The organism is Streptomyces sp. NPDC034049 (genome assembly GCF_055575575.1).
In genome coordinates, this window is sequence record NZ_JBVISJ010000008.1 from 356,614 (window position 1) to 414,284 (window position 57,671).

At 72.2% G+C, this 57,671-nt stretch carries 37 protein-coding genes (2 of these 37 only partly in view); 22 read left to right on the forward strand and 15 right to left on the reverse strand.

Annotated elements, in window-relative coordinates; translation table 11 throughout:
* From ACZ52C_RS24720 to ftsE, 3 genes are all read right to left on the reverse strand, one after another.
* Nucleotides 1-598 carry the 5' end (the start) of a S41 family peptidase gene (locus ACZ52C_RS24720; protein ID WP_469076782.1) on the reverse strand. It extends 602 nt beyond the left edge of the window, so 598 of the gene's 1,200 nt are visible here — the first part of the coding sequence; the start codon lies at nucleotides 596-598; its stop codon lies beyond the left edge, outside the window.
* Between the two features lie 67 nt (nucleotides 599-665).
* Nucleotides 666-1,583 carry a permease-like cell division protein FtsX gene (gene ftsX / locus ACZ52C_RS24725; RefSeq protein ID WP_045560709.1) on the reverse strand — a complete coding sequence of 306 codons (918 nt, stop codon included), beginning with the start codon at nucleotides 1,581-1,583 and terminating at the stop codon, nucleotides 666-668.
* A gap of 34 nt (nucleotides 1,584-1,617) precedes the next feature.
* Nucleotides 1,618-2,307, reverse strand: coding sequence for a cell division ATP-binding protein FtsE (gene ftsE / locus ACZ52C_RS24730; RefSeq protein WP_009320785.1), 690 nt, complete (start codon nucleotides 2,305-2,307; stop codon nucleotides 1,618-1,620).
* A gap of 205 nt (nucleotides 2,308-2,512) precedes the next feature.
* Here ftsE and ACZ52C_RS24735 point away from each other — a divergent pair, with 205 nt between their 5' ends.
* Nucleotides 2,513-2,704, forward strand: coding sequence for a hypothetical protein (locus tag ACZ52C_RS24735; RefSeq protein WP_033524968.1), 192 nt, complete (start codon nucleotides 2,513-2,515; stop codon nucleotides 2,702-2,704).
* 117 nt (nucleotides 2,705-2,821) lie between these two features.
* Here ACZ52C_RS24735 and ACZ52C_RS24740 read toward each other — a convergent pair whose 3' ends face one another.
* From ACZ52C_RS24740 to ACZ52C_RS24770, 7 genes are all read right to left on the reverse strand, one after another.
* Complete coding sequence (locus ACZ52C_RS24740) at nucleotides 2,822-3,754, reverse strand: hypothetical protein (RefSeq protein ID WP_469076783.1); 933 nt, start codon at nucleotides 3,752-3,754, stop codon at nucleotides 2,822-2,824.
* 309 nt (nucleotides 3,755-4,063) lie between these two features.
* Complete coding sequence (gene prfB / locus ACZ52C_RS24745) at nucleotides 4,064-5,167, reverse strand: peptide chain release factor 2 (RefSeq protein WP_469076784.1); 1,104 nt, start codon at nucleotides 5,165-5,167, stop codon at nucleotides 4,064-4,066.
* A gap of 128 nt (nucleotides 5,168-5,295) precedes the next feature.
* Nucleotides 5,296-5,841 carry a hypothetical protein gene (locus tag ACZ52C_RS24750; RefSeq protein WP_469076785.1) on the reverse strand — a complete coding sequence of 182 codons (546 nt, stop codon included), beginning with the start codon at nucleotides 5,839-5,841 and terminating at the stop codon, nucleotides 5,296-5,298.
* Complete coding sequence (locus tag ACZ52C_RS24755; protein ID WP_469076786.1) at nucleotides 5,841-12,347, reverse strand: RHS repeat-associated core domain-containing protein; 6,507 nt, start codon at nucleotides 12,345-12,347, stop codon at nucleotides 5,841-5,843. Before ACZ52C_RS24755 ends, ACZ52C_RS24750 begins: the two co-directional genes overlap by 1 nt.
* Before the next feature lie 107 nt (nucleotides 12,348-12,454).
* Nucleotides 12,455-16,219: a laminin G domain-containing protein gene (locus ACZ52C_RS24760; RefSeq protein ID WP_469076835.1), complete on the reverse strand. Its 3,765-nt coding sequence runs from the start codon at nucleotides 16,217-16,219 to the stop codon at nucleotides 12,455-12,457.
* Nucleotides 16,220-16,741: 522 nt separating this feature from the next.
* The gene (locus tag ACZ52C_RS24765) at nucleotides 16,742-17,980 is read right to left on the reverse strand and encodes a serine/threonine-protein kinase (RefSeq protein WP_469076787.1); all 1,239 of its coding nucleotides are present in this window, start codon (nucleotides 17,978-17,980) and stop codon (nucleotides 16,742-16,744) included.
* A 367-nt stretch (nucleotides 17,981-18,347) separates the two neighbouring features.
* On the reverse strand, nucleotides 18,348-20,081 hold the full coding sequence (locus ACZ52C_RS24770; RefSeq protein WP_469076788.1) for a protein kinase domain-containing protein: 1,734 nt from the start codon (nucleotides 20,079-20,081) through the stop codon (nucleotides 18,348-18,350).
* 507 nt (nucleotides 20,082-20,588) lie between these two features.
* On the opposite strand from ACZ52C_RS24770, the gene ACZ52C_RS24775 reads away from it, so the two are divergent.
* The 9 genes from ACZ52C_RS24775 to ACZ52C_RS24815 all read left to right on the forward strand — a co-directional run bounded on the left by ACZ52C_RS24775 (nucleotide 20,589) and on the right by ACZ52C_RS24815 (nucleotide 38,607).
* Nucleotides 20,589-24,686, forward strand: coding sequence for an FHA domain-containing protein (locus tag ACZ52C_RS24775; protein ID WP_469076789.1), 4,098 nt, complete (start codon nucleotides 20,589-20,591; stop codon nucleotides 24,684-24,686).
* A gap of 298 nt (nucleotides 24,687-24,984) precedes the next feature.
* The gene (locus ACZ52C_RS24780; protein ID WP_469076790.1) at nucleotides 24,985-26,391 is read left to right on the forward strand and encodes an ABC transporter substrate-binding protein; all 1,407 of its coding nucleotides are present in this window, start codon (nucleotides 24,985-24,987) and stop codon (nucleotides 26,389-26,391) included.
* Nucleotides 26,392-26,401: 10 nt separating this feature from the next.
* Nucleotides 26,402-27,766: a carbohydrate ABC transporter permease gene (locus ACZ52C_RS24785; RefSeq protein WP_469076791.1), complete on the forward strand. Its 1,365-nt coding sequence runs from the start codon at nucleotides 26,402-26,404 to the stop codon at nucleotides 27,764-27,766.
* A complete protein-coding gene (locus ACZ52C_RS24790; protein ID WP_469076792.1) occupies nucleotides 27,763-28,650 on the forward strand; it encodes a carbohydrate ABC transporter permease in 888 nt (295 codons plus the stop codon). The genes ACZ52C_RS24785 and ACZ52C_RS24790 overlap by 4 nt, the downstream gene beginning before the upstream one ends.
* Nucleotides 28,651-28,801: 151 nt before the next feature.
* Nucleotides 28,802-31,039, forward strand: a complete 2,238-nt coding sequence (locus ACZ52C_RS24795; protein ID WP_469076793.1) for a bifunctional glycosyltransferase/CDP-glycerol:glycerophosphate glycerophosphotransferase — start codon at nucleotides 28,802-28,804, stop codon at nucleotides 31,037-31,039.
* A gap of 116 nt (nucleotides 31,040-31,155) precedes the next feature.
* Nucleotides 31,156-33,366: a CDP-glycerol:glycerophosphate glycerophosphotransferase gene (locus ACZ52C_RS24800; RefSeq protein WP_469076794.1), complete on the forward strand. Its 2,211-nt coding sequence runs from the start codon at nucleotides 31,156-31,158 to the stop codon at nucleotides 33,364-33,366.
* A gap of 4 nt (nucleotides 33,367-33,370) precedes the next feature.
* Complete coding sequence (locus ACZ52C_RS24805; RefSeq protein ID WP_469076795.1) at nucleotides 33,371-35,596, forward strand: bifunctional glycosyltransferase/CDP-glycerol:glycerophosphate glycerophosphotransferase; 2,226 nt, start codon at nucleotides 33,371-33,373, stop codon at nucleotides 35,594-35,596.
* Complete coding sequence (locus tag ACZ52C_RS24810) at nucleotides 35,593-36,954, forward strand: hypothetical protein (RefSeq protein ID WP_469076796.1); 1,362 nt, start codon at nucleotides 35,593-35,595, stop codon at nucleotides 36,952-36,954. Before ACZ52C_RS24805 ends, ACZ52C_RS24810 begins: the two co-directional genes overlap by 4 nt.
* A gap of 39 nt (nucleotides 36,955-36,993) precedes the next feature.
* Nucleotides 36,994-38,607: a hypothetical protein gene (locus ACZ52C_RS24815; RefSeq protein ID WP_469076797.1), complete on the forward strand. Its 1,614-nt coding sequence runs from the start codon at nucleotides 36,994-36,996 to the stop codon at nucleotides 38,605-38,607.
* A gap of 102 nt (nucleotides 38,608-38,709) precedes the next feature.
* On the opposite strand, the gene ACZ52C_RS24820 is transcribed toward ACZ52C_RS24815, so the two are convergent.
* Nucleotides 38,710-39,123: an organic hydroperoxide resistance protein gene (locus ACZ52C_RS24820; RefSeq protein WP_060884502.1), complete on the reverse strand. Its 414-nt coding sequence runs from the start codon at nucleotides 39,121-39,123 to the stop codon at nucleotides 38,710-38,712.
* Nucleotides 39,124-39,252: 129 nt separating this feature from the next.
* On the opposite strand from ACZ52C_RS24820, the gene ACZ52C_RS24825 reads away from it, so the two are divergent.
* The 8 genes from ACZ52C_RS24825 to ACZ52C_RS24860 all read left to right on the forward strand — a co-directional run bounded on the left by ACZ52C_RS24825 (nucleotide 39,253) and on the right by ACZ52C_RS24860 (nucleotide 47,027).
* Nucleotides 39,253-39,768, forward strand: a complete 516-nt coding sequence (locus ACZ52C_RS24825; RefSeq protein WP_469076798.1) for a MarR family winged helix-turn-helix transcriptional regulator — start codon at nucleotides 39,253-39,255, stop codon at nucleotides 39,766-39,768.
* Nucleotides 39,769-39,902: 134 nt separating this feature from the next.
* Nucleotides 39,903-41,522, forward strand: coding sequence for a glycosyltransferase family 2 protein (locus tag ACZ52C_RS24830; protein WP_469076799.1), 1,620 nt, complete (start codon nucleotides 39,903-39,905; stop codon nucleotides 41,520-41,522).
* 55 nt (nucleotides 41,523-41,577) lie between these two features.
* Nucleotides 41,578-42,573 carry a UDP-glucose 4-epimerase GalE gene (gene galE / locus ACZ52C_RS24835; protein WP_469076800.1) on the forward strand — a complete coding sequence of 332 codons (996 nt, stop codon included), beginning with the start codon at nucleotides 41,578-41,580 and terminating at the stop codon, nucleotides 42,571-42,573.
* A gap of 10 nt (nucleotides 42,574-42,583) precedes the next feature.
* The gene (locus ACZ52C_RS24840; RefSeq protein ID WP_469076801.1) at nucleotides 42,584-42,718 is read left to right on the forward strand and encodes a hypothetical protein; all 135 of its coding nucleotides are present in this window, start codon (nucleotides 42,584-42,586) and stop codon (nucleotides 42,716-42,718) included.
* Nucleotides 42,719-42,731: 13 nt separating this feature from the next.
* Nucleotides 42,732-43,157, forward strand: a complete 426-nt coding sequence (locus ACZ52C_RS24845) for a DUF6507 family protein (RefSeq protein ID WP_469076802.1) — start codon at nucleotides 42,732-42,734, stop codon at nucleotides 43,155-43,157.
* Entirely contained in the window at nucleotides 43,154-45,592 is a 2,439-nt protein-coding gene (locus tag ACZ52C_RS24850; RefSeq protein ID WP_469076803.1) for a hypothetical protein, read from the forward strand. The genes ACZ52C_RS24845 and ACZ52C_RS24850 overlap by 4 nt, the downstream gene beginning before the upstream one ends.
* Nucleotides 45,592-45,969 carry a toxin-antitoxin system YwqK family antitoxin gene (locus ACZ52C_RS24855; protein WP_469076804.1) on the forward strand — a complete coding sequence of 126 codons (378 nt, stop codon included), beginning with the start codon at nucleotides 45,592-45,594 and terminating at the stop codon, nucleotides 45,967-45,969. The genes ACZ52C_RS24850 and ACZ52C_RS24855 overlap by 1 nt, the downstream gene beginning before the upstream one ends.
* 110 nt (nucleotides 45,970-46,079) lie before the next feature.
* A complete protein-coding gene (locus ACZ52C_RS24860) occupies nucleotides 46,080-47,027 on the forward strand; it encodes an ADP-ribosylglycohydrolase family protein (protein ID WP_469076805.1) in 948 nt (315 codons plus the stop codon).
* 9 nt (nucleotides 47,028-47,036) lie between these two features.
* On the opposite strand, the gene ACZ52C_RS24865 is transcribed toward ACZ52C_RS24860, so the two are convergent.
* Both ACZ52C_RS24865 and ACZ52C_RS24870 read right to left on the reverse strand, forming a co-directional pair.
* Complete coding sequence (locus ACZ52C_RS24865; protein WP_469076806.1) at nucleotides 47,037-47,507, reverse strand: DUF6174 domain-containing protein; 471 nt, start codon at nucleotides 47,505-47,507, stop codon at nucleotides 47,037-47,039.
* Nucleotides 47,508-47,623: 116 nt separating this feature from the next.
* A complete protein-coding gene (locus ACZ52C_RS24870; RefSeq protein ID WP_469076807.1) occupies nucleotides 47,624-48,259 on the reverse strand; it encodes a TetR/AcrR family transcriptional regulator in 636 nt (211 codons plus the stop codon).
* A 194-nt stretch (nucleotides 48,260-48,453) separates the two neighbouring features.
* Between ACZ52C_RS24870 and ACZ52C_RS24875 the strand changes: the two genes are divergently transcribed.
* Both ACZ52C_RS24875 and ACZ52C_RS24880 read left to right on the forward strand, forming a co-directional pair.
* Nucleotides 48,454-49,386, forward strand: a complete 933-nt coding sequence (locus tag ACZ52C_RS24875; RefSeq protein ID WP_469076808.1) for an ABC transporter permease — start codon at nucleotides 48,454-48,456, stop codon at nucleotides 49,384-49,386.
* The gene (locus ACZ52C_RS24880; protein ID WP_469076809.1) at nucleotides 49,379-50,236 is read left to right on the forward strand and encodes an ABC transporter ATP-binding protein; all 858 of its coding nucleotides are present in this window, start codon (nucleotides 49,379-49,381) and stop codon (nucleotides 50,234-50,236) included. The genes ACZ52C_RS24875 and ACZ52C_RS24880 overlap by 8 nt, the downstream gene beginning before the upstream one ends.
* Before the next feature lie 99 nt (nucleotides 50,237-50,335).
* Here the strand turns inward: ACZ52C_RS24880 and ACZ52C_RS24885 are convergent, their stop codons facing one another.
* Both ACZ52C_RS24885 and ACZ52C_RS24890 read right to left on the reverse strand, forming a co-directional pair.
* Nucleotides 50,336-51,454 (reverse strand): glycosyltransferase, encoded by a 1,119-nt coding sequence (locus ACZ52C_RS24885; RefSeq protein ID WP_469076810.1) that lies wholly within the window; start codon nucleotides 51,452-51,454, stop codon nucleotides 50,336-50,338.
* A complete protein-coding gene (locus ACZ52C_RS24890; RefSeq protein WP_469076811.1) occupies nucleotides 51,451-54,438 on the reverse strand; it encodes a bifunctional glycosyltransferase/CDP-glycerol:glycerophosphate glycerophosphotransferase in 2,988 nt (995 codons plus the stop codon). The genes ACZ52C_RS24885 and ACZ52C_RS24890 overlap by 4 nt, the downstream gene beginning before the upstream one ends.
* Before the next feature lie 145 nt (nucleotides 54,439-54,583).
* Between ACZ52C_RS24890 and ACZ52C_RS24895 the strand changes: the two genes are divergently transcribed.
* Entirely contained in the window at nucleotides 54,584-55,627 is a 1,044-nt protein-coding gene (locus ACZ52C_RS24895; RefSeq protein ID WP_469076812.1) for a serine/threonine-protein kinase, read from the forward strand.
* Between the two features lie 492 nt (nucleotides 55,628-56,119).
* A protein-coding gene (locus ACZ52C_RS24900; RefSeq protein WP_469076836.1) for a serine/threonine-protein kinase crosses the window boundary here: on the forward strand, nucleotides 56,120-57,671 show its 5' portion. 293 nt of this gene lie beyond the right edge of the window; only the first 1,552 of its 1,845 coding nucleotides appear in the window; its start codon is at nucleotides 56,120-56,122; the stop codon falls past the right edge of the window.

Below are 57,671 nucleotides of genomic sequence, written 5' to 3' on the forward strand. Positions count from 1 at the left end.
GGCCGGCGCGCTCCAGCTCCAGCTCCACCTTCGTACCGGCGGCCGCGCTCTCGGGGACCCGGGTGCCGCCGGAGCCCTCGTCGATCGCGTCGCCGCGGAGTAAGGAGACGACCTCGGTGACCGGGCGGCCGTCGACCTTCCTGCCGTCCACGCGGACGAGGCGGTCGCCCGCGCGGATCCCGGCGCGGGCGGCGGGCGAGCCGTCCTGCACCCGGGTCACCTCGATCCGGCCGTCGCGCTCCAGCCGGGTCCAGAGGCCGACGCCGGTGTACTCGCCGTCGAGGGCCTCCTCGAACTGCTCGTACTCGCCCTCGGAGTAGACCGCGCCCCACCGGTCGCCGCTGCGGCTGACGGCCCGCTCGGCGGCCTCCACGGGGGACTTGCCCTCGGCCATGGCCTCGGCGGCGGCGTCGGCGACGTCCTGCGCCTTGTCGGCCGGGGTGGAGCGGGAGGGGTGCACGACGGCCGCGGGCTCCCGGCGCGGGTCGTCGAAGGAGCCGGTCGCGGCGCCCGTGGCGAGCACACTCGCGAAGACCAATGTCAGGGCGGCCCCGCGGCCGACGCGGCGGGGCTGGGAGAACAGGTCGCGGCCTGACATGACCGCGAGTCTAGGACAACGCGAAGGGCCGCACCGGCCCTTGCCGGTACGGCCCCAGGGGCGTGCGTCACACCTTCAGGTACTTGCGCAGTGCGAAGAAGGCAGCCAGCGCGGGCATCAGGAAGCTCGCCGCGAGGATGAGCGGCAGCTTCGTCAGGACCGCGTCCCAGCCCACGAAATTGATCAACGGCAGGTTCTGGGACAGTGACACTCCGTTGTCGATCACGAAGTACTGCCCCAGGAGCAGGAAGGCACAGGCGATCGTGCCGCCGATGATCCCGGCGACCGCGGCCTCCATGATGAACGGCGCCTGGATGTAGAAGCCGGAGGCGCCGACCAGGCGCATGATCCCCGTCTCACGCCGACGGCTGAACGCCGAGACCCGCACCGTGTTGACGATCAGCAACAGCGCCACGATCAGCATGACCGCCATCACACCGCGCGCCGCCCAGTTCAGATAGCCGAGCAGCCGGAAGAGGTTGTCCAGGATGCCCTTCTGGTCCTGCACCGACTGCACACCGTCACGACCGTTGAAGGCACTCGCGATGACCTGGTACTTCTCGGGGTCCTTCAGCTTGATCCGGTACGACTCCTGCATCTGGTCCGGGGTGAGGCTGCTGGCCAGCGGGGAGTCGCCGAACTGCTCCTTGTAGTGCTTGTACGCCTCGTCCTGCGACTCGTGGGCGACGTTGTCGACGACCGCCATCTTGTCCAGGTCGGACTTGATCTGCTTCTTCTGCTCTGTGGTGACGGCGCCCTTGGCGCAGTTGGGGTCGGACTCCGCGTCGCTCTTGTTGCAGAGGAAGATCGACACGTTGACCTTGTCGTACCAGTAGCCCTTCATCTGGCTGACCTGGTCGCTCATCAGCAGCGAACCGCCGAAGAGGGCGAGGGAGAGGGCGACGGAGACGATGACCGCGAAGGTCATCGTGAGATTGCGGCGGAGACCGACACCGATCTCCGACAGGACGAACTGGGCGCGCATGGCGACTCGATGGGCCTTTCCGTGGACGGGGCGGTCAGTGCTGGTAGCCGTAGACGCCGCGCGCCTGGTCGCGGACGAGGCGGCCCTTCTCCAGCTCGATGACGCGCTTGCGCATCTGGTCCACGATGTTCTGGTCGTGGGTCGCCATCACCACCGTGGTGCCGGTCCGGTTGATGCGGTCGAGCAGCTTCATGATGCCGACGGAGGTCTGCGGGTCGAGGTTGCCGGTGGGCTCGTCCGCGATGAGGAGCTTGGGCCGGTTCACGAAGGCGCGTGCGATGGCCACACGCTGCTGTTCACCACCCGACAGCTCGCCCGGCATCCGCTCCTCCTTGCCGCCGAGGCCGACCAGTTCGAGCACCTGCGGCACGGACTTGCGGATCTCGCCGCGCGACTTGCCGATGACCTCCTGCGCGAAGGCGACGTTCTCGCCGACCGTCTTGTTGGGCAGCAGCCGGAAGTCCTGGAAGACCGTCCCGAGCTGGCGGCGCATCTGCGGCACCTTCCAGTTGGACAGGCGCGCGAGGTCCTTGCCCAGGACGTGCACCTGTCCCTGGCTGCACCGCTCCTCCCGGAGGATCAGCCGCAGGAACGTGGACTTTCCGGAGCCGGAGGACCCCACGAGGAACACGAACTCGCCCTTCTCCACCTCCAGGGAGACATCCCTGAGTGCGGGGCGGGTCTGCTTGGGGTAGACCTTGGACACGTTGTCGAATCGGATCACGGATGCACCACAAGCCGTCGGGAATGGATGGACGAGACTGTACCGCGCCGTGTTCCTCGTCCCGCAGCCGCGCGACGACAGACGCCCCCCTTTCGTAGGCCCCCGCGCAACCTCAGGAGGAACCTGGCACAGTGGTGGGGAGGAACGGTCCGGTTCCGCGAAGCGTTGAGGTATGTGTGAGGCCATTGCAAGGAGGGCGAGGCGCATGACGTACGACCGGTTGGTGTGCGCGAACTGCGCGTCCCCCGTCGCCGAGGGCCGCTGCCATGTGTGCCGGGCCAGCCGCGAGCGGCTCCAGCAGGAGAACCCCTTCGCGGGCCTGAGCCCCATGACCCTGATCGCCCTCCTGGCGATCCTCATAGCGGCAGTGGCGCTGCTGGCGCACCAGACGGCATAGCGGTACCGGACGCCCGACGTCACAGGGCGTGCGCGGGGCGGGACGTACGACGAAGGCCCGGGGCTGGCTGCCCCGGGCCTCACGTACGTGTGCGGTGCTGTGCGCGACCGTCTGCGATCAGGCGGCGGCGCCGCGGCCGGCCATCAGGCGCGGCAGCAGACGGAAGCCGATACCGCCGGCGATCATCGTGGCGGCGCCCACCAGCAGGAACGTGGTCTCGGCGGCACCCGTCTCGGCCAGCTCGCCGGTGCCGGTGCCCTGAGCCTCGGTCTCGGTGCCGGTGTCGGTGAGGGCCGAGGAGCCCTCCTGCTGCACGACCTCGTCGTTGCCACCGTCGGTGTCGGTCCCACCGGAGGTGGAGCCGCCGTCGGTCGAGCCGCCGGAGGTGGACGAGCCGCCGTCGGAGCCGCCGTCGGTGGAACCGCCGTCGGAGGAGCCGCCGGAGGTGCCGTTGGACGTCCCGTTCGAGGTGGAGCCGCCCGAGGTGCCGTTGGACGTCCCGTTCGAGGACGAACCGCCGGACGTGCCGTTGGACGTCCCGTTCGAGGTGGAGCCGCCGGAGGTGCCGTTGGACGTCCCGTTCGAGGACGAACCCGTGGTGCCCGTGGTGCCCGTGGTGCCCGTCGTGCCGGTGGTGCCAGTCGTGCCCGTGGTGCCGGTCGTGCCCGTGGTACCGGTGGTGCCCGTGGTACCGGTCGTGCCGCTGTCACCCGTGGTACCGCTCGTACCGATGGTGCCGGTCGTGCTGACGGCACCGGTCGTGCCAGTGGTGCCGGTGGTGCCTGCGGTGGTCTCACCGGTCGTGGTCTCACCGGTGGTCTCACCGGTGGTCTCACCCGTGGTCGCACCGACGTTGGTGTTGCCCTCGGTGTCGTTGCCGGTCTGGACCGAGACGCCGGCCTTGACCGAACCGCCGTCGTCGGTGCTGACACCGACGCCGACTCCGAGGTCCAGCGCGGAAGCGGCGCCCGCGGCGGTCAGTGACGCGCCGGCGGCGATCACAGCACCCGCGGCTATTCGCGCCACGCGGATCCGCGTCTTCTTCGTCATATGGCTGCTACCCCCAGTAGCTATCAGTAAATGGAGCAGCGCCCGGGGCCGCGATCAACGGGAGCAGTCGGTTGGCTCGAAAGTCCCCCGGTTCACATGCGCCCCAGTAATGCGCATGCCATACGTCACCCTTCCCAGTTTTTCCAGCAACGTCAAGGTCGTTGCGTACGCGATGTCCCGTTCACCGCATTTGACCTCGTCAATAACATGTGAGTGTGACGTAAGACCCAGACATCCCCACACAGACAAGGCAACTGCCTCCCACGGGGAGGCAGTTGCCTTGTCGACAAAGCGCTGAATTCGGGGGGCCTACTTCTCCTGCTGCTTGCGCCAGCGAATTCCGGCCTCCAGGAAGCCCTGGATCTCGCCATTGAACACGGCCTCGGGGTTGCCGACTTCGTACTCGGTGCGGAGGTCCTTGACCATCTGGTACGGGTGCAGGACGTACGAACGCATCTGGTTGCCCCAGGAACTGCCGCCGTCCTTGAGGGCGTCCATCTTGGCCCGCTCCTCCTGGCGCTGCCGCTCCAGCAGCTTCGCCTGAAGGACGTTCATCGCGGTGGCCTTGTTCTGGATCTGCGACCGCTCGTTCTGGCAGGAGACGACGATGCCGGTGGGGAGGTGGGTCAACCGCACGGCGGAGTCGGTGGTGTTGACGCCCTGGCCGCCGGGCCCGGAGGACCGGTAGACGTCCACACGCAGCTCGGACTCGTCGATCTCGATGTGGTCGGTCTGCTCGACCACGGGCAGGACCTCGACACCGGCGAAGGACGTCTGGCGCCGGCCCTGGTTGTCGAAGGGCGAGATACGGACGAGCCGGTGGGTGCCCTGCTCCACGGAGAGCGTGCCGTAGGCGTAGGGCACCTGCACGGCGAAGGTGGTGGACTTGATGCCCGCCTCCTCCGCGTACGAGGTCTCGTACACCTCGGTCTTGTAGCCCTTCTGCTCCGCCCAGCGCAGATACATCCGCTGGAGCTTCTCGGCGAAGTCGGCGGCGTCGACGCCACCGGCCTCGGCGCGGATGTTGACGAGGGCCTCACGGGAGTCGTACTCGCCGGACAGGAGGGTACGGACCTCCATCTCGTCCAGCGCCTTCTTGACGGAGATCAGCTCCGACTCGGCCTCGGCACGGGTGTCCGGGTCGTCCTCCTCCTCGGCCATCTCGAAGAGGACACTGAGGTCGTCGATGCGACCGCGCAGCGCCTCCGCCTTCCTGACCTCGGCCTGGAGGTGGGAGAGCTTGCTGGTGATCTTCTGCGCCTCGTCCGGGTTGTCCCACAGGGACGGCGCGGCCGCCTGCTCCTCGAGCACGGCGATGTCTGCCCTCAGCTTGTCGAGGTCCAAAACGGCCTCGATCGACTCCATGGTCGAGGAGAGGGACTTCAGCTCTTCGGATACATCGACGACTGCCACGCCCCCAGCCTAACGGCTCCGCCGGGTGACCATGATGGGGTGCCCGCGGCCCGGGGCGCGGCGGGCGTTCCCCCGGTCGCCCGCCCACGGGTGGGTGGGGGCCGGTCGCGCGGGCCCCACCTCGTCCCTCACCCTCCGACCACCACCCCCTCGTCCTCGGCCCTGGTCGGATTGACGGCGTCGAAAAGGACCTTGTTGGAGGCGCGGTCGAAATAGAACGTCCCGGTGTACAGGCCGTCCGTGATCTCCTCGTTCACCTCGGTGCTGGTCAGCCACTCGGTCTTCCCGGAAGTCGAAGCGCCGAGGGCCGCGGGGATGTTTTCGGGCTCGGCCTTCTCGAACGTCCTGCCAGGAGCGTCGAGGACGGCCTTCATGTCCTCGGCCGTGGTCTCGAAGTAGCCGACCATTCTGATGTCGCTCGGACCGGGGACGCGGGACGAGCCGCCCGCGAGGTCCATCGCACACCATTCGGCGGTGATGACGTCGCCCAGCCCGGAGAAGCGGTCGGCGACCTGCTGGGTGGTGTCACGGATCTCGCAGCCCGCCGAGGCGCTGTCCGTCCCGGGGGCGGACCCCCGCGGTTCCGAGGAACCGCAGGAGCCCACCGAGGCCATCACCGAGACCGCGGCGAGGACGAGTGCGCCCGTGCGTGCGGCGCCCGCTCGCGTCGCCACTAGCGGCCTCCGCCGGACACGGACGTGGAACCCAGGATGTCGCCGCGCCGCCAGGTGACCTCACGGGTGACCGTGCCGCGGCTGATGAAGGGCTTGGCCCAGCCGAGGGTGGCGAATCTGCCGTTGACCTCGTCGGGGGTTCCGCTCGCGATGTCGCTCATCCCCTTGTTGAAGTCGTAGCGGTCCTTGGCGTGGACGGTGATCCGCATGGTGAACGAGTCACCGCTGGTCTTCACGGAAGCGCTTCCCCAGATCTTGTGCTCACCGATGGCCTTCTGCCAGTTCTCCGTGTCCGGATAGTGGCTGCCGCCGACGTTGGTCATCTTGCCGGTGATGTCGAACGTCGACTTGTCGTTGCCCTTCTGGATCTTCTCGGCCCAGGTCTGGGCCAGCGCGATCTCCTCGTCCACCGCCGCGCGAATCCCCTTGTCCTGGTCGTACGCCTTCTCGTAGTCGAGTTCCGCGTCCAGCCCGCTGCCGCCCATGTAGTGCGCGTACATGGCGACCGCGTCGCTCAGGTTGCCGTCCTCGGCCCCGAACGTGTCGCAGGCGCTGATCCAACTGCACCAGAAGGCGCCGGTGTTCTTGCCCTGCCACTTGAGCCAGGCAGTGTAGTCACTCGCGGTGGCCTCGGCACTCGGGTCGTAGGGGAAATCGTCCTTGTAGTACACGTAGGGCTCCTGGGCGCCGCCCACGACGTAGTGACCGGTGCCGCCGGAGCCCGAGGCCGTGCCCGAGCCGCTCTGGCCTCCGCCCCCGTTCCTGCTGCGGGGGGTCTTCTTCTTCGAGGTGACGGGCTTGCCGCCGACGCACTTGATCTCGCCGGTGTGGCACTCCATGAGGATCTCGCCGGTCGGGTCGCTGAAGGTGGCCGGGTTGTTGGCCGCGTAGGCGTAGCCGCTCATGGTCTGCGGCTTGTCCGACTCCAGCGCGGGGTCGACGCTGATGAACTGGCCGATCTCGGGGTCGTACTCCCGGGCGGCGACATGGGTCAGCCCGGTCGTGTCGTCCGCCGTCTGGCCCAGGAAGCCCTTGTCGGTGGGCCAGCCGCCTCCCGTGGCGGCACCGCGTTCCGCGCCGAAGGGCGTCATACGGCGCTTGATCACGGCCTGGGTGTCGGAGGTGAGGGCGAGGCTCTGGGTGCCGTGGTGGTCACCGGCGAGGTAGAAGAGCTTGTTGCCGCCGGACTCGTTGCTGCGGACGGCGACCGTGAGGTCTCCGGATCCATAGGTGCGCTGGGCCCACATGGTGCCGTTGGCCCTCAGGTGGAGTTCGGTGGCTCCGGCGTACAGGACGCGCTCGCCGCCGGAGGTGGCACGGATCAGCAGGGTGCCCTCGGCGTCGTAGAGGTAGTCGGTCGCCTTGGTGCCCTCGGTGACCTTGGCCAGTTTGCCCTCGTCGGACCAGTCGAGGTCCTGGGTGGCCGTCTCGCCGGGCCTGCTGTCGGTGTTGCCGGCCTCGTCGTGGCCGTAGGCCTCGTCGGGTGCGGCGCAGTCGGCCTTGGTGCTGGTGCCGGTCAGGGCGTGCGGCTGGTTCCCCTCGTAGCAGTAGGTGGTCGTGGTGGTGGCGGACGTGGTGTGCGTGGTCTCGCTGGTGCGCTGACCGGCCGCGTCGTAGGCGTAGCTGGTCCAGTACGGTGCGGGACCGGACAGGCCGGCCGCGCTGCGGGCGTCGGCGCACTTCTGGGAGGCCGGGGTCCATGCCTCGGTCATCCGGCGGTGTCCGTCGTAGGCGTAGCACTGGGTCTCCGCCGCGCTGCTGCCGCCGAGGGTGGCGGGGTCGGCGATGGAGGTGACGTTGCCGGCCTGGTCGAAGGCGTAGTTGAGGTCCTGGAGCATGTACGGGTGGGTCTGGTCCGTGACATGGCTGCGGGTGAGCCGACCGGTGGCCTCCTCGTAGGTGTTGGTGACGTAGGCCTTCTTGTGCGCCTCGGTGTTCGCGACCCCCAGCGTCAGCTGCTGGGCCTGGCCGAGGGCGGAGTAGGCGACGTCCAGCAGATAGCCGGTGCTGCCGCTGATCGACGTGACGTTCCCGAGGCCCGTGTACTCGTAGCCGACGGTCTCCGACGGCAGGCCGCCGAGTGCCGGTTCCTGGGTGTTCTGCAGGGTGCCGTTGATGTTGTAGTAGCTGGTGGACTCCAGTACGGACGGGGCGCCCGCCTTGACGAGCGGATCGGTGGCCGGGAGTTCCAGCTTGGTGGCGACGGGGCGCGACTGGCTGTCGTAGGCGGTGATCGTCTTGGTGTACGCCTTGCCGGTCTTGCCGCCGACGTAGCGGGTGGACGTCGCCGGCTTGCCCTTGATGACCGTGTCGTACGTGTGCGCGGTGAGCTGGTTGGCGTCCGTCTTCGACCCCGCCCAGGTGCCCGTGACCCGGCCGATCTCGTCGTAGGCGGTCAGGATGCTCCTCTTACGCGCGTCCGTCGCCTTGATCGCCTGGTCGAGGGCGTTGTACTCGGTCTCGGCCTGGCCCTTGTCAGGGTCGTCGACGTCGACGCGGCGGCCGAAGAGGTCGTAGCCGTAGGTCCACGCGGAGCCGTCGGCGCCGGTGATCGACTTCTCCTTGTCGTCCAGCGTGTAGCCGAACTTCACGGACGCGTACGCCGTCCCGGGGCCGGTGCCGAAGTCGGCGTCCGCCGGGCTGGTCCCCTCGTACTCGCGGGTCTCGACGGTACGGCCGCGGGCGTCGGTGACGGTCCGCAGGGCGCTGCCGCCCTGGAGCGCCGTGGTGGCGGTGGAGTCGCCGGTGTGGCTCGTGGTCGTGGTCCACTTCTTCACGCCGTAGCTGTACAGGGTGCTGGAGGTGGTCCGCTCGGCGCCGTCGTAGACCGTTTCCGTCTGTTTCGGGGCCTCTCCGTACTCGGCGCGCGTGTAGGTGCCGTTCGGGGTGCTGGTGCTGTCGAAGATCTCCTCGTAGGTCTCGTGGGCGAGGCCCCGGCTGTCGTAGCGGGTGTCGGTCAGCAGGCGTCCGCCCTGGGGGGTCGGCGCCTGGGTCTGGAGCTTCCGCAGCAGCGCGTCGTAGATCTCGTAGGTGGTGTTGTAGGTCTCGCCGTCCGCCTTGAGCGTCGACGTCGACACCGAGGACGGCTTGGTGTCGCTGAGGTGGTAGGCGAAGGTGCCGTTGGCGCTCTGGTCGGCGGCCCGGTTCCGGTTGGGCAGCCATACGGCGGTGAGCCGGCCGAGCGCGTCGTAGGTGAACTCCGTCTTCTTGGTGTTCGCGTCGTAGCTGCGGTCGGCCTGACCGCGCCTCGGGTCCAGATAGTTGATGGTCCGGTGGCCCTTGGCGTTGGTGGTGACGGTCCTGGTCGGCGGTCCCGCGTCGGTGGGGGTGTACGCGGTGGTGGTGGCGTTGCCCGCCGAGTCGGCGACGGAGAGCGTGCGGCCCAGGGTGTCGTAGGTGGTCCTGCCCGTGGTCTGCCAGCCGGTGGGCGGGCGTTGGCCGTCCGTCGCCGCCGCCGGGTAGCCGGTTGCGCGTCCGCTCCAGGTCGCGGCGCCCTTGGTGGGCTGCTGGTTCTCGCTCCAGGCGGTGGCTGAGGGGCTGTCGTAGACGGTGGCGGAGTCGGACAGGACGTCGCCCCGCGTCTCGGAGTTCGCCGGCAGGCTCAGGTTCGCGTCGGTGACGGAGCAGGAGCGTCCGACGGTACGCACCCGTGAGGTCAGGCCGGTGATGCCGGCGTCGGCGTTGCGGGCGTACCAGGTGCGGGTGCAGGTCTGGTCACCGCTCTTGCCGACCTCACCGGAGTCGTCGAGGGTGACGGCCATGCCGTAGGAGTCGAAGCCGGTGGTGGTCGCGCGGGCCCGCCAGGTCCTGGGTCCGGTGAGATAGGTGTGCGTGGTGGTCTTCTCGGTGCGTACGAAGCGGGCCACGACGTCGGAGGCGTCGGGTACGTCCTGTCGGGCGGTCTCCTTGGACCACGGGTCGTCGACGGTCACGGTGACGGGGGTGGAGCCGTTGTAGGTGACCTCCTGGCGCAGCTGTCCGCCGTACTGCTCGCTGTCGGTGAGCGAGGCGATGCCGAGGTCGGGGGCGGTCAGCGGGGCGAGGGTGACGGACCTGGTGGTGCCGTCCTTCTTCTTGTCGCCGTGCATGCCCTGGAGGTAGAGCGAGACGGTCTTGGACCGGGTGGTGCCGGTGGCGCCGGTGTAGGAGGTCACCTGGCGGTAGCCGCGCCAGTCGGACCAGGTCCGCTCGTCCTTGGGGGTCAGGGGGTCGTCGTTGTGGCGCCAGGCCGCGCCCTCGTACGCGTAGGAGTGCTCGACGGCGTCGTTCTGGCCGGCCGGGTCGGAGACGACCACGGCGAGCACCCGGTATTTGTGGAACCAGTCCACGGACGCCTCGGCGCCGCCGTTGATGTTCCAGTACTGCGGGTAGCAGGAGCGGGTGTTGGTGTCCTCGGCGGCGTCCACGACCTCACCGCGCACACACTCCGGGGAGGACAGTGTCACCGTGGTGATCGCGCCCGTCTCGGAGGTGATCGTCGACAGTCGGGGGCGGGTCAGCGGGAGGATGTCGTCGGTGCCGTCGACCCGGTTCGGCCGCATCTGGTAGGTGAAGGACAGCGGGTGCAGGGCGATGTCGGTGCCCGCCTTGCCGGTGCGCTTGATCGAGGTCAGCGTCAGGGTCTGGTCGCTGGAGTCGCCGATGTCGCCGCCGTCCAGGTACTTCTGGGTCAGATCCCAGGAGTCGACGGCCGCGTAGGCGCTGGTGGCGGCGGACCAGGAGGAGGTGTCGATGCCCGTGAGGCGCTTGCGGGTGAAGAAGGACGGGGCGGAGGTCGCGCAGTCCTCCTCGTCGGCCCCGCTCGCGCAGATCGCGTCGAACGGCACGTCCGGCCAGTTCTCCGCGGTGTCCTCGGTCAGTTCGGCGCAGTCGGAGGCGGTGCAGCGCTCGGCGTAGGAGAAGGTCACCTTGGCGTCGGCGTCATCGGTGAACAGCGCGCCCTTGCGCAGCCCGTACTTGATCTCCTTCAGGTAACCGCCGCGCGTGTAGGAGGCGTTGGCGGTGGTGGCCTTGTTCTTCTTGTAGTGGTTGGTCTCCTTGGCGTACCAGTACGTGGCGGCGTTGCCGTGGGTGTCGACGACGTGGTCGAGGTTCCACCGCCAGGCCTGGGTCACGTCCCGGTCGCCGAAGGAGTCACCGGCGTCGTAGCCGGGTTCGCCGGAGTCGTCGCCGAAGACGGGCACGGTCCAGGTGGAGTTGGTGCGCTGGTCGCCGGCGCCGTCGAGCTTGTTCAGACCGAAGACGTACCTGGTGCCGTCGCCGGTGATGACGGTCCAGTGCTCGCCGTTGTTGTCGCCGTTGTCCGCGCCGGTGTCACGGATCACCTTCGAGGCGTCGTCGTCCTTCAGCCGCCACTCGCCCGACGTGCCGTCCTTGACCAGCTGGTTGCTCTTGCCGTTCAGCACCAGCCGGGCGTTGTCGTACTTCCAGCACTGGTCGAAGACGTCCTCATGTCCGTCCTGGTCACAACTGCCGTACGAGCGCTCGACATAGGACTCCGTCAGGGCGAAGCCCTCGCCCACCGTGGTGCTCTGGTTGTTCGTCGACGCGGTGCGCCCGTCGATGCCGCCCGAGTCGTACGACAGCGAGATCCCGGGCACCGGTCCCGCCGCGGCGGGCGGCATCGTGAAGTCGTACGACCAGGTGAAGGAGCCGGAGCTGCCCCCCGCCTCCCACTTGGAGGACTCCGCCAGAGGGGTCGCCGTGTAGGTGCCGAGGCCCGAGGGCGACTCGCCCGGGGTGCCTGTCGCGGTGACCGCGAACACGGAGGCGGATGTCTCGGCCAGTTGCGTCGACATGCCGCTCTCGGCCTCGGTCACCGGCACCCGGGCGGAGACGGTCTGGTCCGAGGTGTCATTGCGGGACTTCACGGGCGTCTGCTCGCGGCACTCCGCCTTCTGCGGGGTGGTCAGCGCGCAGGAGGGGAGCCGCACCAGGCCCAGTCGCTGGGCCCAGCCACCGCCCACCGCTCCGGCGAAGCCGCCGTAGTCGACGCTCAGATCGACGGAGCCGGCGGCGCTCGCCTCGACGGACAGCAGCACACCGAGGACGCCCGCCCTGTCCGCGGCCTTCTGGTCCAGCACCGAGACGTGTGCCTCGGTCCCGTCCTCGTTCAGCGCCTTGGACCTGGGGCTGACGGTCAGCGGCAGACCGCCGGGCGAGGCCTCGCCCTTGCCCTCGGCCTTCAGTTCGACGGTCGCCTCGCCCGCCTTCGGCCAGGCCGTCTCCCGCTCGGCCCGGGCCTTCTCGGCCTGCCGGGCGTTGGCCTTCTTGTCCTTGGCGACCTTCTGCCGGGCCTTCTTCGCGCCCTGCCCGGAGACCGCCTCGACCTTGCTGACCCGCTGTTCGGGCACATCGGGACGACCCAGGCCGCCGGTTTTCGCCTCGGCGAGAGGAGCGAGACCCGTCGGTACCACGAGCGACAGCGCGAGGACGGCCGCCAGCGACCATGGTCTGTGCCGGCTCACCCTCTCCGCCCGGCTCTTTCCGATCACGTCGAATGACATGGTTGATGAACACCCCGTTCAGATGAAGTCCGGACATGCCGAGGGGCACTCCGGGAGGAGGACCGGTGGGTGCGGGCGGTGTACGCCACCGCCCGCACCCACCTGGCTCAGTCGCCGACCTGGTGGTCGATCTGCTCAGAGCCGGCCATCGCGCCCGCCCAGAGCCGCACTTCCGCCACGCGCGCGGGCAGATGGTGCTTCCACGCGCCGTCGGTGAAGCCCTTGCCGACGGCGAAGTCACCGGTGCCGAGCTTGACGGTGAACGCCGTGTCGTCACCGTTCTGGTTGTGGCCGAGATAGAGGCTGATGGTCCCGGTCAGGGAGTCGTAGAGACCGGTGAGCCGTACGGGACTGTCCAGGGCCGCCGCCGTGTCGGACGCCACCGAGGAGAACGTTCCGTCGGCGTTCAGCCGGCCGAAGTGCCACACACCGACCGGAACAGTGCGTTCCTCCAGGGTCTCCTCGTCCAGCACCGTGTCCTTCCCGGTCAGCTTGAACCAGAAGCCCCAGGCCGAGCCGTCCTCCGTACGCTGCCCGAGGACCTGGCCGGTGTAGCCGACGTTCTTGCTCGCGAGCTTGGCGGCGTCGAGTGTCACCAGCGTCGACACCGTGAACGGCGCGTGGTCGTACACGAGCGGCCCCGGGGCGGTCGCCGAGTCGTCCGTCCCGTCCAGGACGATCTCCCCGTTGTCCAGTGCGGCCCCGCCGGAGAGCGTGAGGCTGCGGCCGTACCCCGACGTCGTGTCGGGCACGGTGGTACCGCTGCCCAGCTCGGCCTTCCAGTCCGCCACCAGTTCGGCGCCGGCGAACCCGTCGGAGACGAGCAACTGCGCCTCGGTGACGATCTCCCTGGGCGTCAGCACCCGCTGCCAGACGGCGACCTCGTCGATGGAGCCCGGGAACTGGTAGACGTAACTGCTGGCACCGTTCTGCAGACGGCCGAACTGCATCGGGCCCGTGGACTCGTACGAGCCCGCCACCGTGACGGCAGTGCGCTGGAGACGACCGTCGACATAGAACTTCAGCTCCCCTGTGACCGGGTCGTACGATCCCGCCAGGTGGGTCCACACCCCGGTCTGGGCGGCGTAGACGGCGGAGACCCCGGAGTAGCCGCTGCCGTCGGGCTTGCGGACGCCGAAGTACCAGGTCTTGGAGTTGCCCGAGTACCAGAAGGCGAACGGCGTGCCGTCCGGGCCGTGTTGGGCCAGCACGGTCGCGTAGGCGTCGGTCTCGTCCAGCCGCACCCAGGACGACAGCGTGAACGCCGAGCGGGTCTCCAGGACGGGCCCGCTCGTCTGCGCGTACCCGGTGGTCCCGTTGAGGGACAGGCCCTTGTCGGTGACGGGCTCCTCCAGGGGGACCCCCTGGGCGTCGTGGGTGATCAGCCCTCGGCGTCCCCGGTCGTCGCGGACGGCGGAGCCGCCCAGGGTGGCGTTGTCGGAGCCGTCGGCGGTGGCGGAGTCCACGGCCGCGCCGCTCGCCTCGTCGAAGTGCCAACGGCCGACGGGGCCTTCACCGGCGGCCACCAGGAAGTCCACCACGTTCTGCGCGCCCCACCGGCTCACCTCGTCCTTGGCCCGTACGTACACGCTGTGGGTGCCCGACCGCTCCGGCGTGATGGTCGCCGCGCCCGTCGACCCCTTGATCTCGGACGACCAGGCGTCCGCGCTGGAGAGCTTGTACTGGTAGGCCACGTTGTTGGCGTCACCGGTGGCCGGGGTGAAGGTGAACCTGCCCGAGTTGCCGGGGCCGCCACCCGCGGCACAGGCGTTGGTGGTGCACTCGCTGTACGGAGCGCCGATCGCGATGCGGGGCGCCTTGGGCGCGGTCGGGTCGACCTTGAAGTGGCACCAGCCGCTCGTCGAGGCGTTCGACGGCCCCGCGAGATAGCTCTCACCGCCGTTGTAGTACGAGCGCACCCAGGCCCGGAACCGGTACACCCTGCCCTCGGTCAGCGTCGACCAGGACTTCGTCAGCTTCACGCCGTCACCCACGTAACCGCTGGACGGGGCGAGGTCGCCGTTGCCCGCCGTGGTGTCCGACCAGGTGCCGTCGCTGTTCTTGTGGTCCATGTCGAAGGCGACACGCAACTGGGCGTCCTTCTCACCGCCGGACGCGGTCTGCGCCGTCGCCGTCAGGGCCGGGGTGGGGTCGGAGACGACCGCCGGGTCCGACTCGGTCGTCTCGCAGACCGTGCCCGAGCCGGTGACCAGACCGATACCGGTCGGCTTGGCCGGGAGGCCGACGAAGTCGACGGCCAGCACGGCGTCGTTCCTGAACCGCTTCCACGCCGCCGTGTCCGTCTCGTCGTGGGCCTTGAGCATCAGCGTCAGCCGGGAGAACTTGCCCGCCGCGAAGTTGCGCACCGTCGGGGTCAGGTTCTCGTCCGTCTCCTCGGGGTTGTCGTTGAACTCGATCGGCGCGTCCGGCGAGTCCGGGTCGCAGAGCGAGCCCCGCCCGGCCGACACATGCCGGTCACCCATCAGATCCAGGTGCGCCGGGCGCGAGGACCACGTGGTCGAGGAGGAGATGTTGTTCGTGCGCCCCAGGTCCACCCAGCGCGGATCGCACTGGAACGCCCACGGCTCCGTCACCCGGAACGTGGCGTCCAGGACGTGCTTGCCCTTCAGGCTCGCCGGCGAGAACTCGAAGTACAGCCGCTGGACGTACCCCGGCCCGCAGTAGTACCCGTTCCAGGTGCCGCACGCGCCGACGCCCTTGCCCAGGTCGTCGTCGCCGTTGCCCCAGCCGTACGACTCGTAGCCGTCCGAGCGCAGGAGGGTGCGCTCGGACTCGCCCCAGGTCACTGTCGGGTCGATGAACAGCGGGAACGCCGACTCCTTGGTACCGGTGAGCATCTTCGCGTCCGGGATCACCGACAGCGCGTCCTCGGAGAGCTTCACGTCCATCCTGGCGACCTTGTCGCCGGCGCGGGGCTCGGTGCCCTCGGGTGCGTCGGCCGCCTCCGCCGCCTTCGGCCCCTCGGTTCCGGTGGCGGCCGCGGCCGCGAACCTCGCCGGGACCGTACGTGCCCCGGTCGCCGTCGCCGCGGTCGTCGCGTCGCCGGCCGTCGTACCGGTCGCATCGCCGGCCGTCGTACCGGTCGTATCGCCGTTCGTCGTACCGGTCGTTTCCTCGGCCGGGGCGTCGGTCTCGTCGGCGTCGGTGCCGGCGGAGTCCCACATCTGCGCGGGTGGGGCGCGGAAGACGCGGTTGCCGGCCGAGTCGACGGCGGTGAGGTTGCCCGCCTCGCCCTTGACCAGCCGAAGCCCGTCGGCCTTCAGGGGGTAGTCGATCCGCTCCAGACTCGCGCTCTCGGCGCCCTCGGGTGTCTTGACCACCAGTACATGCCGGAAGCCCTCGACCGACGCGGTGACCTTGAGGTCGACCCCGGGCAGGACCTCCTCGTAGAGCGCGCTCGTACCGTCCAGCCGGGGCTCGGGGAGCTTGCCCTCCCAGCCGAGTCGCAGGGACCGTCCGCCCTCCGCGATCTTCACCAGCGGTGCGTCGTCACCGCCGCCGGAGAACTCCATCTCCACGGCGGCGGCCTTCGGTGCGATCGTCCCGTCGGACCTCACCTCCAACGTCGCGTCCGGTGTCCGCCAGCCACCGCCCGGTTTCGGCACCCGTACCGGAACGGCGGATTCTTCGAGGGTGAAGGAGTAGCCGTCCGGATTCGCGTAGACGGTCGTCCGCTCCGACCGCTCGCCGAGGACCTCGACCCGCTTGCCCGAATCCTTGGCCTCCGCCAGCGCCTTCTGCCCCTCCGACTGCTCGGGGGGCGACTCCTCCGCCACGGCCCGCGCCGCGGCGGGGCCCAGCCCCAGCCCCAGCGCGGGCACCGCGGTCAGTACCGCGAACGCGGTCACCATGGACACGAAAGAGTGTCCCCGTCTGCCGTCGGCGCCGTCAGCACGGCGCCGTCGTCCCCATCCCATGAGTCCCCCATGTCGGATTGTCCGAGACATGACAGGACGGCGCCTCGCAGCCGCCGCGCTCATCACATCCGAACGTCATTGACCACACAGGGACGCATCGCACCGGACACCGTCGCGCCGGAGCACACAGAACCGCACGCGAGTGCCGAATCGCACCAGACGCGATGCGTCCACAACGAAGGCGCGTCTACTCCTGGACCCGCGCCGGCTCTCCGTCGGGCAGATCCGCCCGGCCATCCGGTGCGATCACCTGTGCGATCGGTGTCGCTCCCAGCACTCTCGACGCAGACCCGGCCATCTCAAGTCCCCCTTCTGCCCAGGCCGTTCAGGGCACAACAGTTCTATGCCGAGGCTTTACGTCAACCAAACAACGCATGGGATTCGTGATGCCAATGTGACTATTGAACGGCGAACCATATGACGTGGTTTCACGTCACGGCGCTGCCGGTACGTCCGTCACGGCGCCGCCGGCGTGGAGTTGTTCGTGTCCGTGGGCCTGCCGCCCGAGTCGCCTTCCGATGTCGCCGCCCAGGTGCCCACACCCGCCGCGACCACCAGCGCGACCGCCGCCGCTCCGAGGGTGATCCTCCGGCGGCGCACCGCACTCCCCCGGTTGCGCGCGGACCCGGGCCGCGGCGCCCCCGTCGGGCGGGGCACCCGCGCCGTCCCCCGCGCACCCCCCGCCAGCTCGTCCGGCCCCGGCACCCGCATCGACGTATGGGTGTCCCGGTTGGAGTCCGGCTTGGCCCCCGGCACCAGCGGCACCGCCCCGCGCCGCACCCGCTCCCGCGGCGCCTCCGCCTCGGCGGGCGCCTCCTCGTATCCGTCGCCGGACTCCGTCCCCGGTTCGTCGACGTCGAGCGGCGGCATCCCCGCCAGCAGCGGCAGCTGCTCCCGCAGCCGCGCGGCCAGCTCCGAGGCCCGCAGCCGCGAGGCCGGCGCCTTGGCGAGGCACTGCACCAGCAGCTGCCACAGTTCCTCGGGGATACCGGGCAGCGGGACGACCGTCTCGGTGACATGGCGGCGCAGCACGGCGCCGGGGTGGCCGCCGCCGAACGGGGTGAACCCGGCCAGCAGCTCGTACAGCACGGTCGCGAGGGCGTAGATGTCCACGGCCGCGCGGGGCGGCAGGCCCTCGACGATCTCGGGGGCGAGATAGTCCGGTGTTCCGATGATCTTCGTGGCGCGGGTGCGTCGCGGAGAATCGATCAGCTTGGCGACACCGAAGTCGGTGAGGAGGGCCGGGTGCGCGCCGCCGGGGCCGAGGGGGCCCTGCATGTCGAGCAGCACATTCTCCGGCTTGACGTCACGGTGGACGACCCCGGCCGCGTGCGCCGCCGCCAGGCCGTCGGCGATGTCGGCCACTATGGCGACCGCCGCCTCGGGGGCCATGCGCCGCTCCCGGTCGAGGCGGGTGCGCAGGTCCGTGCCGCGGACGAGGTCCATGACGAGGGCGAGGTCGTTGCCGTCGACGACGAGGTCGCGTACGGAGACCACGTTCGGGTGGTCGAGGCCCAGCAGCGCGGTGCGCTCCTGGACGAAGCGGCTGACGAGTTCCTGGTCGGAGGAGAGGTCCTCGCGCAGCAGCTTGATGGCGACGGGGCCCTCCGGGCCCTCACCCAGCCACACCGTGCCGGCGCTGCCCCGCCCCAGAATCTGGTTCGCGGTGTACCGGCTTCCGATCTTCCGTCCCAAGACTGCTCCTACAGGCCGCGTGTTGGCGACAAAGCTACGCGCCCGGGGACCCCACGTTCACCGCCGAGGCGGAAATCACCCCTCGGATGTCGACAAGTCCCCAAGGTGAGGCTCCGTGGGGGCGGGGTGCGCGGATGGGGGTGGGGGCTTGGGTGCGTCGGCGGGTGCGGGTGGGTGGGGGCCTCTCGCGCGGTTCCCCGCGCCCCTGAAAAGCCGGGGCTGCGCCCCGTGCTTTTCAGGCCCGCAGGGCCGTGGTCCTTCAGGCCCGCAGGGGCCTGATGCTCTTGGGGGCGCGGGGAACTGCGCGAGAAGCCCCACCGGAGCCGCACCCGCCGACGAAGGCCTCACCCCCGAGCTGTGAGGCGCTCTACTGCCCCGAACCGGAGCCGGAACCAGAACCGTTGCCCAGGTCCCCGATCCACTTGCCCACGTCGCCGACCCAGTCGGAGAGCTGGCCCCACCAGCTCTGGCCGGTGCCCACCCACTCCTGCAGCGGCGTGAACTCCCAGATCAGCCAGCCCCCGACGAAGAGCAGCACGATCATGAACAGACATCCCTTGAGGCACCCCAGCCCCGGGATGCGCATCGGGTTGGCGCTGCGCTGACGCGGCTCACGCGGCGGCCGGGGCTCCCGCTGGGGCCGGGGCGCCGGCTGCTGCGGCTGCGGCGCGGGCGCGTACCGCTCCGGCTGCCGGCGCTGCGGCTGCCGCGCGGGCGCGGGGGCGTACGGCTGCTGTTGCTGCTGCGGGTGGCCGTACCCGGGGCCGGGCCCGCCCTGCGGCGGACGCTGCTGCCGGCGCGGCTGCTGGGGCTGCTGCGGCGCCTGCTGCGGACGGCCCGCCTGCCGCTGGGGACGGCGGCGCAGCGGGTCCTCGCTGGGGTCGAGGTACTGGACCTGCGTCTGCTCGTTGCGGTCGCGGGCCGCGCGGAGCTGGTTCTGCCAGGGGTGCGGCTGCTCCGGCGGCTGCCCGCCGGGGTCGTGCGACGGCACCGGCGGCATGACGGACGTCGGGTCGGCGCCGCCGGTGTGCGGGAGCACGGTGGTGGGGTCGCCCGAGCCCGCCGGTCCCGAGGTGTGCGGCAGGACGCTGGTCGCGGCGTTCGGGTCGTACGCGCCCGCGCCGTGCGGCAGCACCTGGGTCGGGTCGGCCGAGCCGAACGGCTCGGGGGCGCCCGGCACCTGCGCGGGCGCCGGGTCGGGGGCGAGGATGTGGCCCACACCGTCGGCGGCGGCGATCTGCATGGAGTTCGCGTGCACGCCGACGCCCTCGGCGACGATGCGGAGCGCGCGGGCGAGGTTGACGGCGCTGGGCCGCTCCCGCGGGTTCTTGCGCAGGCAGCGCTCGATGACCGTCCACAGCGGGTCGGGGACGGTGGAGGGGCGGCGCGGTTCGGCGCTGAGGTGCTGGTGCAGCACTTCGAGCGCGGACTGGCCGTTGAACGGCGGGCGTCCGGTGACCAGTTCGTACATCAGGATGCCGGCACCGTAGATGTCGACGGCGGAGGTCTGCGGCTGGCCCTCGGCGGACTCGGGGGCGACGTACGCGGGCGTGCCGACGAACTCGCTGGTGCGGGTCAGGCCCGGGGAGTCGGCGAGGCGGGCGATGCCGAAGTCCGTCAGCATCGGGTGCATCTCGCCGCCGTCCTGCTTGAGCAGGACGTTCGCGGGCTTCAGGTCGCGGTGGACGACGCCGTCGGCGTGGCTGGCGGCGAGCGCGTCGGCGATCTGGGCGGTCAGCAGGGCCGCGCCGACGGGCGAGAACGGGCCGTTCTCCCGGAGGTAGCGGTGCAGGTCGGGGCCCTGGACCAGGTCCATGACCAGGGCCAGCAGATCACCCTCGACGACGAGGTCGCGGACGCGCACGATGTTCGGGTGGGTGAGCCGGAGCAGGACGGAGCGCTCCCGCAGGAACCGCATCACGATGTCCGCGTCGCTCGCGAGCTCCTCCTTGAGGACCTTGATCGCGACGGTCTCGCCGGGGTGGCCGGGCACGGCCGCCTCGGCACCGGCGGTCTCCCGCTGGCGGGCGCGCCAGACCGTGCCTGTGGCGCCGCGTCCAATCGGCTCCTCAAGGAGGTACTTACTGCCTACCGGCCGCACGTCATGCGCTCCCTGTTGCTTGCTTGCCTGGTCACGCCCTGGGCTCCCGCGGACGTTGCGACCACTGTAGTGCGGCCGTCCACGGGACCGGGCTGTTCACTTCCCGACTCTTCCTGCCCACTCTGTCCGCTCGCTGTGGCCCGGAGTACGTACGGGTACCCGTGTGCGTTCGGTGGAAAGACGCTCCCTCGTGGGCGCTTGGTTGCCGTGCGGGGGTCTGTCGGGCTCCGGATGCGGACGTGACCGATCCCGAATACGGCCGCGACAGGGACGTGACCGATCTCAAGTGATCATCTGGCGGGCACTGGTCAGGCACTTTTGGGGGCAGAGCCGACCAATCAAGATCACTTGACGCCGGGCGGCGGGCGAGTTGTCAGTGGCAGGTGCGAGGATGCCTCCAGTACTGGCCGACGTGCCCGTGAAGCGGTGGGGGAAGTCTGCGGTGGGGACCGCGCAGTCTCGTCCTCGTCGTCGCGGGTGCCCGCGCGGAAGGGACCGCTGACGGCGATGCAGATCCGGCTGACCGTCGTAGACCCGCTGGGACCGCCCTCCGAGCCGCGAGGACGTGCCACGGCCTGCGACGTGCTGGTCACGGCGCCCGCCGGGACGGCCCTCGCCGCCGTGGCCTCGGGCCTCGCCTCCGCCGTCGGGGAGGGTGGTGCGGAGCGCCTGGAGCGCAGCCGCGAGGTCGGCGGCGGACAGGTCGTGCTGTACGCCGGTGCCGAGCGCCTCGACGCCCAGCGCTGCACCCTGGGCGAGCCGCCCCTGATCGACGGCGCGGTGCTCTCCCTGGGCGCCCCCTCCGAGCCGGGCCCCGAGGTCGACGAGGCCGCCGCGCAGCTGCACGTCGTGGCCGGCCCCGACGCGGGCGGCGTCCATCTGCTGCACGGCGGCAAGATCCACATCGGCCGCTCCGCCGACGCCGACGTCCCGCTCGACGACCCGGACGTCTCCCGTCTCCACTGCGCGGTCACCCTCTCCGCCGACGGCCGGGTCTCCGTGGTCGACCTCGGCTCCACCAACGGCACCACGCTCGACGGCACCCGTGTCGGCGACCGCCCGGTCCGCCTGGCCCCGGGCGCGCTCCTGCGTATCGGCGAGTCCGCGCTCCGCCTGGCCTCGTCGTCGGGGGCGCGGGGGGTCGGTACGACGCCTGACGGGGAGGGGCATGTCCGGGTCGCGGCGGGGGGCGCGGCGACGGCGGACGACAGCGGCTCCGCCGCCGGCCCGGGTGCCGGTTCCGGCGGCGGGTCCCGTACGGGTGCGGGGACGCCGGGGGCCGAGGCCGCCGGGCACGGGCTTGGCGAGCGCCGGACGGTGCCGGGGCAGGGCGGGGTGCCGGGCATCGAGCGGACCACGGGGAGCGCGGAGTCCGGGGCGGCCGGAGGGACGGGGCGGGGGGACGCGCCCGGGGCCGGCCCAGGGGCCCTAGGGGCCGTGCGGGCGGGTGTCGGCGAGGGCGGCGGGGGCCCGTTCGAGGCGGAGGCTCATGGCCGTCCGCGCGACGGCCACGGCTCCTTCGCGGGCGACACGCGCGGCGCGGGTGACCTGCGAGGCACGGGTGACGCGCGTGCCGGTGAGGTCGGCGGGTCCGGTGACGACGGCTTCGGGAGCGGCGGCGAGCCCCCCGAGTCCGGTACGCGCAAGGGCACGCCCCTCCGGGGAACGGACGTGCCGCGTGGCCTGCGCAAACGGGGCGGGTTCGGGGCCTGGGCGCGGCGGCTGACCGGGGGGCGGACGCAGTCGGGCGCCGAGTACGACCCGTACGAGTACGACACGGAGGACGACGAGGACGAGCGCGGGGCGCCGGCCTCGGTGTTCCCGGCGGCCGGGGAGCGGCTGCCGGAGACCTGGCCGGACCCGGCCGCGCTGCTGCTCACCGCGCTCGGGCCCGGCGCCCGGCTGTGGGAGCGGGGGCCGGGGCACCCGGAGGCGCTGACGGTGCGGCTGGGCACGGCGGACCGGGCGGCGCCGGACGGATCGGGACTGTTGCCGGCGGTGCCGGTGACCACCGGGCTGCGGGAGGTCGGCGCGCTGGGGCTGGCCGGGCCGCGCCCCCGGCTCATGGGCCTGACCCGCGCGGTCGTGGCCCAGCTCGCGGCGCTGCACTCCCCCGACACCCTGGAACTGGTCCTGATCAGCGCGGACCGCGCCCGCTCCCCCGAGGAGCGCGCCGGTGACTGGTCCTGGCTCGGCTGGCTCCCCCATCTCCGCCCCGCCCACGGCCAGGACTGCCGCCTCCTCCTCGCCTACGACCGCGAGCAGACCACGGCCCGGCTGGACGAGTTGCTGCGCCGCGTGGAGGACCACGCGGCGGACACGGCGGGCCACGCGCCCGGAAGCACACCGGGCACGGGCGGCGGACGTACGACCCCCGGCGCGACGGGTCCGGCCGAGCGCGGGACCGGGGCGGCCGAGGGCGGCCCGGGCCGGCGGAGCGCGCGGCGCCCGTCGTGGGCGCGGGAGGACGGACCGGCGGGCGCCGGCTTCGCGGGGCCGTACACGGTGGTGATCGTGGACGGTGACCCCGGGGGCGCCGATGTGCGCGAGGCCGTGGTGCGGCTGGCGCAGGAGGGGCCCGTCGCCGGGATCCATGTCGTGTGCCTCGCCGAGACGGAGTCCGCGTCGCCCGCCTCACCGGTGACGGAGACGTACACGGCGGCCTGCGAGGTCTCCCCCGCGTTCCGCGCGTGCGGGGCCGTCGCCCTCCTCAGCGGTGACGTCGCCACGGCGCTGCGGCTCCTGCGCGTCACCTCCGCCGGGCACGGCGCGGTCAGCGGTGCCGGGGCGACGGGCGCGGTGAGTGCGGCGAGTGCGGTGGACAGGGCGAGTACGGCGGGTGGCGCCCGGTCCGGACGTACGGCGACGGGGCCGGCGTCCGGCGGAGTCGGTGGACGCCCGGGCACGGCGCCACACGGCGGTGAGGCCGGGCGGGGCGGGGACGCCGGTCGCCCGTCGCAGGAGCCCGTGGACCACGCGCGCGGTACGGCGTCCGACGCCTCGCCGGGTCGTCCCCGTCCCGACCACACAGAGCGTCCGGGACGGCCCGACCGGGCCCGTGGTTCCGCTCAGGCGGACCCCGCCGTGGTGAGCCGTACGCACACCGCCCTCGCCCTCTCGGGCGGCGCGCGCTCCGGTGCCGACGAGCGGACGCATCCCGGCGCCCGGGACATCCCCTCGCTCGACGCGCGGGAGGCGCCCGGCCTGCTGAACCACGGCACGGTGGCCACACTGGACGCGGTGTCGGCGGCGTGGGCCGAGCGGTTCGCGCGGGCGCTCGCGCCGTTGCGGACGGACGGGGCGGCCGGCGACCGGCAGACGCGGGTGTCGGCGCCGTTGCCGCAGTCGGCGCGGCTGCTGGACGAGTTGGGGCTCGCGCGGGCCACACCGGCGTCGCTGATGGCGCGCTGGGCGGACGCGGGCGACGACACGACGGCGCTCGGGGGGCGTGCCTGGGCCGTGCTCGGCGCCGGGCCGCGCGGGCCCGTCTCCGTGGACCTCGTCGCCGAGGGCCCCCATCTGCTGATCGAGGGGCCGGCCGGCAGCGGCCGCACCGAGCTGTTGCGGGCCGTCGCCGCGTCGCTCGCCGCCGCCGAGCGGCCCGACCGGCTGGGCATGGTCCTCGTCGACGGGCGGGACGGCGGGGCCGGCGGGGGTCGTACCGGCGAAGGGCTCGGGGTCTGTACGGACCTGCCCCATGTGGGGACCCATCTCACGGTCAACGACCCCGTCCGCATGCGGGAGTTCGCCCAGTCCCTGATCGCCGAGCTGAAGCGCCGGTACGAACTGCTGGGCGGGCTCGGGTTCGTGGAGTGGCACACACGGCGTGAGGTCTCGGGCCGTATCGTCCCGCAGCGCTCGGCGACCTCCGCGACGGCGGGGTCCGGGTCGGCGAAGTCCGGGTCGGCGAAGTCCGCGGCACCGGGGGCGGGTTCCTCCGGGGCGGGCGCCTCGGGGCCGGGGTCCGCACAGGCGGCTTCGGCCGGGGCAGCCGACCTCGACTCGTCCTCCAGCTCCACGCTGCGGCTGCGGCCGGGCCGGAGGACCACCGAGCAGGACGGCCGGGGCGGGGCCGCGAAGAGCTTCGCCACGGAGCTTCCCCGGCTCGTCGTGATCGTCGACGACCTCGACGCGCTGCTGTCGCCGCCGTTGGGTTCCACGGGGCGGCCGGCGGCGGGGTCGGTCGTCCGGGCCCTGGAGGCGGTGGCCCGGGAGGGCGAGCGGCTCGGGGTGCATCTCGTGGCGACGACCGGTGGGGGCGGGCCGAAGGGCGAGAGCGAGCTGGGGCGGGCCGCCGGCGGGCGGGTCGTGCTGAGCGCGCCGGTGCCGGGGCCGGACGAACCGGCGCCGGGCCGTGGCGAGTTGCGGGGCGAGGGGGGTCGCACGACCGCGTTCCAGGCGGGCCGGGTGACGGGGCGCATCCCGCGCACGGCCACCCTCCGGCCGACGGTCGTCCCGCTCGACTGGACACGGATGGGCGACCCGCCGGCCCGTCGCCCCGTACGGGAGTTGGGCAACGGCCCCACGGATCTGGCCCTGCTGGCCAGCGCGCTGGACCGCGCGGCCCGGGAGGTCTCGGCACCGGCCGTACCGTCCCTGCTCTGACCACGGTCTGCGGGGACGGGGCCGCAGGCCCCGCAAGGGGCGCGGGGAACTGCGCGAGCGACCACGACGGACGGTCACCCGCCACGCGCCGGGACGCCCCACGGCGCACCGGCGCGCCCGGCCCCGCAGAGCGCGCACCCGGCGGAGCCATGGTCACGACGCCATCACGATCAAGACGTTGACGCGGCAGGCGCTCTTGCCGCCCTCGGGCACCCGGCGTAGACCAGAGCGCACGGGACAGCGCTCTACGTTCGACGACGCACGGAGAACGGGGTAAGAGATGCGCAACATCCACCGCATGGGTCGCGTGGTTCGCACACACAAGTCCAACCCCTATGGCAAGTCCGCCCATCCCCCCACGTCCAGAGCCCTCACGGTCCTCGCCGCGGGCGTCCTCGCCCTCTCGCTCACCGCGTGCGGCGGTGACGACGACAAGGACGACGGCGCCGACAACGGCAACGACGGCGGCACCGAGGCCACCGTCCAACTCCCCAAGCTCGACGGCCAGAAGCTGGAGGTCGCGGCGGTCTTCACCGGCCCGGAGCTGGACAACTTCCAGAAGGTGCTGGACGAGTTCGAGAAACGCACCGGCGCCTCGGTGACGTTCGTGCCGACCGGCAACAACACGTCCACGTTCCTCGGGACGAAGATCGAGGGCGGCAAGCCGCCGGACGTGGCGTTCCTGCCGCAGGTCGGCGTGTTGCACCAGTTCGCCGAGAAGGGCTGGGTGAAGCCGCTCGGCAGCGAGGCCCAGGCGCAGTTGGACAAGAACTTCTCCGACGGCTGGAAGGACCTCGGCGCGTACGAGGGCAAGCAGTACGGCGTCTACGCGAAGGCCGCCAACAAGTCCCTCGTCTGGTACAACACCGCCGCGTTCGAGGCGGCCGGGATCACCGAGGAACCGGGGACCTGGGACGAGTTCCTGCAGACCGCGCAGACGCTCTCCGACGCCGGTTCGCCCGCCGTGTCCGTCGGCGGCGCCGACGGCTGGACGCTCACCGACTGGTTCGAGAACGTCTATCTGTCGCAGGCGGGCCCGGAGAAGTACGACCAGCTGGCCAAGCACGAGATCAAGTGGACCGACCCCTCGGTGAAGGAGGCCCTCACCAAGCTGGCGGAGCTGTGGGGCAAGGACGAGCTGATCGCGGGCGGGGCGTCCGGCGCGCTGCGGACCGAGTACCCGAAGTCGATCACGCAGACCTTCACCGGGGACGCCCCGGCCGGCATGGTCTTCGAGGGTGACTTCGTGGCCGTCACCATCAACGGGGACACGGACGCCGAGATCGGCACGGACGCCAAGGTGTTCCCGTTCCCGGCGGTCGGTGACGACTCCCCCGTGGTCACCGGCGGCGACGCGGCCGTGGCGCTCAAGGACGGCAAGGGCGCCCAGGCGCTGCTCACCTTCCTCGCCTCGACCGACGCGGCGGAGATCTGGGCGGCACAGGGCGGCTTCCTCTCCCCCAACAAGGAGATGGATGAAGGCAGTTACAAGGACGACGTGACCCGGGAGATCGCCAAGGCACTGCTCGCGGCGGGCGATGACTTCCGCTTCGACATGTCCGACCAGGCCCCGGCGGCGTTCGGCGGCACCCAGGGCGTCGGCGAGTGGAAGGACCTCCAGGACTTCCTGAAGAACCCCGACGACGTGGCCGGTGCCCAGAAGCAGTTGGAGACCGACGCGGCCAAGGCCTACGGGAACGGCTGACGGCGACCTCATGTCGTCCGCCGGGACAACGACGAAGACGGCGGGGGGCGCCGGTGAACGGCCGGCGTCCCCCGCCGCACCGCGCAAGAGCGTGACGGGTACCCGGCTGTGGGTGGCGGTGCTGTTTCTGCTGCCCGCGCTGGTGCTGCTCGGCGCGCTCGTGGTCTACCCCATCGGGTACTCGGTCTGGCGGAGCCTGTTCGACGCGGACGGCTCGGGCTTCGTCGGCCTCGACAACTACGCGGAGATCTTCTCCGACGACGCGACGCTCGTCGCCGTGCGCAACACCGCGATCTGGGTCGCGGTGGCCCCGGCGCTCGTCACCGCGCTCGGGCTGATCTTCGCGGTGCTGACCGAACGGGTGCGCTGGGGAACGGCGTTCAAGCTGATCGTCTTCATGCCGATGGCGATCTCGATGCTGGCCGCGGGCATCATCTTCCGGCTGGTGTACGAACAGGATCCGGACCAGGGCGTCGCCAACGCGGTCGTGACGTCCGTGCACGACGTGTTCGTGGACGAGTCGGTGTATCCGAAGGCCCGCCCCAACGCCCAGGTGAGCGATCTGAAGGCGTCCGGCGGCGGGTCGTTCACCACCGAGGGGACCGTGCGGGCGGGCAACCCGGCGCTGCTCCCCCTCGTCGGCATCGCGCCCAACAGCCTGCCCGGGGACGCGGAGGACGCGAAGGCCGCCACCGGAGGCGAGGGTGTCACCGGGACCGTGTGGCTGGACTTCCGGCTCGGCGGCGGCGGTGAGAAGGGGGCCGTCGACCCGGGTGAGAAGGCACTGAAGGGCGTCGAGGTCGAGGCGGTGAAGGACGGCGAGGTCGTCGCCACCGCGACCAGCGGCGCCGACGGCACCTTCAGCCTGCCGGAATCCGCCGAAGGGGCTCGACTGCGGCTGCCCGGCTCGAACTTCGCGGCGCCCTACAACGGCATCGACTGGCTCGGTCCCGCACTGGTGACCCCGGCCGTCATCGGGTCGTACGTATGGATGTGGGCCGGTTTCGCGATGGTGCTGATCGCGGCCGGGCTGGCCGGGGTCGACCGCAATCTGCTGGAGGCGGCCCGGGTGGACGGGGCGAACGAGTGGCAGGTGTTCCGGAAGGTCACCGTGCCGCTGCTCGCGCCGGTCCTGGTCGTCGTCCTCGTCACGCTGATGATCAATGTGATGAAGGTGTTCGACCTCGTCTACATCATCGCGCCCCAGCCCACCCAGGACGAGGCCAACGTCCTCGCCCTCCAGCTCTATCTGGTGTCGTACGGCGGCGGGGGCGACTTCGGTCTCGGCAGCGCGATCGGTGTGGTCCTGCTGCTGCTCGTGCTGCCGGTGATGTGGGTCAACATCCGGCGCCTCAGGAAGGAGCGCCAGCGGTGACGACTGTCGAGGAACACTCGAGAACTGTCGGGAAACGCTCCGTCGCCGCCCGGCTCGCGAGCGGCGCGGCGGGCGGCGCACTGCGGGTCTTCCTGCTCCTCGTGGCGCTGTTCTGGCTGGTGCCCACCTTCGGACTGCTGGTCTCGTCGTTCCGCGACCCGACCGACATCTCCACCTCCGGGTGGTGGAAGGTGTTCTCGGCCCCGGCCCAGCTCACCACCAAGAGCTACGCGTCGCTGCTGGAGAACGACGGGATCACGGACGCCCTGTTCAACACGGTCTGGATCACCGTGCCGGCGACGCTGCTGGTCGTCCTAATCGGCGCGATGGCCGGATACGCCTTCGCCTGGCTGGACTTCAAGGGCCGCGACTGGTGGTTCATGGGCGTGGTGGGGCTGTTGGTGGTGCCGGTGCAGGTGGCGCTGATCCCGTTGTCCGGGCTCTTCCGGGACCTCGGGATCTTCGGCGACATCATCGGCGTGGTGCTCTTCCATGTCGGCTTCGGACTGCCGTTCGCGATCTTCCTGTTGCGCAACTTCTTCGCGGAGATCCCGCGGGAGTTGCTGGAGGCGGCACGGCTCGACGGGGCGGGTGAGGTACGGCTGTTCACGACGGTCGTCCTGCCGCTGGCCGCACCGGCGCTCGCCTCGCTCGGCATCTTCCAGTTCCTGTGGGTGTGGAACGACATGCTGGTGGCGCTGGTCTTCTCCAGCTCCGACTCCCAGCCGCTGACGGTCGCGCTCCAGCAGCAGGTACGGCAGTTCGGCAGCAACATCGAGGTGCTGGCGCCGGGCGCGTTCATCTCGATGGTGATCCCGCTGGCCGTGTTCTTCGCGTTCCAACGGCAGTTCGTGTCGGGGGTGATGGCGGGCGCCGTGAAGTGACCGCCGACAACTGGGGGCGCGCGCACCGCGGAACGCACCCGTGCGCCCCCAACTCCGTGGAGAATCCCCCGTATGGAACACGCACCGTAACCAAATCATCCCATCGGCCGTTTCCGGGCAGTATGCCCGCGCCGACCCATGGATGTCCTCCTTGCCCAGGTTCAGTGTCATCGTTCCCGCGTACAAGGTTCAGGCGTACCTGCACGAATGCCTGGATTCTGTGCTGTCCCAGTCCTTCACCGACCTCGAGGTGATCGTCGTCGACGACGCCTCGCCCGACAACTGCGCCGCGATCGCCGACGAGTTCGCGGCCCGCGACCCCCGGGTACGGCGCACGGTGCGCCTGCGGGAGAACGCGGGGCCCGGCGCCGCCCGCAACAAGGGGATGGAGTACGCCAGGGGCGACTACCTCCTCTTTCTCGACGCCGACGACACGTTCACGCCGGGCGCGCTCCAGGCGATCGCCGACCGCGTCAAGGAGACCGGCGAACCGGACGTCCTCGTCCATGACTTCGCGCGTGTCTCCTGGTCGGGCGAGCCGGTCCACGACGCGCGTGACCGCCGGCTCACCGAGCAGGGCCCGGCCCCGTTCCGGCTCGACGACCGCCCCGGTCTGCTCACCGTCCGCCCCGCGGCCTGGAACAAGGTCTGCAAACGGGAGTTCGTCGAGGACCACGACTTCCGCTTCCCGCCCGGCGTTTACGAGGACACGGCGTGGTCGTACCAGGTCCTGATGGCGGCGGAGTCCGTCGCCACCCTCGACCGGGTCTGCGTGCACCACCGCCGTCGCCGCCACGGCAGCCTCCTCGGGGCGACTACGCACAGTCACTTCGATGTGTTCGGTCAGTACGACCGGGTGTTCGCCTACGTCGACGAGCGGCCGGAGCTGGCGCAGTGGCGTCCGGTGCTGTTCCGGCGCATGGTCGACCACCTCACCTCCGTGTTCTCGGGGGGCCACCGGCTGCCGCGCGAGGCGCGCGCCGAGTTCCTGCGCACGGTCCGCGCGCACTGCGTCCGCTACCGCACCCCCGGCGCACCCCTGCGCGCCCGCGCCCGGCTCCGGCACGCGCTCCTGCGGCTGGGCAGCCCGCGCCTCTACCGCGCCCTGTGGGCCGGAGCGCGGCTGGGCCGGGGCGCCGGACGTCTGGTGCGGGGTCTGGCCGGGCTGTTCCGCGCCGTCGGCCTGCGCCTGCACTACCGCGTCCAGCGCCTGCTCCCGCTGCGCGCGGACCGGGCGGTGTTCGCCGCGTACGGGGGCCGGGGGTACGAGTGCAGCCCGGCCGCCCTGGAGAACGCGTTCCGGACGTACGTCCCCTCGATGCGCACCTCGTGGGTCGCACGCCCGGAGCACCACCACACGCTTCCGGTGGGAACCCGGCGGGTGCTGCCCGGCTCGATGGCGTACTGGACGGCGCTCGCCCGCTCCAAGTACCTGGTGAACAACGCCGACTTCGACCGCCGGCTCGTCAAGCGGCGCGGCCAGGTGCTGGTGCAGACCCAGCACGGCACCCCGCTCAAGCACATGGGGATCGACCTGCGGGACCGGCCGGCGGCGGCGCGCGGCACGGACTTCGAGGAGGTGCTGCGCGGCAGCGACCAGTGGGACTACGTCCTGTCCGGCAACCGCCACTCCACGCTCGTCTGGGAGCGCGTCTACCCCTCCCCGTTCACCACCCTCGAGTACGGCTCGCCGCGCAACGACGTGCTCCTGAGGGCGACTTCGGCGGACGTGGCCCGGGTGCGCGAGCACCTCGGCGTGCCCGAGGGGGCGGTCGCCGTCCTGTACGCCCCGACGCACCGCGACTACCGGCACTCGCAGCGCGCCCACCTGGATCTGGAGCGGGTGCTGCGCAAACTCGGGCCGCGCTTCGTCGTCCTGGCCCGGGCGCATCACGCGTACGACTCCCCGCTGACCGATCTGGCGCACGGCCGGCTGCTGGACGTCACCGGGTATCCGAGCGTGGAGAACCTCTGCCTCGCCTCGGACGCGCTGATCACGGACTACTCGTCGCTGATGTTCGACTACGCCAACCTCGACCGGCCCATCGTGATCCACGCGGAGGACTGGGAGGCGTACGAGGCGGCGCGCGGGACCTACTTCGACCTGCGGTCCTGTGCGCCGGGGGCGGTCGCGCGCAGCGAGGACGAGCTGATCGACATCTTCGCGACGGGGCACTGGCGGGGGTCGCGGTCGGCGCAGTTGCGGGCGGCGTTCCGGGAGCGGTTCTGTCCGTACGACGACGGGCGGGCGGCGGAGCGGGTCGTGCGGCGGGTCGTGCTGGGGGAGTGTGTGCCGTCGGGTGACGTCGTTCCGCTGGGTGAGCGGCGTCCGGTTCCGTCCGCGGCGAGTGCGCGTGCGGGGGCGGCGGACGAGTTGCTGGGGACGTAGGCGTCTCCTCGCCCCCGCCGCCCCTACCCGTCCCATCCAAGGGGCTGCGCCCCTTCGGCCCCCACCGGACCCGCACCCGACAACGCACCCCCACACATGCCCCCGGAAAGGAAAGAATGCCCCGCTTCAGCATCATCGTCCCCACCTACGGCGTGGAGGGGCGGCTGCCACTCGCTCTGGAGTCCGTGCTCGGTCAGCCGTTCGGTGACTTCGAGCTGATTCCGGTGCACGAGGCGGCCGCCGACTCGCCGGGCGGGGCGATCAGCGCCGCGTACGCCGTCAGGGACACCCGCGTCGCCCCGGTCGAGTCACCGCCGGCGGGCGGGCTGAGCGCCGCCCGCAACGCGGGACTCGCGGCCGCGCACGGGTCGTACGTGCTGTTCCTGGACGGGGACGACACACTCGCGCCGGGCGCGCTGCGGGCGATCGCGGACCGGCTGGACGAGACGAACGACCCGGACGTCCTGTACTTCGCGCACGAGCGGGCGCACTGGTGGGAGGGCGGCACCACCGTCGTGCGCCCGGCCGGTCCGGACGCCCCCGCGTGGAGCGCGGCCTACCGCCGGGACTTCCTCGGCGAGCGTCAACTCACCTTCCCCATCGGCCATTTCACCGACCTCGGCTGGAACGGCCTGGTCGCCCTGGCCGCCGACCGTACGGCCGAGCTGCCGGACACGGTCGGTGTGCGTCATCTGCTGCGCCGGCAGGGCAGCCGGCTGTACGCGCCCGGCGACCACCACCTGGAACTCCTCGACCAGGTGGAGCTGGTGCTCGCCCGGGCGGCGGCCGGACAGGGGCTGTCGGAGGCGCTGTTCGGGCGGCTGTTCGCGATCGTGCTGCGCGCTCTCGCCCACCCGGAGCGGCTGCCCGCCCACCACCGCCGCGCCTTCTTCCGCCGCGCCACCCACCTCTACGGCCTCCACCGCCCGGCCGGCTTCCGCCCGCCCGCCGGGCGCCTCGGACTCCAGCACCGGCTGCTGGCGCGCGGCTCGTACGCCGGGCTCCGGGTCCTGCACGCCGCCCACCGAGCCGCCTCCGGAGCGCCGGCGGCGCTCCTCCGCCCCCGTACGCCCCTGGCCCGCGCCCTGAACGCCGTCCAGCGCCGTCTGCCGCTGGACCGGAACCTCGCCGTGTACCGCGCGCACCCGGGCCGGGGCGTCGGCGGCGACCTGGTCGCCGTGGAGGCGAAGGTCCGCGAACTCGCCCCGCGGGTCCGCTCGGTGTTCCTCGTCGCGGCCGACGCGGTGGACCGGGTCCCCCGGGGCGTCGAGCACGCCGTGCTTGGGAGTGCGCGGGCCGGGCGGCTGCTGGCCCGCGCCGCGTACGTCGTCGACGACGGCGCCCTCACCGACACCCTCGTCAAGCGTCCCGGCAGTGTCCACCTCCGGATCGCGCCCGGCACCCCGCTGAAGGCGACGGGCCTGGACCGGTCCGCGTATCCGATGGTGGCCGCCGGGGTGGACGGTCCCGCCGGCGCGAAGGCGCTCCTCGGGCACGTGGACCGCTGGGACTTCGTCCTCTCCTCGAACCGGCACACCACCGAGACCTGGGAGCGGGCCTTCCCCGGCAGGTACGCGCACCTGGAGTACGGCTCTCCGCGCAACGACGTCCTCTGCGCGGCCACGGCCGACGACGTGGCGCGCGCCCGGCGCGCGCTGGGTATCCCCGAGGGCGTGAAGGCCGTCCTCCATGCCCCCACCCACCGCGCCCACGCCGCTGGGCGCGGGGCCCGGCTGGACCTGGAGGCGTTCTGCGAGGCGGTGGGAGAGGAGTTCGTGGTGCTGCTGCGGGCGCCCCACCGCTCCGCCGCCACCACCCCTCGCGGGAGCGGCGGGCGGATCATCGACGTCACCGCGCACCCTTATGCCGAGGAGGTCTGCCTCGCCGCCGACGCGCTGATCACCGACTACGCGTCCCTGATGTTCGACTACGCCCACCTCGACCGGCCCGTGGTGATCCTCGCGGACGACTGGGAGGCGTTCCGGGAGACCCGGGGCGTCTGCCTCGCTCTGCCGGCCGCGCCACCCGGTCATGTGGCGCGCACCGAGCGGGAGTTGGCGGACCTGTTCCGGGACGGCTCGTACGCGGACGTGGAGGCCGACGCGCTGCGGGCCGCCTTCCGGGAGCGGTTCTGCCAGTTCGACGACGGGCGTGCGGCGGAGCGGGTGGTACGGCGGGTGTTCCTCGGCGAGCGGCCGGAGGCGCTGCCGCCGGTCGTGCCGCTCGCCGAGCGCGCACCGGCGCCGGCGTCGGCCCCGGCTCAGGCCCCGGCGCCGACTCCGACTCCGACTCCGACTCCGACCGCCGCGACCCTCGTCAGGAGCTGAGGACATGCCCCGTTTCAGTGTCGTCGTCCCCGTCTTCGAGGTCCGGGGGCAGCTGCGCGAGTGTCTCGACTCGGTCCTGGAGCAGTCGTACGGGGACGTGGAGCTGATCGCCGTCGACGACTGCTCGCCGGACGGCGGCGGCGAGATCCTCGACGCGTACGCCGCCCGCGACGCGCGGGTGCGCGTGCTGCACCTGCCCGCGAACGTGGGTCCGGGCCGTGCCCGCAACGCCGGACTGCCCTACGCCACGGGCGACTTCGTCCTCTTCCTCGACGGCGACGACACGCTCGCGCAGGGCGCCCTGCGCGCGCTGGCGGACCGGCTGGACGAGGCCGGGGACCCCGATGTGCTGGTCTTCGACCACGTCCGCGCGTACTGGTGGGGCGAGACGCGCCGCGACGCCCGCGCGCACCTGCTTCGCGCGGTGGGCGAGGGGACCTTCACGCTCGCGGAGCACCCGGAGATCCTCGACCTGCCGACGGTCGTGTGGAACAAGGCGTACCGGCGGGAGTTCCTGGAGGCGCACGGCTTCCGGTTCCCGCCGGGCCACTACGAGGACACGGCCTGGACGTTCCCGGTGCTGCTCGGCGCCGGGCGGATCGCCACGCTGGACCGGATCTGTGTGTCCTGCCGGCAGCGGCCGCGGGGCACCCTCCTGTCCACCACCGGACGGGGTCACTTCGACGTGCTCGACCAGTGGGAGCGGGTCTTCGCCCATCTGAACTCCCGGCCCGAACTGGCGAGTTGGCGCCCCCGGGTACGGAACGCGATGGCGGGCCACTGCCTGGACGTCCTCGCCGCGCCGGACCGGGTGCCGCCCGGCGACCGGGCCGAGTTCTTCCGCCGGGCGGCGGGGCTGTACCGCAAGCACCGGTCGGACGACGCGCCGCCGGCCCCCGCGCACCCGGTGCTGGAGGGCGGCTGGGCCGCCTACCGTGCCCGGCGGTGGGCGGCCCGCGCCCGAACCGCCCTCGGTGTGCGCGGGGAGCGGCTGCGGGCGGCCGGCGCCGAGTGGATCGGCCGGGGCTGGTCGCTGGCCCACGAGCGGCTGCCGCTGGACCCGCACCTGGCCCTGTACTCGGCGTTCTCCCATGGCGGGGTGCTGGGGGACCCGGCGGCCGTGTACCAGGCCGCCCGTGAGTTCGCGCCGCACATCAGGGGCGTGTGGGTGGTGCGTCCGGAGCGCGTGGCGGCGCTGCCGCCGGGCGTGGAGCATGTGACGCCGGGCTCGCCCGAGTATCTGCGGCTGGCCGCGCGGGCGACGTACTTCGTCGGCAACGCCGACTGGCCCGGCGCCCTCACCAAGCGGCCGGGCAGTGTGCACGTCCACACCCATCAGGGGACCCCGCTGAAGTTCATGGGCGCCGACCTGCTGCACAAGCCGGGTGCCCGGCTCGGCGTGGACGTGCCGGGGCTGCTGCGGGGGGCCGACCGCTGGGACCACAGCCTCGTCGCCAACCGCCACTCCGAGCTGGTGTGGAGCAGGGCGTACCCGAGCGGTTTCACCTCGCTGCGCACCGGCAGTCCGCGCAACGACGTCCTCGTGAACGCCGGTCCGGGCGGCGGCGCGGCGGTCCGTGAGCGGCTGGGCGTCCCGGCCGGGCACACGGTCGTGCTGTACGCGCCCACCCCCCGTGACTACCGGCGCGGCGGCCATGTCGAGCGTTTCGACCTCGCCCGCTTCGCCGCCGACCTGCGGCGCAGCCTCGGCGAGGCGCTCACCCTCGTGGTCCGGCTGCATCCGTCGCTCGCGGACGGCCCGGCGCGCGGGTACGGGCTCGCCGAGCTGCACCGGCGGGGTGTCGTGGTGGACGCCACCGACGAGCCGCACGTGGAGGAGCTGATGCTGGCCTCCGACGTCCTGGTCACGGACTACTCGGCCCTGATGGTCGACTACGCCAACCTGGACCGCCCGATCGTCGTCCACGCCGACGACGTGGACGCCTTCGCCGCTAGCCGGGGCCTGTACGTCGACCTGGTCGCCGACCCGCCCGGCCATGTCTCCCGTTCCTACCGGGAGCTCGCCTGGCTGTTCGACTCCGGGCAGTGGCGGGACCGGGAGTCGGCGCGGCTGCGGGCGGGGTTCCGGGAGCGGTACTGCGAGTTCGACGACGGGCGGGCGTCCGAGCGGGTCGTGCGGACCCTGATGCTGGGTGAGCCGGCGGGGGCGGTGCCCGCGCTCCGGGCGGCCGGCTCGCGGGCGGCCGCCGCCTTCCCGTCGTCCTCATGAGGGCGCCCACGGCCGGCGGGCGGGCGTGGGTCCTCGCGACGCGCGCGCGGGCGTGGGTGCTGCTGCTCGCCGTCGTCTTCGCGCTGTTCCAGCTGGCGGGCGTCACCGGGCGCGCCACTCCCGACACCAGGAACTACGTCTCGTACGCCCTCGCGCTCGGCGGCGCGGGCGTGCGGGAGTCGGCCGCCGGGACCATCGACCACTACTGCGGGAGCCGGGCGGCGGCCGAGCGGAAGCACCGTGTGGACGTGGTGCGGTTCCGGGAGCCGAGCCCGGCCGCGCGGGTCGCGCGGGAGTGCCGGCGCGAGCTGTGGCGGGAGGTGGACCGGCGGCTGGCGGCCGGGCAGTCGGGCGTCCCGGTCGCGCCGTTCGCCTCGGAGCGGTTCCTGCGGATCTTCGAGGCGCGGCCCGGATACCCGGTGCTGCTGGCGCCGTTCGTCGCGGTGTTCGGGGTCCTGTGGGGCGTGTGGCTGGCGAGCGTGCTGATCACGGCGGCCGGGGGCGTCCTGGCCCACGTCGTCCTGCGTGCCGTCCGCGCGCCGGTCCCCCTCGCCCTCACCGGCCAGGCGCTCTTCCATGTGCTCCCCTGCGGCGCGACCGCGATGCGGCCCATGACCGAGGGCGTACTGCTGGCCCTGACACTGACGGCGCTCTGGGGATGCGCCCTGGCCGGGGAGGGCCGGGTGCGGGCGGGCGTGCTGCTGGTCGCCGGTTCCCTGTCGGCGCTGTTCACGGTGAAGCACTCGCAGGCGCTGTTCCTGGGGGTGTGCCTGGCGGGGGCGTGTGCGGTGGTCGCCGCGCGGCTCGGGCTCGGTGGCGGGCGGCGCGCACGCGGTGGTGAACGACCGGGGCGCGAGCCGTTCGAGATGTGGGCGCGGGTGCGGGCGCGGGCGGTCGAGCCGTGGGTCCTGGCGGTCGGGGCCGTGTCCGCGTGCGCGGTGGTGGGCACTCCGGCGCTCGCGGCGCTGCTGCGCCACCCGACGTCCACGGAGAGCCTCCAGGACCTGCTCACCGATCACTTCACGCGCCCCGATCGGACCGCCCCGTGGCCGGAGTTCCTGCGTCTGGAGGCGAACTTCTGGGCGGAGTGGGGGCGTCGGCAGCTGACCCGGCCGCTGTTCCTCGCCGCCCTGGTGGCGGGCGCGTGGGGCGCGCTGCGGCAGCGGCCGGTGTTCGGCTGGTTCGTGCTCGCCGCCGCGTGCACGGGTGTCCTCAACCAAGCGGCGCATCCGGACATCACCATCTGGGGCGACCGGCTGATCGTCGTGGCGTGGCTGCTGCCGGTGCTGGGGCTGCCCCTGCTGCTGGAGCGGATCACCACCCCTCACGACTCACTCGATGTGGTGACCGCGAGCTGAGCCGTTGACCCTCCCGGCGCTACCGGGAATACACGGCAAATGCCCGATACAGCCCATAATCCTCTCGATCCCGGTGCGGAGTGGCCGGTCCGGCGCCGTCTGCGTGGCGCGCTCGGGGCCACCGCGCTGCGCGGCGGCCGCACCTGGCTGTCCCGGCGGCCGACCCCGTACGTCGTCGTGGGCGCGCTGTTCTGGCTGGTCATGACGTGGGCGTACTGGCGCGTGCCCCTGTGCTGCGACGCCGGTCAGCACGCGGCGGTCGTCGAGCGGCTGCGCTGGGACCTGTTGCACCCGGCCCACCCGACCGCCGATCTGCCGGGCGCGGGCAGCCCGTACTACTCCCCGTACACCGTCGCGCAGGGCGTGCTCGCGCGGCTGACCGGGCTGAGCGGTTGGTCCCTGGTGAGGCTGGCGGGGCCGGTGAACCTGCTGGTGCTGCTCACCGGGATCGGCCGTTTCGTGCGCGTGCTGACGCCCCGGCCGTGGGCGCCGGTCCTCGCGGTGCTGTTCATGACGCTGCTGTGGGGCACCGAGCGGATCCTGTGGAGCGGCTTCCTCGGGCTGATGTCGCTGACCTTGAACCTCGGTTACCCCTCGGCGTTCGCCACGGGGCTGACGTTCTGGGCCTGGGCGTGGACGGGGACGCGCGCGCGTGGCGGCCATTCCGCCGGGCGGGTGCGGTACGTCGGGCCGGGCGGTCTGGCCGGCGTCTGGGCGTACGCGGCGCTCGGGGTGCTGTACGGGCTGATCCTGCTGGTGCATCCGATCACGGCGGTGGCCGCGCTGGCCGGGGCCGCGGCGATCGTGGCGGCCCGGCAGGACGGCTGGTCGCGGCCGGCGACGGCCCGGTGGGCGGCGGCGGGCGCCGCCGGCCTGGCGGTGGCGCTTGGCTGGCCGTACTACGCCGTCCTGTCGCTGGCCGGGCACGCCGGCCTGGACGGGGTCCACCGCCTGCTGTACGAGAGCGCGGCGGGCAACCTCTGGCTGGCGCTGCTCGGGCTGCCGGCGCTGTGGGCGCGGGCGCGCCGGTCGCCACGTGACCCGCTGGTGCTGATGTGCGCGGCGGAGTGTCTGACGATGGCGTACGGCTGGGTCAGCGGGCACTACACGTACGGGCGGGTGCTGGCGCTCGCGGCGGTGCCGGCGCAGGTCGCCCTGGCGGTGGAGCTGGCGGCGCCCCGGCCGTGGGGGTGGGCCCGGCGGCTCCTGGGCGGGGCCGCCGCCGTCGGTGCCTGCGTCGGCTTTCTGACCGTCCAGGCGGGCGCCGTGGTGCCCCGGGCACTGGACCCCGTCGGCTTCGCACAGCCGCCGCGCTGGCCTTCGTACGACTGGGCGGCGCGGCATGTGCGGGCGGGCGAGGTGCTGATCACCGACGGGTACGCGGCGGCCCGCGCGCTCCCCGGGTACGGGGTGAACATGGCGGCGCCGACCTGGCCCGATCCGGCGCTGGCGGAGGGTGAGCGGGTGCGGCGGCACGCGGAGGTGCGGGCGTACCTGGATCCGGCGTCGACGCGGGAGGAGCGTGCGGCCGTCGCGCGGCGGTACGGGGTGCGGTGGCTGGTGCTCTCCCGGCGGCAGAAGGTGCCGGAGGAGGCGGTGGTCGTGGACTGGAGCCCACGGACCGGGGAGGTGCTGGCGCGGATCGCTCCGTAGGGGGAGTGGCACGGAGCGATCCGCGCGGCAGCGGGGGGTGTCAGCGACATCCGGGGGACGTCGCACGCGGGCGGCGGGGCCGCGTGGGAGACGACTACTCGACTACTCGACGACCAGCTCGACCGGCATGTTGCCGCGAGTGGCGTTGGAGTAGGGGCAGACCTGGTGGGCCTGCTCGACGAGCTTGCGGCCGGTGGCCTCGTCGACGGTGTCGGGCAGCTCGACGCGGAGGGTGGCCTTCAGGGCGAAGCCCTCGCCCTCCTTGCCTATGCCGACCTCGGCGGTCACGGCGGCGTCGCTGACGTCGACCTTGGCGGCGCGGCCGACGAGGCCGAGGGCGCTGGCGAAACAGGCCGCGTAGCCGGCGGCGAAGAGCTGCTCCGGGTTGGTGCCCTGGCCGTTGCCGCCGAGCTCCACCGGGAGGGCCAGGTCGAGGTCGAGCTTGCCGTCGTTGGTGACGGCGCGACCATCGCGGCCGTGGGTGGCGGTGGCGACAGCGGTGTAGAGCGCGTCCATGGGAGAACCATCCCTTTCACAGGTCATCTCACGTCCGGCGGTCCGGTCCGACCGCCGTTCACGGACTCCAGTAGAGCACACAATTCAATTGCCCACAACTAAATGGTGGACAGGAGTTACCCTGGAGTCATGACCACGAGCCCCGCCCCCATGCCCGAAGGGACCTCCACGGAGATCTCCGGGCAGGTCTCCGAGGAGGACTTCCTCCGTCTCGACCGGCAGATCTGCTTCTCCCTGCACGCCGCCTCGCGCGCCTTCAACGGCGCCTACCGCGTGGTCCTCAAGGACCTGGGGATCACCTATCCGCAGTATCTGGTGATGCTCGTTCTGTGGGAGCAGGGCGAGCTGCCCGTGAAGAAGCTGGGCGAGCACCTGCGCCTCGACTCCGGGACCCTCTCGCCACTGCTCAAGCGTCTGGAGGCGGCCGGTCTCGTCCGGCGCGAGCGCAGCGCGCGCGACGAGCGCTCGGTGGTGGTGCGACCGACCGAGGAGGGCGCTGCCCTGCGGGAACGCGCTCTGGCCGTGCCCCGCCGGATCGTCTCCGCGACCAGCCTGGACATCGACGAGATCCGCGATCTGCGCGACCGCCTGGACCACCTGACGGCCGCCCTGGACGACGCGGCACTCGCGGAGCCCGCCGGGTGACCGTCGGTTCGCCGACGGAATCCGACACCTGCATACGGAACCCCAGCCTCCCGCCCGCCATCTTCCCCACGGGGCCGCGAAGCCTCCCGTAAGGGAAGATTTGCACACATACCTCTCACAGGTGCGGGGCAACCATGGCTCTTCAGCAGGCGCAGGTCTCCGTCGTCGTCATCGGCTACGACGACGCGGCCCAGGTGGCGGACGCCGTGCGCTCGGCCCTCACACAGGGGCCGGCCGTCCGTGAGGTGATCGCCGTCGACGACTGCTCGACGGACGGCAGCGCGGAGCTGCTGGAGCGGCTCGCCGAGGACGAGCCCCGGCTGCGGGTGGTCCGGCGCACGGCCAACAGCGGCGGCTGCGGCACGCCGCGCAACACCGGCCTGGACGTCGCGACAGCGCCGTACGTGATGTTCCTGGACAGCGACGACGTCCTGCCGCCCGGTGCCGTGGACGCGCTGCTGGCGGCGGCCCTGGAGCACGACGCGCCGGTCGCGTCGGGGCTGTGCGTGCGCAGGGAGCTGCCGTCGGGCCGGGAGACCCCCTGGCAGCCGGAGCTGTACGCCCGGCGCACGCTGGTGGAGCACTCCTCCCAGCGCGCACGCCTGGTCCAGGACACCCTCTGCGTCAACAAGCTCTACCGCACCTCCTTCCTGCGCGAGCGCGTCATCCGGTTCCCCGAGGGCCGCTTCCCCTACGAGGACTTCGTGTTCGGCGCGCGTGTCCTGGCCGCAGCGCCGCGCGTCGCGCTCGTCCCCGACCCGGTGTACGTCTGGCACGTGCGCCGCTCGGCGGCCCGGCTGTCCATCTCCCTGGACCGCTCCGACATCGCCAACTGGCGGGCCCGCCTCGACGCCGACCGGCTGTCGTACGACATCCTGCTGGGCGCCGGCGAGAAGGGCCCGGCCCGGGCCGCCCGGACCCGCTTCCTCGACCACTCCCTGCGGATGTACGCCCGCGAGCTGGACCTGCGCGGCGCGGAGTACCGGCGCGAGTGGTGGACGCTCACGCGCGCGTACCTGGCCACCTTCGACGAGGCCGACTTCGCGCCGGCGCCCGCGCCCGGCCGGGTCGTCGCCCGGGTGATCCTCGCCGCCGAGGAGCCGCGCGACCTGCCCCGCCTCAAGGAGATGTCCGCCCGCCCCGCCCGGCTGACCCCGCCCTACGCGCGCGCGGGCGACGGCACGCCCGTCTGGTCCGCCGATCTGCCGCAGGTGGAGCTGGACCATCTCCTGGTCCGCCCCGTGGAACTGCTGCCCGCCGCCGTCGACGCCGAACTGCGGCCCCGCGCACGGGGGACGGTGCTCCGGCTGCGGCTCCACGAGCTGTACGGGCGGATGGCGGAGGCGGGGCCCCGGACCGTGGAGGCGGAGTTCACCGAACGGACCGACGGACGGGTCGGCTTCACCTGCACGGCGCCCCTGCTGGCCGAGGTGGAGGGCGACAGCGGGCCGGACGCGTCGGACGTCGACAGCTGGACGGCGGAAGTGCCGCTGGATCTGGCCGCGTTGGGCAACGGCACCTGGGACCTGCGGCTCCGCCTCCGGTTCGCGGACGGCAGCCGCCGCGAGACCACCGCGCACGCCCTCGCGGGCGCCGGGCTGCTGCGCCGGAGCGCACTGCCGAGCGTGCGCCACGGGGTGCTCCTGGTGCAGCCGTACGCGACCCACGCGGGGGCGCTCGCGGTACGACTCGCGCCCGGTTGGCGAGGTTTGACCGAGGTCGTCCGCCGTCGCCTCACCCGCCTGCTTCACTGAGCGCCGACGCGATTCCACCAGCAACATCGTCTTGACTACGAGGGGACGGTCGTCCATGACCTGGCTGATCACCGGTGGCGCCGGATACATCGGGGCGCACGTGGTGCGCGCGATGCTCGACGCGGGCGAGGACGCCGTCGTCTACGACGACCTGTCCACCGGCGCCGCCGAACGGGTGCCCGACGGCGTCCCGTTGGAGATCGGCTCCACCCTCGACGGGGAGCGGCTGGCCGGGGTGATCCGGGACCGGCACATCACCGGCGTCGTCCACCTGGCGGCGAAGAAGCAGGTCGGCGAGTCCGTCGACCTGCCGCTGCACTACTACCGGGAGAACGTCGAGGGCCTGCGCACCCTGCTCTCGGCCGTCACGGACGCCGGGGTCGCGTCCTTCGTCTTCTCGTCCTCCGCCGCCGTGTACGGCATGCCGTCCGCAGCGCGGGACGGGGACCTCGTCACCGAGGAGACGCCGTGCGCGCCGATGAGCCCGTACGGCGAGAGCAAGCTGGTCGGCGAGTGGCTGGTCCGGGCCACGGGCCGGGCGACGGGCCTGTCGACGGCCTCCCTGCGCTACTTCAACGTGGCCGGCGCGGCCACCCCCGAACTGGCCGACACCGGCGTCTTCAACCTCGTCCCGATGGTCTTCGAGAAGCTCTCCGAGGGCGCCCCGCCACTGATCTTCGGCGCCGACTACCCGACCCCCGACGGGACCTGCGTCCGCGACTACATCCATGTCGTCGACCTCGCGGAGGCCCATGTGGCGACCGCGCGGCGGCTGCGCGAGGCGCCGGGCACGGATCTCACCCTCAACATCGGCCGCGGGGAGGGCGTTTCGGTGCGCGAGATGATCGACCGGATCAACGCGCTCACCGGTCACGACCTGCCGCCGGTGGTCGTCGACCGGCGGCCCGGCGACCCCGCGCGCGTGGTCGCCTCGGCGGACCGGATCGCCGGCGAGCTGGGCTGGAAGGCGCGGTACGGCGTCGAGGACATGATCTCATCGGCGTGGGCGGGATGGACGCGGCGGACGGAGCGGCAGCAGCGCCTGCTATGACGGAATCGACGTGAAGCGGGAACTGTCCGGTGCCGTTTGCTCGTGTGTACTAGGGGAAGCCGCCGAGGAGTTGCTCGGCGGCGACGAGGAACTCCTCGGCGAACGACGTACGTACGACGTGTCCGGCAGGGCGTTACGGGGGTAGCGACGGTGCCGGCTTGGGACATCGACCGATCAACGTGCAGACCACGCTGAAATCGACCGGTGAGGCGGCCGGTGGCCTGGAGAAGGCCGCCAACTCACTGGTGACGAACATGGCGAGCGCGGCCGAGTCCGCCGGAACGGCCGTACCGGGCGGGCAGTTCAGCGGCCCCATGGTCGGTCCGGTGGCCGCGGGCACGCCCCGGGTGCCGGTCGGACCGGTCGCGGCGGCGCTGAGCCAGTACCTCCAGGAGCGGCAGCAGAAGCTGGCGTACATGGCGCAGCGGACCATCGACTCCGTGCAGGGCGCGGCCGACGCCACCAACGCCTACGTCACCGGCGACCTGGACATGGCCGCCACGCACCAGGCCAACGCCCTCAAGGCGACCGTCGTACCGCCACCGCCGGGTGTCGACGGGAACGGCGGGCAGGGGCCGAAGTGAGCGACGACATCCCCGTCATCCCGGAGGAGGTCCCCGAGTTCACCGGCGATCTGGAGCAGCTGGACCTGGGCATCGCGGGCGTCCGCTCGGCCGGCACCTCCCTGAAGGACTCGGGCTCGGCGATCCACACCCGCTTCGGCGGCCTCTCCGCGTACTACAAGGCGCCGGAGGCGGAGGCGCTGTTCGCGACGACCGCGCCGGTGGCGACGAAGGGCGAGGAGTTCGCCACCGAGCTGGAGACCGTGGCCTCGGCGCTGGACACGTACGCCGCCGCCGTCGGGCCGCTCAAGCAGAAGTTCGACCAGCTGCGCCGGGACGCGATCGCGTTCCGCGCGAAGATCGAGGGCGACGACGAGTGGCGCGCCGACGGCGACCTCGTCGAGGAGAACAACAACCGCCGCTCGGACATCAACGCCGCCTACGCCGCGTTCCAGGCCGCCGAACGCGACTGCTACAACAAGATCGTCGCGCTGGTCGGCGGCCAGGCGCTCGTCGTCAACGACGGCTCCAACAAAGAGAACATGTACGGCTACCGGGGCGAGGACCTGAACAACGCCGGTGGTCTGCCCTGGGGTGACCCGGTCGAGGAGTCCAACCCCTGGTACTACGTCCACGAGCACGTCTGGGACTTCGCGGTCGGCTTCGTCGTGGACGGTGTGTGGGGCACGATCAAGGGCCTGGGCACGCTGGTCGGGTTCAGCGGCTGGGACGCGGCCGGACAGGCGTGGGTCGGCCTCGGCAAGCTCGCCACCGGCATCCTCATCACGGCCGTACCGGTGGTGGGCACCGCGTACTGGCTGGCCCCCGACGACAAACTGCCGTCCTGGCTGCGTGACTCCCGGACGGCCGTCGTGGAGACCGGCAAGGCGCTGATCGCGTACGACGAGTGGGGCAAGAACCCCTCCCGGGCGGCCGGCGCGGTCACCTTCAACGTGCTGACCACCATCTTCACGGGCGGCGCGGGCGGCGCGGTCTCCGGCGCGGGCAAGGCGGGCGCCATCGCCAAGGCGATCTCCTTCGCGGGCAAGGCGGGGCGGATCGTCGACCCGATGACGTACCTCACCAAGGGCGTCGGCGCGACGGCGGTGAAGATCGGCGACGTCATGGCGAGCCTGCGCGGCATCACCGACGGCACGCACATCAGGCTCGGCGAGGGCACGTACCAGATCGCCGACGTGCCGAACATCGCCGACGACCTCCCGGCCGGCCTCACCCCCGAGAACAGCGTCCGCATGGAGACGCCCCAGGGCGAGGTCGTCTACCTCGACACCAAGACCCTCGTCGTCCACAACGCCGACGGCACGGTCCGCGAGTCCCTGGACGCCATCAGGCACGAGGGGACGGCGGCCGAGCGCGGCGCCGATGTCTCCCGGCCCGAGCCGGAGCTGGTGGGCGCGGGCGCCCGCGTCGGCGACGGCGGCACGGGGGCTGTGGGGCGCGTCGGGGACGACCTGGGCGGTACCGGGCGGGTGAGCGACAACGGCCTGCCGGGCGGACGTGCGGAGAACCTGCCGGGCGGGCGGGCCGATGACCTGGGCCGGGGGCCTGCGGGGAGTCATGAGACGCCGGGCAGCGGCGGCTCACGGGGAGGCGACGGCCAGGCCGGCGGTGGCCACGGGCACGGCGAGACATCGAGCGGCGGTCACCACGAAACTCCCTCAGGCGGGCGTGGAGAGACACCCGCTGGTGGTCACGGCGAGGGTGCTCCTTCGGGCCAGGGCGACCACGTCGACGGATCACACCCGGATTCCGACGTGAACCACCGACCGGATCCCCCGGCGTCACCGCCCGTCGACCACATCACCGATCTCCCGGGTGGTGACGGCGTGGTGCCGCCGCCCGGCGCGGGCGAGAAGCTCCTCGCCACGCTGGACGACACCCAGGTGACGCGACAGGACGGACTCATCACCGAGGTGAACGGACGCCCGGTCGCCGACTACCTGGACGACCTGTCCCGTGACCGGGCCGACGTGTATCTGCAGGCGAAGGACGCCAAGACCTGGCCTCGGGCACAGACCGGGGCGTGCGTGGGTGCCGTGATGGACCTGCGCACCGGGCATGTCGTCGAAGGCATCAACGGTCCCAGGCCGCCCGAGTCCATTCCTCTCGCACGGCTGCACCCCACCTTGCGGGCTCGCTACGACGAGATCGCCGGCAGCCCGCCGCATCACGCCCCCATCCTCAGCCATGCGGAGGTCAAGGCGGCGAACCAGCTTCTGTGGGCGCGTACGGAGGCAGGCCTCCCGGACGGCCCGGCGGCACTGGCGGAGATGCGGGCCTCGGTTCAGTTCCCGTACATGGCCGACAAGGCGACCGGGCTCTACCCGCGAGGCGCGCCGTTCTGTGGTAACTGCAACCATATGTTGGAAGGGGTGCCGAGCAGCCACGGCCGCTATCTCAAGGACCCCCCCGGCCCCGAGAACTGGATTCCCTGATGACCCTTCCCCGCATCGACATCGACGATCCCAAGGTGGATTTCGACGACGGAGAACGCCTCTTCTACCAGGGCGAGCTGTTCACCGGCGAGGTGGTCGAGTACCAGGGCAGCGCGCTCGTCAGCCTGGAGACCTACCGGGACGGGATCGTGGACGGCCCGGTCAGACAGTGGTACGAGGACGGCACCCTGCGCGCCGAAGGGACCATGCGTGCGGGATTCCCCGTCGGCGAATCCCGCAGATGGCATCCCGACGGCGCTCTCGCCGCGAAGCGGATCACGACCGAGGACGGTCATCACCCCCTGGCCGAACTCGAATGGGACGAGAACGGCGAGCAGACCCTCGCCTGGTACGCGCCGGGCTTCGGTCCGGAGTGACTTGGCCGAAAGAACAGCCATGAAGACAGGGCTACCCGTGCGGCTGGCGGCGTTTCACCACCACCCCCGCCCCCTCCACGCCCTCCTCACCACCCTCAAGGCAGGCACCCTTGGCCGCGGTTGACCCTCAGCGCGCCCTCGGCGCGGTCCTCGGCTCCGCCGTCGGGGACGCGCTCGGCGCGCCGTTCGAGTTCGGGCCCGAGGGGGCCTTCTCCGCGCGGTTCCCGAAGGCCGGGCACGGTGGGGAGATGTGCGGCGGCGGGGGCTGGGACCCGGGGGAGGCGACCGACGACACACAGATGGCCGTCCTCGTCGGGGAGTCGCTCGTCGAGCACGGTGGACTCGAACTGCCCGACATCTTCCGACGGTTCCAGCGCTGGGCGGTGTCCGGCCCCAAGGACATCGGCATCCAGACCGAGGACGTGCTGACCGGCGGCGCCCCCTGGGACCTCGCCGCCGCCCGCCACTTCCAGGTGAACCTGCGGGCCGCAGGCAACGGCGCGCTGATGCGGGCCGCCACCTCGGCCGTGTACTTCGCGAGGGACGGCCGGGACCGCACCATGGACGCGGCCCGGCGGCTGTCCGCGCTCACCCACGGCGACCCGGCCGCCTGGGAGGGCACCGCCGCCTTCCACGAGCTGGTCCGGATCGCGCTGGCCGGCGGCGACCCGCTCGCCGCCGTCCCCGACACCCTCGCCGCACTCCACCCCGACCACCGCGCCCGGTACGACGTCGTCCTCGCCCCCGACTGGCACCCCGCGCAGGCCACGGAGTTCAACGGCGCGGTCTGGCCCTGTCTGGGCTCCGCCGTCTGGGCCGTCCGGACGACCGGTTCCTACGAGGACGCCGTACGCGCGGCCGTGGACCTCGGCGGCGACACCGACACTGTCGCGGCGGTGACCGGCGGCCTCGCGGGCGCGGTGTACGGCGCCGACACGATCCCGGAGCGCTGGCTGGAGGCGCTGCACGTGCCGCTGCCCGGGTTCGGGGAGCGGGTGCTGCGCGCCCCGGAACTCATCCACCTGGCAACGGAGTTGGCGACCCGAGCCGCCCGCTGACCGTCGGCCTCAGCCCGCGCCCGGCTCGTAGCCGCTGATGACGTACTCCGCCTCGTCGTCGATGGCGTTCTCGTCCACGTCCAGGGTGATCCGTGCGGGATGCCCGTCGGCGGCGTACTCCACCTCCGCCGTGTCCGCCTGCTCCTGCCAGGCCCTCTCCAGCATGTCCATCAGGTCACCGATCCCGGGGACGCTGCCGGGCCCCTCCCTCAGCAGCCGGCGACTGTCCTCGTCGAGGCCGACCGCCTTGGTGACCTCGCCGTCCCTGACCGTCACCCGGAACCTCCCCGCCAGGGCCTGCGAGGTCGACGTGAGGGTGTAGACGTACGAGGCGGGCTCCTGCCACATGACGGTGTTCCGTGCCGTGGTGGGCTGCGGCGAGGCTCGCCCCTTCGGTGCGGCGGACGTCCCGCCGTCACAGGCGGCGGTCATCCCCACCGTGCCCACCGTCCCCGCGATCAGCGCGGCGGCCAGGAGCACGGAACGAGCACGGGAGCATGAGCGAGTCACGGCGACCCCATTTCTGAGCGGCTGTGACTAGGACGCCACCCGTCCACGGAACGTTCAGCTCCGGAACAGCGGGCCTCGGGCTCGCCCTACAGCGCCCGCAACGCCCCCGCCGTGGCCCGCGTCAGGCCCTCCAGATACCCCTTCGGCAGCTTCGGCGCGCGCACGACCACCGAGCGCCAGTACAGCGGGCCGGAGATCACGTCCAGCGCCAGGTCCTCGTCCACGCCCGCCCGGATCTCGCCCCGGGCGACCGCCGACGCGACGATCCCCGTGGCCACGCTCTGCTGACCCTCCCGCAACGCCTTCTGCATCGCCTCGGCGATCTCCGGGTTGCGGGCGGCCTCGGCCTGGAGGTCGGGGATGATCTGGCCGGCGACCGGGTGGCGCAGCGCGCGGGACGTGACCTCGTAGAGCAGCCGGAGGTCGCCCTCCAGCGAACCCGTGTCCGGCATCGGCAGGCCCTGGACCGCGACCGCCGAGACCAGGTCCAGCACCAGGTGCAGCTTGGAGCGCCAGCGGCGGTACACCGCCGTCTTGCCGACGCCCGCGCGACGCGCGATGCCCTCGATGGACATCCGGGCGTAGCCGACGGCCGCCAGCTCCTCGAAGACCGCCGTCCGGATCGCCTCCGTCACGTCCTCGCGGAGCACGGCCGCCCCGGCGGGGGCCCGGCGGCGCGGCCGTGGCGGCTGCCCCTCGGAGGGTTCGGCGTTCGTCGTCATGGCCCACAGCATAGGCCGTGACGACGAAACGGTTGCGTTCCGACGTCGAATCGGCTTACTCTCACGTTGCGACGATACGGTCCCGTCCCGACGTAAGAGCAGGGCAAGGGCGACGTGAGAAGCCAAGCCATGACAGCGCGGCCGAGTACGCGGGACGCCCCCCACCAGCGACCTCACTAGCGAAAGCAGCGGATGTGAGCCAGGTCCTCGACACACCGCCCCCGACCACGGCGGCCACCTCCCGAACCGCCCGCGCCGCCGAGACCCCGGCCCAGCTCGCCGAGCGGTACGGCCTCAGCGTCAGCGGGGCCCGCCCCTCGCTCGGCGCGTACGTACGGCAGCTGTGGGCCCGGCGGCACTTCATCACCGCCTTCGCCACGGCGAAGCTGACCGCGCAGTACAGCCAGGCGAAGCTCGGCCAGGTCTGGCAGATCGCGAACCCCCTGCTGAACGCGGCGGTCTACTACCTGATCTTCGGCCTGCTCATGGGCACCAAGAAGGGCGTGCCGGACTACGTACCGTTCCTCGTGACCGGCGTGTTCGTGTGGACCTTCACCCAGAGCTCGATCATGGCGGGCACCCGGGCGATATCCGGCAGCCTCGGCCTGGTGCGGGCCCTGCACTTCCCCCGGGCCTCGCTGCCCCTGTCGTACTGCCTCCAGCAGCTCCAGCAACTGCTGTTCTCGATGGCCGCGCTGGTCGTGATCCTGCTGGCCTTCGGCGTACCGGTGGCCATGTCCTGGCTGCTGATCGTGCCCGCCCTGGCGCTGCAGTTCGTGTTCAACGCCGGTGTCGCGATGGTGATGGCGCGGATCGGCGCCAAGACCCCCGACATCGCGCAGCTGATGCCGTTCGTGCTGCGCACCTGGATGTACACCTCGGGCGTGATGTTCAGCATCGACCACATGCTCGCCGACCGGAACATCCCGGCGTTCGTGCATCTGCTGCTGGAGTGCAACCCCGCCGCCGTCTACATCGACCTCATGCGGTTCGCGCTGATCGACAGCTTCCACGGAAGCCAACTGCCGCCGCACGTCTGGGCGATCGCGGCGGGCTGGGCGCTCCTCGCGGGCGTCGGCGGGTTCATCTACTTCTGGAAGTCCGAGGAGACGTACGGCCGTGGCTGACACCATCATCGACCCCACCCTTCCCGGCACCCGGCGCGAGGCCGACCGGGCCGCCGGCACCGGCACCGCAGTCCCCGAGCCCGTGCCGACCGTCGTCGTCGACGGCGTCGACATCGTCTACCGCGTCAACGGCACGGGGGCCGGGCGCGGCACCGCCACCGCCGCGCTCAACCGCATCCTGCGGCGCAAGAAGGCCGAGAAGGCGGCCGGCGTGCGCAAGGTGCACGCCGTGCGGAACGTGTCCTTCACCGCGTACCGGGGCGAGGCCATCGGGCTCATCGGGACCAACGGCTCCGGCAAGTCCACCCTGCTCAAGGCCGTCGCCGGGCTCCTCCCCGTGGAGAACGGGCGCATCTACACCGACGGCCAGCCGTCCCTGCTCGGCGTCAACGCGGCCCTGATGAACGACCTCACGGGCGAGCGGAACGTCCACCTCGGCGGGCTCGCCATGGGCATGTCCCGCGAGCAGGTCATGGAGCGGTACGAGGAGATCGTCGACTTCTCGGGCATCAACGAGAAGGGGGACTTCATCACGCTCCCCATGCGCACGTACTCCTCCGGCATGGCGGCCCGGCTGCGGTTCTCCATCGCCGCCGCCAAGGACCACGACGTGCTGCTGATCGACGAGGCGCTGGCGACCGGGGACCGCTCCTTCCAGAAGCGGTCCGAGGCCAGAATCCGTGAGCTGCGGAAGCACGCGGGGACGGTGTTCCTCGTCAGCCACAACAACAAGTCGATCCGGGACACGTGCGACCGGGTGCTGTGGCTGGAGCGGGGGGAGCTCCGCATGGACGGGGCGACGGACGAGGTGCTGAAGGAGTACGAGAGGTTCACCGGCGGGAAGAAGTAGGTTTCGCCTGCGAGTTCGGCGGGGCCTGTGGGTGGCGGGTGCGGGAGCGTCGTGGTTGATCGCGCAGTTCCCCGCGCCCCTGCGGGGGCACGCTGCTGTTCACCTCTCCAGGAAGGTGAACAGGGCCTCCCAGCGGTCCACGATCTCCTCCGTGCCGTAGCGGCGGATGTTCTGCCTCGCCTTGTCGCCCATGCGGTCCCGCAGGGTTCTGTCGGTCATCAACAGGTCCAGCTTGCGGGCCAGTTCACCCGTGTTGCCGGGCCGGACCAGCAGGCCGTCCTCGCCGTCGCGCACGATCTCGTGGACGCCGGGCGCGCAGTCGAAGGCGACACAGGGGACCCCCATCGCCATGGCCTCCATCAGGGCGAGCGGGAAGCCCTCGCCCCGGGAGGACAGCGCGAAGACCGAGCCGCCGCGCAGAGCGCCCTGCACGTCGTGCGTACGGCCCATCCAGGACACCGAGTCGTCCAGGCCGAGGGCCGTGCACTGCTTCCTGAGGAGTTCCTCGTCCTCGCCGGAGCCGTAGACCAGCAGCGTCCAGTCGGGGTGCCGGGGCGCCACCTCGGCCCAGGTGTCGAGGAGCATGTCGACCCCCTTCTCGTCGCTGAGCCGGCCGATGCTGACGACGGCCTTCCCGGTGCGCGGGGACGGCTCGTCCGGCAGCCAGGGCACGGCGTTGGGCAGGTACGAGGCGTTGTTGAGGCCCTGCCCGATCCACAGGTCGGCGTCCTCGCGGGTGAGGACGAGCATGCGGTCGACGTCGCGGTAGTAGGTGAGCACCCGCCGGAAGCGTGAGGAGCGGCGCGAGGTCTCGAAGGACTCGTGGCTCATCCCGATGACGGTCAGACCGCCGGTGTCGGCGAGCCTCACCCACTCCATCGCCCACACCTGGGTCACGATGACGACCCCGCCGGGGCGCGCGGCCCGGAACAGGCCGGTCAGCACGGCGGCCCTCTCCCGCATGCTCGCGTCCCGCGCCCGGCCGGGAGGAGGCGGCTGGCCGTCGTACAACCGGGTGGTCGGGTAAGGGAGTTCACCGAGCGGGTGCGGGTCCTCGGGGGTGGTGATCCCGATGACGTGGACGCGGTGGCCCCGCTCGGTGAGGAGACGGGCCAGGTGGTGGGTCCAACTGGTCACCCCGCCCGTCTCGTCGACACTGTTGGACACCAGGAAGACGTCCCGCGCCCCGGTGCCCCCTGCCTCGCCCCGCCCGGTCACTTGCGCCTCCACTCGGAGAAGAACTGGTCGACGACGTCGCGGGCCGCCGTCCCCTTGTCGTACTCGCCGAAGCCGGCCGTGAACCGCTCCCGCGCGGCGGCGTACTTGAGCGTCTGCTCCTCCAGCGAGGAGTCGCGCAGTACGGCGTGCAGCTCCTCCTCCGTGCGCACGATCGGGCCCGGCGCGCGTTCGAGGAGGTCGAAGTAGGTGCCCCGGCCCTCGTGGACGTACTCCTCGTAGTCGTACGTGAAGAAGAACATCGGGCGGTCCAGCAGCGCGTAGTCGAACATCACCGACGAGTAGTCCGTGATCAGCGCGTCCGCGAGGGCGAGGACGGGGGTCACGTCGTGGTGGTCGGACACGTCGACGACCCGGCCCCGCACCGACGGCGGGAGCACCACGTGGTTGAGGTAGTGGGCGCGCACGAGCAGCACGTACTCGTCGCCGAAGGTCTCCGCGAAGCGCTCCACGTCGAAGGGGAGGGTGAAGCGGCGCTGCCCCTGGTGGCGGAAGGTGGGGGCGTAGAGCAGGATCTTCTTGTCCGCCGGGATCGCCGAGATCTCCGGGATGCCCAACTCGGCGGCGAGCGACGCACGCCGGTCCGTGCGGCCCGTGCGGTCCGCCCGGTCCGTGCGGGCCGTCTCCCGGGCTCGCGCGAGGGCGTCGTTGCGCGGATAGCCCACCCGCAGCAGCACCTTCTCCCGCAGCCGGAAGGCCTTCGCGAGGGTGCGCACATCGTGCTCCGAGCGGATCAGGAAGTGGTCGAAGCGGTCGAGGGTGCGCTGCTGTTCGGCCTGCTCGGCGCGGGTCTTGAGCTTCCAGCCGGGCTCGTCGAAGCCCATCCGCTTGAGGGCGGAGCCGTGCCAGGTCTGGAGGTAGGTCGTGCCGGGACGCTTGGTCAGCTTCAGCGGGAAGCTCTGGTTGTCGATCCAGAACTCGGCGCGGGCCAGCGCCCGCAGATACGGCAGCGACCAGCGCCGCACGAGGGTGGCGTCGGCCGGGAACCCTTCGGGGCGGCCGGTGTACGACCACACCGCCTCGAAGTCGAGACCCTGGCGGCGCATCTCCTCGTAGATCGCCCGGGGGCTGTCGCTGTACTGCCGACCGAGGTGGCTCTCGAACACCACCAGGCGCCGCTGCCTCGGCATGCGCAGGAACACCTCGTGATACAGGCGGATCTTGGCGCTCCCGGAGGTGACTCTCTTCCGCAGCGCCTTCGCCTTGCGGTAGCCCGACTTGGCGAGTCTGCCGGGTGTGCCGCGAAGTCCCCGGGTGACGAGGACGTTGGCCTTCTTGTCGGGGACCAGCCGGAACGCGAGGTGGCCGCGGACGGAGATCTGCGGCTCGACCCGGTCGGCGACCAGTCGGGTGAGCCGCGGCCGGACCGGCAGCGCGCCGCCCGTCAGCCCCGGTTCGGCGGCCGTCAGCCGGCTCGTGGTGCGCTCGCCGTCGACGTCGAGGTGGAGGCGTACGTCCCACACGGCGTCCACGACGCCCAGCGGGCGGAGCGTCCTGGAGATGTCGACGTCGGCCCGCCAGGTGAGGTACCGACCCTCGTGCCGGACATCGGCGACCGGCACCCGGAAGGTCTGGAAGCGCACGCCGGGGCGGCGGGCGTAGAACTCCAGCGCGGCGGAGAGCCGGGCGCCGACCGGGATCACCCCGAGCGGATTGGTGACGCGCCCGGCGAGCCGGACACCACCGCCCCCAACCTTGCCCGGCCCCGCCTTCGCACCCCGCTCCGGCGCGTACTCCTCGTACCGCGTCAGCTCGTTGCGCAGGAAGAGCTTGCGGACCGGCCGGGCGTGGTAGCCGAGGTCGGTGACGTCCAGGATCCGGCGGGCGGACTCCCCCTCCTCCCCCGGAGCGTCCAGGTGCTCGGCGCACCAGTAGATCCGCCCGTCGCGCTCGACGAGGGGCGCGGAGACCTTGTCGCGGTTGGTGAGCGTGTCCACGGCCGGCAGCAGGTTGTCCCAGTCGCCCCTCCGCAGCAGATACGCGCAGACGGCGTGGATGGGCTCGACCTCGTCGTACGCGGCCGGATCGATCGACGCCAGATAGGCGCGGGCCAGCCCGGCGAACTCCTGGCGGTAGGCCGCGTCCCGGAAGGGCAGGTCACGCAGGTGCAGCACCAGGTCGTGCTTGAGGAACTTGACGTCCTTGTGGAACTTCAGCTCCGTCATGCCCTGGTCGGCGAGGAGCCGGTCCACCCGGCGGTGGATCTCCATCCGGTGCGCGAAGTTGGCGATCTCGGCCCGCCGGTTGCTGATCGACTTGGACTCCGCCTTCTCGACCACGTTCCAGTCGTAGACCCGGTTGGGGATCAGGGCGATCCGGCGGGCGGCGGCGTACGCCTGGGCGGAGAAGAAGAGGTCCTCGTAGTGGATGCCGACCGGGAACCGCAGCCCGCCCTCGACCAGGAAGTCCCGGCGGTAGCACTTGTTGGTGGACAGGGTGTCGTAGACCAGCAGGTCGGGCAGCTCGGAGACGGAGTCGAGGGTACGGGTGCGGGTGTACAGCCACGGGTACCACGGGACCTCCTTCCGGTTGCGGGTGTCCACGTGCACACGGACGCAGAGACCGGAGACGAGGTCGGCGCCGGTGCTCTCGGCGGCCTCCAGGAAGTTCCGGCAGGCGTTGCGCTCCAGGACGTCGTCGCTGTCGAGGAAGACGACGTACTCACCCCGGGTCTCCCGGATGCCCGCGTTGCGGGGCGCGCCGCAGCCGCCGCTGTTCTCGGGCAGCCGGTACGCGCGCACCCGGTCCGGGTGTTCGGCGGCGAGGCGGGCGGCCACCTCGTAGGAGCCGTCCGTGCTGTGGTCGTCGACGATGACGACCTCGACGCCGCGCAACGTCTGCTCCAGCACCGAGCGGACGGCCGTGGGCAGCCTGGCCTCGTCGTTGTAGACGATCACGACGACGGATACGGCGGGTCGCTGGTCCACGTCCGCGTTCACCCCATCAGTACGGTTCGTTCCGTTCATCACTGTTTCTACCCTCTATAGACCGTGGTGCGGTTGAGGGCCACTTGGGTAGATGTCCCCGGCGGTGCGCGGGTTGCCTCACCCGCCTCCGGCCGGTCCGTGCCGCGATACCCTCCGGGGACGGGCTGAGCGGAGGGGGCGGTCGATGCGTGGGGTGGTACCTGAGCCGCTGCGGACGGAGGATCCGCGGGAGATCGCCGGGTATCCGCTGTACGCCCGGATCGGTGAGGGCGGCATGGGGACCGTCTATCTCTCCCGCAGCCGGGGCGGCCAGCCGGTCGCGCTGAAACTGGTCCGACCGGAGTACGCGAGCAGCCCCGCCTTCCGTGAGCGGTTCGCCCGTGAGGTGGCGGCCGGGCGCCGGGTCTCCGGCTACCACCTGGTGCCGATCGTCGACCACGACGCCGGTGCGGAGCGCCCCTGGCTGGCCACGCACTACGTTCCGGGTGTCCCCCTCGACCAGGCGCTGGAGACCCACGGCCCGCTGCCGGTCGCCACGGTCCTGCAACTGCTGGCCTGCGCCGCGTACGCGCTGGACGCCGTGCACACCGCCGGGGTGATCCACCGCGACGTCAAGCCCGCCAACCTGCTGCTGGCCGCCGACGGGCCGTGGCTGCTCGACTTCGGCATCGCCCGCGCGGCGGGCGCGGCGACCCTGACCACCGCCGGACGCCTGATCGGCACCCCGCGCTACATGTCCCCCGAGCACGCCCTCGGCCGCCGGGTCACCTCCGCGTCCGACGTGTTCGCGCTGGGCCTGATCGCCGCGGTCGCCGCCACCGGCAGCCACCCGTACGGGCGCGGCAACCCGCTGGCCATCGCCACGCGCATCGCCGCCACGGACGTCGCCCCGCCCGCGCTGGACGGCATCGGCCGCCCTCTCGTGGACGTCGTCCGGCGCTGCCTCACCGCCGACCCGGCCACCCGCCCCTCCGCGGCGGCCGTGGCCGAGCACTGCGCGGGGGCGGCCCGCCGGGACGTCCGCGACTTCACGGGCTGGCTGCCGACCCCGGTCGCCACGTCGGTGACCATCATCGAGACCGCCTTCCGCACGCTGTCCCTGACGGAGGCGCCGACGGCCCCGGCCCCCCACATCTCAGAGGCCCCGACGGCCCGCCGCCTCCCGCCGACGGCGCCGATCACGGTACGGGACGAGGAGTGGCGGCGCCGGGTGCGGCGGGAGCCGTGAGTCGAGCGCCGGTTCGGTTGCGTTGTCGGCTGCCGGCCCGGTGGGGCTTCTCGCGCAGTTCCCCGCGCCCCCGAAAGACCAGGCCCCGCGCCCCCGAAAGACCAGGCCCTGCGGGCCTGAAAGACCATGGCCGCGGGCCTGGAAAGCGACGGGGCTGCAGGGTGAAAAGCACGGGGCGCAGCCCCTGCTTTTCAGGGGCGCGGGGAACTGCGCGAGAAGCCCCCACTCACCCGCACCCGACAACGCGCCCCGTTCGGCAGGGCCATGAGGCGCCCTCATTTCCCCGGGAACCGCAACACCCACCCCAAGTGTCATAAGTGCCGTATAAGCTTCGGACCGCTCCAAGTGCCCGCACCGGCACCGGAGTTCGGCACCGCACCGGGGGAGGCTCCCATCAGCACCAGCACCGGCGACATCCTGAGCCCTCTGGGACCGCAGGACCCACGAGAGACGGCCGGCTACCAGTTGCAGGCCCGCATCGGCGAGGGCGGCATGGGCACGGTCTACCTGTCGCACACCCGCGGCGGCCAGCCCGTCGCCCTGAAGGTCATCCGCCGCGAGTACGGCCAGGACGCCGACTTCCGCCGCCGCTTCGAGCAGGAGGTCCAGGCCGCCCGCCGCGTGCAGGGCTACCACATCGTCCCGGTCGTCGACCACGACACCAGCGGCGAACTGCCCTGGCTGGCCTCGGCGTTCATCGCCGGCATCCCCCTGCACAACGCCCTGGTCGCCTTCGGCCCGCTCCCCCTGCCCGCCGTCTTCCAGCTCGTCGGCTGCGCGGCCCGCGCCCTCACCTCCATCCACGCGGCCGGAGTCATCCACCGCGACCTCAAGCCCAGCAACATCCTGCTGGGCTCGCAGGGCCCGTACGTCATCGACTTCGGTATCGCCCGCGCCGCCGACGCCACCCATCTGACCCAGTCCGGCGGCCTGATCGGCACCCCGCAGTACATGTCGCCGGAACACGCCCTCGGCGAGCAGGTCACCCCGGCCACCGACGTCTTCTCGCTCGGCCTGATCGCCGCGGTCGCCGCCACCGGACGCCACCCCTACGGCGACGGCGGCGCCATCACCATCGCCGCACAGATCGCCAACACCTCCCAGCGCCCGCCCCGGCTCGACGGGTACGACGACCGGTTGCGCCCCCTGCTGGAGCGCTGCCTCACCGCCGACCCGGCCGAGCGCATCGGCACGGAGGAACTGGCCGCGCTCTGCCAGGAGTCGGCGGGCCGGGGCCTCAGCGACTTCACCGGCTGGCTCCCGGCACCGCTCACCGCCGAGATCGCCCGCCGCGAGCAGTCCGCCCAGGCCCCGCCCCAGACGGCGGCACCCCAGATGCCGGCCGCGCCCCCGGTCACGCCCCCTGCGGCTCCCCCGACCACCGCCCCGACACCTCCCGCGGCCCCGCACCACGACCCGGCGGCCCAGGCCCACACGTACACCCAGGGCACCACCCAGGGCGTGCCCCAGCAGACGCCGACCCAGCCGCCGACCGGCTTCGGCCCACCGGCCCAGGGCCAGACCCCGACCCCGACCCCCGGCTACGGCTATCCGCCCCCGGCCCCCGACACCTACAACCTCACCCCGCAGGGCCCCGCCCCCACCCCGGCCCCGGCCCCACCCAAGAAGAGCCGCCGCGGCCTGAAGGCGGCCCTGGTCGCCCTGGCCCTCGTCCTGGTGGCCGGCTCCGGCGCGGCCGCGGCCGTGTACGTGCTGGGCGAGAAGGACGACAGCAACAGCTCGGCGAGCGACTCCCCCAAGGACAGCACCAAGAACGACGGCAAGGACGTCAAGGACGGCGACCAGACGGCCTCGACGCCGAGCCCGTCCCCCACCGACGCGGACTCCGGCTCCGGCGACCAAGGCGGCGAAGGGGACGGAACAGACCCGAGCGCGACCCCCTCCATCCCCGCGAACGCCCAGTACACGGTGGTGTTCGAAGGCAAGTCCTTCACGCTCCGCACGCCCGCGGGCTCGGCCTACGTCAACGTCGACTTCGACAAGCCGGAGGTCGACACCGAGGACGAGATGGTCGACACCCTGA

Excerpts from the sequence above, each read along its gene's own strand:
- ftsX (WP_045560709.1), bottom strand. The coding sequence starts at position 1,583 with ATGCGCGCCCAGTTCGTCCTGTCGGAGATCGGTGTCGGTCTCCGCCGC.
- ACZ52C_RS24735 (WP_033524968.1), top strand. The coding sequence starts at position 2,513 with ATGACGTACGACCGGTTGGTGTGCGCGAACTGCGCGTCCCCCGTCGCC.
- ACZ52C_RS24740 (WP_469076783.1), bottom strand. The coding sequence starts at position 3,754 with ATGACGAAGAAGACGCGGATCCGCGTGGCGCGAATAGCCGCGGGTGCT.
- ACZ52C_RS24755 (WP_469076786.1), bottom strand. The coding sequence starts at position 12,347 with ATGTCATTCGACGTGATCGGAAAGAGCCGGGCGGAGAGGGTGAGCCGG.
- ACZ52C_RS24760 (WP_469076835.1), bottom strand. The coding sequence starts at position 16,219 with ATGGTGACCGCGTTCGCGGTACTGACCGCGGTGCCCGCGCTGGGGCTG.
- ACZ52C_RS24775 (WP_469076789.1), top strand. The coding sequence starts at position 20,589 with ATGCAGATCCGGCTGACCGTCGTAGACCCGCTGGGACCGCCCTCCGAG.
- ACZ52C_RS24780 (WP_469076790.1), top strand. The coding sequence starts at position 24,985 with ATGGGTCGCGTGGTTCGCACACACAAGTCCAACCCCTATGGCAAGTCC.
- ACZ52C_RS24785 (WP_469076791.1), top strand. The coding sequence starts at position 26,402 with ATGTCGTCCGCCGGGACAACGACGAAGACGGCGGGGGGCGCCGGTGAA.
- ACZ52C_RS24800 (WP_469076794.1), top strand. The coding sequence starts at position 31,156 with ATGCCCCGCTTCAGCATCATCGTCCCCACCTACGGCGTGGAGGGGCGG.
- ACZ52C_RS24805 (WP_469076795.1), top strand. The coding sequence starts at position 33,371 with ATGCCCCGTTTCAGTGTCGTCGTCCCCGTCTTCGAGGTCCGGGGGCAG.
- ACZ52C_RS24810 (WP_469076796.1), top strand. The coding sequence starts at position 35,593 with ATGAGGGCGCCCACGGCCGGCGGGCGGGCGTGGGTCCTCGCGACGCGC.
- ACZ52C_RS24815 (WP_469076797.1), top strand. The coding sequence starts at position 36,994 with ATGCCCGATACAGCCCATAATCCTCTCGATCCCGGTGCGGAGTGGCCG.
- ACZ52C_RS24820 (WP_060884502.1), bottom strand. The coding sequence starts at position 39,123 with ATGGACGCGCTCTACACCGCTGTCGCCACCGCCACCCACGGCCGCGAT.
- ACZ52C_RS24825 (WP_469076798.1), top strand. The coding sequence starts at position 39,253 with ATGACCACGAGCCCCGCCCCCATGCCCGAAGGGACCTCCACGGAGATC.
- ACZ52C_RS24830 (WP_469076799.1), top strand. The coding sequence starts at position 39,903 with ATGGCTCTTCAGCAGGCGCAGGTCTCCGTCGTCGTCATCGGCTACGAC.
- galE (WP_469076800.1), top strand. The coding sequence starts at position 41,578 with ATGACCTGGCTGATCACCGGTGGCGCCGGATACATCGGGGCGCACGTG.
- ACZ52C_RS24855 (WP_469076804.1), top strand. The coding sequence starts at position 45,592 with ATGACCCTTCCCCGCATCGACATCGACGATCCCAAGGTGGATTTCGAC.
- ACZ52C_RS24870 (WP_469076807.1), bottom strand. The coding sequence starts at position 48,259 with ATGACGACGAACGCCGAACCCTCCGAGGGGCAGCCGCCACGGCCGCGC.
- ACZ52C_RS24890 (WP_469076811.1), bottom strand. The coding sequence starts at position 54,438 with ATGAACGGAACGAACCGTACTGATGGGGTGAACGCGGACGTGGACCAG.
- ACZ52C_RS24895 (WP_469076812.1), top strand. The coding sequence starts at position 54,584 with ATGCGTGGGGTGGTACCTGAGCCGCTGCGGACGGAGGATCCGCGGGAG.